We start from the raw sequence: 57,671 nt of genomic DNA, 5'->3' as shown, positions 1-57,671 counted from the left end.
ACCGATAATAAAATCAAACTTTCGCCTCCGCACGACCATCAACACTTACTAGGGTATGCCAGTGAAGGTGACGCTTCACATGTAAAACAAGCCATTGATGCTGCTTTGGAAGCTCGTACGGCTTGGGCAAATCTTTCGTGGGAACAACGTGCCAGTATTTTCTTGAAAGCTGCCGACCTATTGGCGGGGCCATATCGTGCAAAAATCAATGCTGCCACAATGTTGGGGCAGTCGAAAAATGCTTACCAAGCCGAAATTGATGCTTCTTGCGAGTTTATCGACTTTTTGCGTTTCAATGTGGCATTTATGCAACAAATTTATACCAACCAACCTGAGTCGGCACGTGGCTTGTGGAACCGTGTTGAATATCGTCCGCTCGAAGGTTTTGTATTTGCCCTTACGCCGTTCAATTTTACAGCAATTGCTGGCAATCTTCCTGCTTGTGTTGCAATGATGGGCAATGTAACTGTTTGGAAACCAGCGTATTCACAAATTTATTCGGCAAATGTAATTATGGAAGTTTTGCGTGAAGCAGGTTTACCCGATGGCGTGATTAACTTAATTTATGTCGATGGCCCAGTGGCTGGTGATGTGATTTTCAAGCACCCAGATTTTGCAGGCATTCACTTTACTGGAAGCACTAAGGTTTTCCAAACAATTTGGCAAACAATCGGACAAAATATCTCGAAATACAAATCTTATCCACGTATTGTGGGCGAAACTGGTGGAAAAGACTTCATAATAGCCCACGAATCGGCAGATGCGAAGGCTTTGGCTACAGGTATGGTACGTGGAGCATTTGAATATCAAGGTCAAAAATGTTCGGCTGCTTCGCGTGCCTATATTCCATCCAACATTTGGGATACGGTGAAGCAACAAGTAATTGACGATTTGAAAGAAATAACAATGGGTGGAACAGAAGATTTCTCAAATTTTGTAAATGCAGTAATTGATGAAAAATCTTTCGATAAAATTGCAGCATATATTGATAATGCTAAGAAAAGTGACAAAGTAACAATCATCGCGGGAGGAAATTACGATAAATCGAAAGGTTATTTTATTGAGCCAACAGTTTTACAAACAATCGACCCCAATTATACAACAATGTGCGAAGAAATCTTTGGGCCAGTACTGACAATCTACGTTTACGAACCAAAAGATTTTGAAAAAACGCTTGAATTAGTTGATGCAACTTCGCCTTACGCACTTACGGGAGCGATTTTTTCGCAAGACAGATATGCCATTGATTTTGCTATGAAAAAATTAGTAAATGCCGCAGGAAACTTTTATATTAATGACAAACCAACGGGAGCAGTAGTTGGTCAGCAGCCATTTGGTGGAGCAAGAGCATCGGGTACTAACGACAAAGCAGGTTCGATTCTAAATCTTTTTCGTTGGGTTCAACCTCGCACCATCAAAGAAACCTTCGTTTCACCAACCGATTATAAATATCCGTTTTTAGGAGAAGAATAAATCTAATTGAGAATGATAGAGTGAGTGAATAATAGAATATTTTATTAAACTATCTGTACGATTTAACTGTTGAATGGTTAATGAATTGCATTTTACTCACTCATTCTATCATTCACTCATTCAAAATTGAAAATGGAAGAACAAACAAAATTAGATCGAATAATAGAGGCGAGAATGAAGTTGAAAACTCGTTTTGAAGAGAAGATGAAAAATACGCCTTCGATGGCAGATGATAGTCCGATGGGAACTGGGATAATCAATCGTCATGGAATGCCACAATTACCCAAAGGACAAACCACAACCATTAAATGGCCAGTGCTCGATTTGGGTTATCATCCCGACATTACGCCAGAGCGTTGGCGATTGACAATTAATGGTGAAGTTGAAAATCCAGTAGTTTTGACTTGGGAAGATTTCATGGCTTTGCCACAAGTAGAGGACACTAGCGATTTTCATTGCGTAACCACTTGGTCGAAAATGGACATGGTTTGGAAAGGTGTTCGCTTGGTTGACCTTGCGGCTTTAGTACAGCCCAAAGAAACGGCTACGCATATTATGTGCTACGGTTACGACACTTATACAACCAATGTCTCACTCGAAGAAGCTCTCAAACCTGATGTTTTGATTGCCCACACCGTCTTTAATGAACCTTTGGCAAAAGAACATGGTGGCCCAGCTCGCATGATTACGCCCCAACTTTACGCATGGAAAGGCTCGAAATGGATAAAAAGAATAGAATTTTTGAATAAAAACAAATTAGGTTTTTGGGAAGAAAGAGGTTATTCAAATACTGCTTATCCTTGGCGAAATGATAGATATAGTTGAGAAGATTTTATGGTTTCAATGAAGAGTCGAATGTTTAGATATTCGACTCTTTTTTGGTAAAAATGAGCTAATCAAACTAATAATTTTATCATGTTGAGCGTTAAAATAAATACATTCTAATATATTCATGTCTTTTTATTTTCTATGCCAAAAACTCTTCTCATTTATTTCTTATTAATCTGTGCGACAGGTTTTGGACAAACTTTTAGTCCAACCGAAATTCATGCAGATTTGGCTTTTTTGAAGGAACGAATCGAGGAAATCCACCCAAATCCATATAAATTTATTGAGCAAAATCGCTTTCAGCAAATTTATGACTCGCTATATCGGGCTGAGAAATCACTATCTGTCAAGCAAACTTTTGCACATTTTCTCACTCTTTCACGTGCTATTCAGTGCGGTCATACTTCTATTTTAGTCGACGAACGATTGATTCGCCCAAATAATGTAAACCCTAAATTCTTGCCAATTGAAGTTGCCATTTTTGACGGCAAAGTTTATGTTTCAAGAAATTTGTCGGAAAACAATTTACTCACAAAAGGAACAGAAATTACGGAAATTGAAGAGATTCCGACAGCCAAACTGCTAAAAAACCTTTCGAAATATACTTTTCAAAATGGCGATGGCAAAAACCTTGATGTTGAGCTATATTACTTGCAACGCAATTTTAGAAGATTACTTTATTTGTTTTTTGATGAACAAGACGAATTACATCTTAAAATCAAAGTAAATAAAGAAGAGAAAAAAGTAAGTGTAAAAACTCAACCTTTGGCGTATCTGAGAGAAATGGAAGCCGAGCGTAATCCTATCAGAAGTGCAGAGTTTTATAAAAACATTTATTTGAATGAATTGGATGCCAAAACTGACATTCTCCGTATCAGGAGTTTTGATGGAAACGAGTTTGAAAATGGCAATTTCAGAAGCGAAATTCAGAATATATTTCAAAAAATAGACAAAAAACAAACAAAAAATCTCATTATCGATATTCGTAATAACGCTGGCGGTGGGCTCGACTATGCAGATGAAGTGCTGAAATATCTGCTTAACAAACCTTATCAGAAATATCAAATAAGCAGTACTTCAAATATTCGAGAAAAGAAAAAAGCTTATGCTTTGAGTCGCTTTTATGAGCCTTCTACTAATTATTTATTTAGTGGAAATATCTATGTTTTAGTAAATGAAGGCACATTTTCGACGGCGGTTTATTTGGCTGCTCATCTCAAAAGTCAGCAAGTTGGCATTTGTATCGGTACAACCTGTGGCGGTGCGGCTGATGGTTCTTCGGCGGGGGATTTTACTTCGTTTACACTACCCAATACAAAATTTACAGTAAATCTGCCGCTTCTAAAGATAGATTACAACGCTACAAAAGCACTACAACTTACGCCCGACCATGAAGTTCACCAAAGTTATACCGATTTTCTAAAAGGTGAAGACACGATCCTTGATTTCACGAAAGAATTGATAAAAGCTTCAAGCAATGATTTAAGAAGAAATTAGCCTTTTATTTTCAAAAATATATTATAAATTTGGGACAAACTACTATCAAAAATGCCCCAAACGCTACCAATTAAGATTGATTTTTATGCTCTCTGGATTTTTCTGGGTATTATTCAAGCCTTATTTTTGGCATACTTTTTTATCGTTAACAAACACGGCAATCGGCTTGCCAATCGTTTTCTTGGGGTTTTATTGCTTGCATTTGCTGCTGCCTTAACCGAGATTTTACTGTGCTACACCAATTATATGTTTTGGGTGATTTGGCTCATTGATTTTGCCGAACCCACCAACTTTATATTTGCTCCACTTATTTACTTATATCACAGAAGTTACCTACAAAAATCCTTCAAAAAGGTTGATTATCTGCATTTTTTGCCTTTTATTTTTTATGTTTTTTACAAAACTATCACTTTTTACATAGTTGGTTTCCCAGCCAAATACAATGCTTACTGGCTCTTATCATCGGTCGGAGTTGGCTCAATTACCTGAAAAAGGCTATTTACCCAACAGTGCTTATATCCTCAGCGATTATGCCAATGAATTGATGTTGATGCAAATGTGCATTTATGTAGTTTTAGGTTTTTGGATGCTAAAAAAAGAAGCTGATAATGAACAGATTTCTTTTTGGTCGAACAAAAATCCAGATTTAGCATGGTGCAGAAAAGGCACGATTTATTCAGTATTGGCAATCATCGTTTTTGTAACTGCTAAACTTCTCTTTGAAAATGATTTAGGAGACCATTTTATTGCAGCCTATCTTACGTTGATTATTTATGGTATCAGTTTTATTTTAATGAGTCAATCTACTTTTTTCGACCAAAAAACTACCAAAAAGTACGTAAAATCTTCGCTGACAAACGAAATTCAAGAAAATACACTCGAAAAATTACAGTCATTGATGCAAACCGAAAAACCGTTTTTGAGTTCTACTTTTTCTTTGCCAATTCTTGCCAAAAAGCTGGCAGTTTCTCAACACCATCTTTCTCAAATTTTGAACGAATCGCTCGGTCAATCGTTTTTTGATTTCACCGCCCAACATCGCATTGAAGAAGCAAAGTTACTACTCAAAAACCAAGAAAATGCTCATTTGAAAATTGAAGAAATTGCCGAAATGGTTGGTTATAATTCTAAATCTGCTTTCAATACAGCTTTCAAGAAAATCACAGGAATGACTCCTTCGGAATTCAAATTGAACTGAAACGATGTTCGAGTTTATCAGAACGAACATCAAAATGATAGGAAAATACTTCAAACCGCCATTTGAAGGCTGATATTTGTCGAAAAAACCAAAACATAGTTTTATGAAAAATCGACAATATTTTATTGACTGGATTAGAGTAATTGCTTTCGGAATTCTTATTTTTTACCACAGCGGAATGTTCTTTGTAAGCTGGGGCTGGCATGTAAAAAACAACGTCATTGCCAATGGTTTCAAGGTTTGGATGGAAATAGTTAATCCGTGGCGACTTTCATTATTATTTTTTATTTCGGGCGTGGGCGTGAGTTTTGCTCTAAAATCTCGCACAGGTTTACAATTTATCGGCGAACGTACTAAAAGGTTGTTGATGCCATTAGTTTTCGGAATGTTTGTGATTGTGCCGCCCCAAATATATTTTGAACGACTTCAAGCACATGATTTTTCGGGAAGCTACGCAGCTTTTTACCCAAGTGTTTTTGAATTTGTAGCTTATCCGAAAGGCAGTTTTAGCTGGCATCATTTATGGTTTGTGGCGTATCTTTGGGTGTTTTCGTTGGTTGCCACTCCCCTATTTTTATGGATTAAAAAAAGTGCCCTTCAATTTCTTAATCTTCAAAAACCAACAAATTCTTTTATAAAAATATTACTATTTACATTGCCGCTCTCAATTACTTATTGGACGCTCTCACAACATTGGAAAATAACCCATAATTTAACAGCCGACTGGTACAATTTTACGCTTTCTCTTTTGTTTTTTATTTACGGCTATATCATTACTAATCAGCAATTTAGTTGGGAAATTATTGAGAAATATCGCAAAGTTTTTTTATCAATTGGTGTATTTCTTATCGTTTTTAGTAAGACTTACGATGCTATATTTGGGGCGATTCCAGAAGATGGTATTGGAATTTTACTATTCAACGGAATCTTGAAAATGTTATTTGTTTGGTGCAACATTTTAGCTATTTGTGGCTTTGCTAAACACTATCTCAATTTCAATAATAACTTTGTAAAATATTCCAATCAGGCAGTTTATCCGTTCTATATTTTGCATCAAACCCTTACGGTTACGATTGGCTATTATATTGCCGATTGGGACATGGCAGACATTCCAAAATTTATGATTTTGGTCGTAGGTACATTTGGTTTTGCATTTTTGATTTATCATTTTCTGATAAAGCCTTTTCGAGTAATGCGGTTGTTGTTTGGGGTGAAGTGAAATACTTTATAACATACATTTTAAAACAAAAATACACCTTTTACTTGTATTTTTGTTTTATGATTTATACCTTTGTACCGAAAATACAAACTAACATAAATGTTTTTAATAGCAAAACGGAGTAAAAAATATAGTTTATCCTTAATTTCTGAAAAATTGAAATTAGAAATTGATGAAATCGCTCAAATCCTTTCAGATGTAGGATTGGATATTTCACCAAGTGCTAATACTTTGATTAATGAAGAACAACTTGATTTTCTTTGTGAGAATTATGCTTTAGATATTCATAGTTTTCAAAATTTCGTATACCTGAATTATCACGCACTGGTAGCTCATATCTTAAAAATTTCGGTAAATAAAGAGTCGAATACAATATCTTATAATTTTCCTAAAATAGTAAATTTTAAGATACGAAAAGCTAAAACTCTAACTGAACATGAACGTTTTTTTCGAAATCAAGACAATTTTTTGGGTCGCCCTTTGAAAGATAGTGTTGTTCAGAATTGTACAACTAATATATTAGAAATACTTGTAAATTTTTTAGAAAAAAAAGAGAGTAGGCAAAAAGAAAATAACCCGAGGTTTTCAGAAGAAGATACTTATGATTATTTCAAACAATCTGATTTACAAACTATTGAAAGAGATAGTGTTATTAAATACAAACAATTAAAAAACCTTTTAAAAAGAATAATAAAAGGAGTTAAAAAGAAGTCTCGTTTTTCTGGAATCAGTATTTTTTTAAAAAGAATCATACCCTTAAATTTATTTCATACATACACCTTTGATGAAGATGATATAAACAGAGTTGCTTTAAACAATTTTAGCTTCTCTAATACATCAATTTGTCAATTCAGAGAAGCTGTTTTTCATAGTATCAACAGTAAAATTCTCATAAAAAATGAAATCAGATTCAGCGGAATTAATTAGAAAAATAGAAAAAAGTAATCTTTCAAAAAAAGATAAAAAACAATTTGTAGATAGTTTAAACAGAGGTGATAATGATGGTTTTCTAAAAAAACTTTTTTATTCACTATCAATTAGCGATAAAATTCTTGATTTTTTTGATGTCGATTTAACAGACATTCTTGATGATATATTAAAACTATGAATATTGGTTCAGCAATTAAAACTTTACGGAAACAAAAGGGCATTTCTCAGAAAGAATTAGCCGAAAAATGTGAAATTTCGGTCAATGCTCTTTGTCAAATTGAGCTAAATAATACTTTTCCACAGAAATCTACTATTCAGAAAGTATGTGAGATTTTGGAGATTCCATCATCTTATCTGCTGTTTTTCTCAATATCAGATGAAGATATTCCCAAGGAAAAAAGATTTGTTTTTAATACACTCAGTTCGACGATCAAAGATTTATTGATGCAAGATATATCGTCTAAATCAGTATCTAATTTTTAGGTATGGAACAACCTTTTTATGAATTTCAGATTTTAGATGATGCCTTTCGTTATGAGTTTTTCAGTACAGGTAAAGGACAAACTATAAAAAAGATTATCATTTACAAAAAGACAGATAGTACACAATTTTACAACTTGATTTTGGCTGACATTATGCCTGATGGTTCTTTAAGCGTTACAAATGTTTCTAATAATGATGACATGGAAGCTATTTTAGCAACTGTAGCACAAACTATGCTTATATTTTTCGAAAAATATAAAAGAGCTATAATACTTTTTTCAGGAAGCACAGCAGCAAGAACAAGGCTATATCAAATTGCGATAAGTAGGGAATTTGATAAGGTTTCCGATATTTTGAATATATTTGGCATACTTGGTGGAGAAGAGGCTGAGCCTTTTCAGAAAAACAAGAATTATATTGGTTTTGCTATTTCACAAAAAAGTAAAATTTAATCAAATGAAAACAACTCTCAAAAGACATCACTTAATTGAAAGAAATACTTTGAAGATAAACAAAAAGGGTGAGTTCAAGAATTTAGAACAACTTTTTGAGGCAAAAGATAAACGTTTCAATGAAGTTTTTCAAAACCTTGATTTTGAAAAACTTCGTGAAAAAATGATTTAAATTTTACCTTTCAGGCACAATCAAAGCAGGAATGGCTTTTTGTTTATACATTTCGTTAAACTTGGCTACTTCCACATTAATTAATTTGTCTAAAACTGTTTTTTGTGTTGCCCATTCTTTTGTTAGGTCGTTTAGGCGAGTGACTGAACCAGCGGTTGGGCGTGGGTCGTGTACATCTACACGGTTTTTGAGGTCTAATAATTCAGCATTTAGGCGATTATAAAAGTTAATTACGTCTTGAAAAGTCTCTTGTTTAGGCGTGATCAAATTTTCTTCCCACAGCGTAATTTTCTTCAAAACGACTTTTCCAGTATCAATTAAAGCAGTCATATCTTTATTATCTTTCAATAATGCTGTGATATTTTCGATTTGGCTCTTGACTTTTCTCATTCTATTAACCGAATTGTGTATGTCTTTGGTTTGCTCTTCAATTTTACTAAGCATCATTTGTTGAGCATCAAAATCAGCTTTCATAGCTTTCAAACGCGGGTCAGCAATAATGGTAGCTTCGGTCATTGAAGTATCTTTTTCGGCAATTAATCTTACTTTAAAAGTGTTTGGAGCAACCAACGAGCCTCTATAATCGCCATTCACAAAAACCTTGCTTATTCCAGCTATTCCCTCATTTCGCATATCCCAAGCGAAACGATTAATACCTTTTTTACTTGGAATAACTGGTTTTTCGACTGGTCCACCTTCATAACGTTGAAAATTTGCATCTTTTTTATTGTCATAAGTTCTGATGACATTGCCTTGGTTATCAATTACTTGCAAAACTACTTTCAAGCTATCCATGTCTTTTGTCAAGAAATAATCTAAGATTACCCCGTTCATCGGATTTTGTCCTAAACCTGGAATCGCTTCAGGTGGAGTTTGCGAATCAAATCGTACTGTATTTTTAGGTTTGTAAATTTTAGCTTTATTTTCGGTTTGAAGATTTTCTGATTGCTGTAAAACTGCCAAATCATCTAAAATCCAAAAGGCACGCCCTGCCGTAGAAGCTACTAAATCATTGTCATGTACAACCAAATCGGTAATAGGTACAACAGGGAAATTCAATTGTAATTTCTGCCAGTTTTCACCTTGATTGTACGAAATATAAAAGCCCAATTCCGTGCCGCAATAAAGTAAACCCTTGCGTTTGGGGTCTTCTCTCACCACTTTTGCAAAACTCTCATTTTCAATGCCTTGAGTAATTTTTTTCCAAGTTTTGCCAAAATCTTTTGTAACATAAATCAAAGGCGTAAAGTCGTTGAATCGGTATTTGGTGGCTACTACATAAGCTGTTGCGGGGTCGTGCGGCGAAACTTCGATGCTGTGTATCAGGCATTCGTCTAAATCTTTTGGTGTAACATTCTGCCAAGTTTTACCATCGTCCTGCGTCAAATGCATTAAACCACAATCACTTCCTGTGTATAAAACACCCTCTTTATGCGGCGAAACAGCAATATAAGCCAATGTATTATAAACTTCGCCCCCTGCACCTTCGTTGGTGTACGGCCCACCGCCATCTTCTTGTTTGGCTTTGTCATTTCGAGTCAAATCACCACTAATTACTTGCCAGTTTTGACCATTGTCACTACTTTTCAAAACCACATTTCCACCGTGATAAATTGTACCATTTTTAAAAGGAGAAGCCATAATTGGGGCATTCCAGTTAAAGCGATATTTTTGGTCTTTGGGTTTCACAGCCAATCCAATGTGCGGATACGCCATCACATCTTTCGCAATGCTAGTTTTTGTATCAAAAACCTCAATATTTCCTTGATAACAACCCCCGTAAATTACTTGCGGGTCGTTAGGATTATCGAAAGCAATATAAGCCGACTCGCAACCTGGCCCTGTAAACCAATCTTGCCAACCAATTCCTGTACTATTAGTTCGTGAAGCAGTGCCAAGCGAAGAATTATCTTGCTGACCGCCATAAACGTAATAAGGAAAACGGTTGTCGGTAATTACTCGATAAAACTGTGCAGTAGGCTGATTTTGTTGAGAACTCCAACTGGCACCGCCATTATACGAAATATTTGCTCCACCATCATTGGCATTAATCATGATTTGGTTGTTGGCAGGATTTATCCAAAGGTCGTGGTTGTCGCCGTGTGGTACTTTTACAGGAGCAAAACTTCGTCCGCCATCGCTTGATTTTAGGAAAGGAGCATTCATCACATAAACCAAATCAGCATTAACTGGGTCGGCAAAAATTTCGATATAATACCATGCTCTTGCCACCGTTAGGCGTTGTTTGGAAGACTGTGTCCACGTTTTTCCAGCATCATCACTTCTATAAACGCCAGCTTTATCACCTTCCGACTCAATATTGGCATAAACCCGATTGGAGTTTGCTCTTGAAACAGAAATGGCTGCTTTGCCCATATTTTTTGGCAAACCATCAATCATTTTTATCCAATTATCGCCCCCATCAACCGATTTATATAAAGCACAACCTACTCCACCGCTTTCAACTTTCCACGGATAGCGACGATGTTCCCACATGGCTGCATACAAAATTCTTGGATTGTTCATATCCATGCTCAAATCAGCACAGCCAGTGTTGGCATCAACACTAAATATTTTTTGCCAAGTTTTACCACCATCGCTTGTGCGATAAATGCCTCGTTCTTCGCTCGAACCGTGCAAAGCACCTTGAGCAGCTACATATACTAAATCAGGATTTTGTGGGTGAATTCTGACCGCTGCGATATGACGAGTTTTCTCTAAACCAATATTTTTCCAAGTTTTTCCTGCATCGCTTGATTTATAAATCCCATCACCGTGCGAAGTCATTACGCCACGCACAGGATGCTCGCCCATACCAACATAAAGTACATTTGGGTCAGACTCTGCCACTGAAACAATTCCAACTGATCCAGTTTTAAGCTGCCCGTCAGAGATATTTTTCCATGAAATACCGGCATCTTCTGTTTTCCAGATTCCTCCACCCGTTGAGCCAAAATAATAAGTCATTGGGTTTTGTTTTACACCCGTTGCAGTAACGCTTCGTCCACCCCGAAAAGGTCCAATGTTTCGCCATTTTAGCCCTTTATATAAGTCAGCGTTAAATGTATTTTGAGTTAGTTGAACAGTGTTTTTTTGTGCGACGACACCATCCAGAATAATGATTGAAAATAATAGAAATAGAATAGCTCTCATAGTTTGATGATTAGGTTTAGAATAATGAGCTAAAAATAGCTATATTTTTAATTGAATGGTTGAATCAAGGGGTTTTTATCTTAAAATCTGTATTGAAACTCCAATCAATTAGAAAATGAATGATATAAAAACTATCAAATAATTTATAACTATCCATAGAATCTATTGTACAAATACTGTAAAACACACTTTTTTATGTAAAACAGAGTTATTTTTGTAGGCAATTAAAAGTTAAGGTATTAATAATGAGGAAAGTAACACTTATATTATTTGTTTTAGGAATCAATTTTTCGGGGTTTTCGCAAAATATAGCACTCAATAATTCGGAAGAAGAAGATTATTGGGAGGCACAACTTACGCCATTAATTGAGGTCAATGATATGTTAAGGCATATTTATAACAACCCTTTTACAGAGCAATTTATTCATACAATTCCAGCAGGATATCCTCTCAATAAAGAAGTAAATATCAATTCGTTTTATGGTTTTCGTAATCACCCTGTGCATAAAGTAACTATTTTTCATAGAGGTATTGATTTGAAAGGAGCAACTGGCGAAAAAGCCCTCGCCACGGGCGACGGAAATGTGCTGGAAGTGGGTTTTAAAACTGATTTAGGCAACTACATCAAAATAAAGCATTGCTATGGTTTTGAATCTATTTATGGTCATCTGAGCAAAATATCAGTTAAAAAAGGGCAATTTGTAAAACGCTCACAGGTTATCGGTGAAGTTGGTTCAACAGGAACAGTAACAGGGCCGCATTTACATTATACGCTAAAGAAAAACAACCACTATATCGACCCTTTTGATTTTCTATTTATGGATTATGAGAGAGGGAAAATTAGTATGCTGGCGAAATAACAATGGTAGAATGAGCGAATGATTGAATGTAAAAAGTTTCAATCTATAAGAATTTATGGCTTTATGACAATTTAAAACATTGATAATCAATCTATAACATTATTCTATCATCAGACTTCCTGCGAAAGTACTTTAAGTCGAAAAACACTTTCGCAGGAAGTCTATTGAATAATCGCCGCATTTATCACTTCGTGAATCCGTTTCCGAATCTTCAAAGTATTGATTTTATTATTAGCCGAGCTTTGATAAACTCTGTTTGAGAGAAAAATAAATATTAAATCACGGTCGGGATCAACCCACACAGCAGTACCCGTAAAGCCAGTATGTCCAAATGTATTATTTGAAGCATTGATAGCTACTACAGGCTTGTCATCTCCTACTTCGGGTTTGTCCCAGCCAAGTCCACGATGGCTTCTTTGGGTGTAATTTCTAGAAAAATGAGGCACTGTTCCTGAAAACAAAATCTGCCGACCGCCGTAATATCCTTTTTGCAAATTCATCTGAAAAAGTTTTACTAAATCACTGGCATTGCTAAAAAGTCCTGCGTGACCAGCTACGCCTCCCAATAAAGCAGCATTCGGGTCATGAACAGTCCCTTGAATCTGTGAGCCTCGAAAAAGAGCATCATTTTCGGTCGGAGCAATAATTATTTTTGAAAACTTTGTTGTAGGATTATAAAGCGTCGAAGACATTCCCAAAGGCTCATAAACATTCTGTTCAACAAATTCATCTAATGGCTGATTGGTTATTTGTTCAACGATTTTCTGCAAAATCAATAAGCCTAAATCGCTATACATAAATCGAAATCCACCTAATTTATCATAAACATTTATCAACTTCGATTGAAGCACCCATTTCCAAACTGAATCTTTAATGGCAGGCGTAATATATAAATTATCAGCCACTTGTAAACTTACACTATCTTTAACAAAACGATAAAAATTATTTTTAAAGCTCCCGCCCACTTTGGTTTTTTCCCAAAAAGGAATGAATGCAACCAAACCTGCTTGATGCATCAAAATATCAGAAACCAGCATGTTTTCTTTATTTGTGCCACGCATTTCGGACAAATATGTCGAAGCTTTTTCATTCAAATCAACCGCCCCACGCTCGTTGAGCATCATTAAGGCTTGAAGCGTTGCCGAAACTTTGGTCATGGAGGCAATGTCATAAAGTGTTTGATCATTGACTGGTTCATAAAATTCATAACGGAGCGTACCGAAGTTTTTGTTATAAACCACTTTTCCATTACGAGCAACCAAAACTTGACAACCTGGAAAAGCTCGATTGCTGATGCCTTGCTGCACAATCTGACCAATTTCTTCTAACTTTTGGGCATTCATACCTACACTTCCGGGCGTTCCAAACGAAACTCTTCCTAAACGTTCGGTCTGAATTCCAACATCAACTTTTTGCTCATAACTTACTGAAACAGGTAGTTTTCCTTTAGCAGGCAATGCTCCAAAAAGTATTTGTGGCACAACTCGTTGCGAAGCTGGGTCGTCTTCATAACCACAAACCAAATTTGGCACGCCATCATATAATTTCATGCCATAAGGATTTCCAAAACCAACAACTACAACTTTTGTTTTTTGGCGTAATTGATTAATAAAAACAACAGTTGCGGGCGAAACGCCATAATTTCTATCTCCTCTACTATTCATGTCATGCACGCTCACCACTACCACTTTATATTTGGCGGCTTCTTCCAAAACCCACGCAATGTCTTTATCAGAAGCGGGCTTAAACGGTATCGTAAAATGCCTAAATGGGGCATATTGACTTAATGTTTTCTGAAAATCATTGTTATTATCGGCACTGATAGCCACCGATGCAAAAGTCGTAGTGTCGAGATTAATGAAAGGTAATATATTATCTTGATTTTTGATAATTGTAACGGCTTGTTCAAATAATTCTGTCTTTAAATCTGTTGCTTTTTTACTATTCAAATCATTGCCTAAACCTGCCATTTCGATAGGCTTATAGTTGTTTAACCCCGCCCAAAATTTGGCTTTCAATATCTTTTTTACACGAGCATCTAAATCTGGCAATTGAATCTGACCTGTTTCTACGGCAGTTTTTATTCGGTTAAATGCCGCAGGAAGATTACCCGTTTGAAGTAAAATATCATTTCCTGCCAAAAATGCCAAAAAATCTGGTTCACCAGGTTGAAGTCCTGCCGTAATTCCTCTCATATTTAGGGCATCAGTTACCGCCAAACCTTGAAAGCCCATTTTTTCTTTGATGATTTCAGTAACTATTTTTCGAGAAATTGAAGTTGGCGTATTGGCTCTTGGCTCGAGTGCTGGCACAAACAAATGAGCAGTCATAATACTTGCCACACTATCGGTAATCAATCGGCGAAAAGGATACAATTCAACTTCATTGAGTCTATCTATTGATTGACCCACCAACGGAAGTGTTCGATGCGAATCTTGGTCGGTGTCGCCGTGCCCTGGAAAATGCTTGGCACTTCCCATGACATTGTATTTTTTCATGCCTTTGATATACATTGCTCCCTTTTCGGCAACATTATATTGTGATTCTCCAAATGAGCGATAATTGATAATCGGATTTTTAGGATTTGTATTGACATCAACCGATGGTGCAAAATTGATATGAATGCCCAAACGCTTGCATTGCCGACCGACTTCTTCACCAAATTTTTCGACGTAACTATTGTCTTGAATTGCCCCAAGTGTAATTTGTTTAGGAAACTCAATGGCACTGTCTAGCCTCATGCCTAAGCCCCATTCGGCATCAATGCCAATCATCATCGGAATGCGTGAAAGTTGTTGGTAACGGTTGGTCAATCGGGCTTGTCGGTAAGGCCCTCCTTGAAAGAAAATCAGCCCTCCGATATGATAATCAGCAATATTATTTTCTATTTGTTGGTAATACGTTTGTGTACGGTTTGAGAAAGTAGCAATCATAAATAATTGTCCAACTTTCTCTTCAAGTGTCATGGTTGCTAACAAACTATCGGCCCAACGTTCTTGCCGAGCCAGATAATCGGGCGGTGTACTTGTTAGTTTTTTTGGAACAATAAATGAAGTAAGAAAAGCAAAAAAGCCACAAAGAAGTATTAGCAAAAGTATTCGTTTATTTTTGTAAAGCACGATTTTAAATTTTAGTTTTTGGGATAATAACGAACAAAAAAACCACAGATTATTACAAAAGTAAATATCTATGGCTAAAAATGAAAGTTTTTATTTCCTTTAATCAATCTCAATCACTACATTTTTTGTAAGTGGGTGAGCCACACAGGTAAGCATAAAGCCCTGTTTTATTTCTTTTTCGGTCAAACCATCCTCTTCATCCATTTTCACTTTACCTTCGGTGCATTTACCCATACAAGCCGTACACATTCCTGCTTGGCATGAATATGGCAAATCAATATCCAAGTCTAAAGCTGCTTCCAAAATCGTTTGGTGAGGTTTAACTTCAAAATCATATTCTGCCCCATCATATTTTACCTTAACCATTTGGGTTTGCAACGAATCCTCTTCATCTTCTGAATCTGCTTCGCTATCGACTATGGCTGTATGAAAGTTTTCTTTATGAATTTGGTCTTTCGATACATTATATATATTCAAACCAGCAATCACATCTTCCATCATGCCAATTGGTCCGCACAAATAAAATTCATCCTTTGCGAAATCTGTATCAGCATCTTTCATTAATCTAATAGCAATTCCTTGGCTAATTCGACCTTTTTGCCCTACCCATAAATCGGACGGACGACTTAATAAATGGTGAATTGTGAATCGTTTACTATATTGATTTTCTAATTCTTCGATTTTATTTTTGAAAATGATGCTATCTTCACTGCGATTACCATAAATGAGCGTTACACGAGAATTTGCTTCCATTTTTAAGATAGATTTTGCAATAGACATCATCGGTGTTACACCACTTCCTGCGGCAAAAAGCACAGCATGACGAGATTTTTCAGCGTCTGGTTCAACATGGAAATTACCCATCGGCTCAAGAACCTCTAAAAAATCACCAACGTTCACATTATCATTCAAATAATTAGAAACCAAACCGCCTGTTACTCGCTTCACAGTAATACCAATAGAAGTATCGCTATGTGGCGAAGTAGACATCGAATAGCTACGACGAACTTTCTTACCACCTTCTTCTGCTGGTACGATAACTGTGATAAACTGTCCAGCTTTATATTTTATTTGTTCACTTAATGGATGCCAAAAATAAATCGTTACGCTGTCAGAAGTTTCATGTGTAACTTCTTTTACTTGGAGAAAATACGTTTTTAAAGACATTTTGAATTATTATTATTAAAAGTCTGCGGTTTTCAGTCTTCAATTGGCAGTTGTCAAATCTTATTTTAATAAAGATTATTTGCCGAAAACTGGAATCTGAAAACTGCTCACTTGATACTACTTTTCAATCACTAACTTCTTAACTACTTCGTGCGTAGAAGTGTTTATTTTTATTAAATACTGTCCACTAATAAAATGCTGAATATCCATCATTTCTTGCTGTAAACCACCCTGAGATTTTAGTTTTCGTTGCTCAACTATTCTTCCTTTTATATCAATTACGGCGATACTTACGTTCTTATTTGCTTCTGCTTCAAACGAAATAATCACTTGCTGACTAACAGGATTTGGATAAATCATAATATTGGTTTCGGTTGGTATTTCATTTGTTAAAATAGGGTTGACCAACACTACTGTTTGAGCAATTGCCGAGCAATTTGCATCGGTAACTTTAACTGAATATGTTCCTGCTGCACTAATTGGAACATTTAAAACCGTTGGATTTTGAATAGTTGAAGAAAAACTATTAGGGCCACTCCATTCATATTTTGTTCCGCCCGAACTACTCAATTTCAATACTTCTCCTTCAAAATAGGGCCCAGAATTACTGGCTGTGACGGGTATTTTGTTGGCCTGAATAGCAATCGAATTTGAGGCTGTACTTTCTTTACAACCTCCAATAATACAAACAGCAGTAAAAGTAGTATTTTCGCTCACAACAGTTGTGATTGCTGTTCCTGTTGAAGAATTCGACCATTTCAAAACGCCATCTTGACAACTTTTTGACGAAAATGACACTTTATCTGTTCCACCAGCACAAACCAAAAGTCTATCAGACGTAATGGTTGGAGCTTCTGTATCACCAATTTTAATATCAATAACATTACTACTTTCAGCCATTGGCGAAGTAGAAACTACCTTAATTTTATAATTTCCTTTTTCTAAATCTTGAGTAGTTTTCACATTCACTGTTTTTCTGACATCTTTTCCTATTTCAGTGGCTTTATCAAAGCTACCATTTTTATCGGACAACAAAATTCTGAAATTATTGTCAAGATTAAAAGTGCTACCAGTTGTAGTCAACGAAACCATAAAAGGTTGTCCTGCACAATAGTTATTGTTAGCATTAGCGGTCACTGTTATTACTGGCAATGTTTCAAAACCTAATTTACCTGCTTCTGTAACATAATTAGTAAACAAATCCACCGAACCACCACGCCCATCTTCCAATTCTTTATTTGCTCCATACAAAACAATCACACCACCTTTAGGATATGGAATAAGGCGATAATCGCTAAAAAAAGTAAAATCTTTGAACGCAAGTCCATCATCACCAAATTTCAAAGTCCCGTTGGCGTCAATGCGTTGAATCGTCAAATCATAGCCAATGTCTTTAGGTTTTAGCCATAAAGTATAAACGCCCTCATTTCCATCAGAAATTAATTTATTTGGCAAAAAGTACGATTTATCTGATTTTGGTGTAAAAACATCGTTTTTCCAAAGCATATCTCCATTTGCTTTCAATTTTGCTACTTGAAAAGGTCTTGACTTATCGCCAGTTTCAAGCCAAGTTGCAATTCCACCGCCATCGCTTGTTGGCACAACTTGTACATCAAAAGTAGTATTTGAACCTAAATTTGTTCCATTGTTACCCCACATAGATTTTCCGTCTTTACTAACTTTATGGGCAACAACAATCTTTTTATTGTCTCCCGAAAGTGTTCTTCCAACTACCGCATTGCCTTCATTATCAATCTTAAACAAATCTATTCGAGAAATACCCGAAAAAGGGTTTTGGTAAAACGGAGCCGCCAAAATCAAAGGTTTATTGATAGCATCAAAAGTTTGAAACAAATAATCAGTAGCTGCATCTTTAATCAACGCAATAAACTTGCTGTTTTTTTCATCATACAAAACCTTCGTTTCTAAACCTTTTCCTTCTAATAATTTCGTTTCAGCTTCCACAGTCGTTCCTGCATAATTCAGCTTTTTGGTATAAACTATATTTGCCGTAGAAGAACTATTATAATTATTGAAAGTGAATAATAATTTATCATTTTTAAGGTCATTTAACTCTATTACGCCGTCATTTGGGTCATAGCTCGTTAGCTCTTGGTCTGTAACTTTTATACCATCGGCAGTCCACTGAGCTTTTCCATCACTCGACACATATTGGGCATATAAGTTTCTTCTTTCTACTTTATTTACATCAATCAAGCGATGCCATGCAATATATGCTCCACCTTTACCATCGGGTTTGATAAGCTTTGGCGTATAGATAAACATATTTTTATCTAAAATTTTTCCAATTCGTAGTCCGTCTTTTGTCCATTGTGGTATGCCTTTAGTATTTAACTTTTGGGCATAAAGTTCAATGTTATCATTGCGATAATCGGCCCAAACATAAAAGCTGTTTCCGTCATCATCAATCGAATAAAGCACAGCATACTGAAAGTTTGAAGCAGCACTCACTAAAACAGGCGTAGTATCATTGGTTTTCCATTGAGCAACCAAAATTTGGGACAATGAAATGAAAAACGATAACAAATAATATTTTTTCATCATTTGAGAGTAGATTTAAGTCTAACAATTTTTTTTAGACATCATAAACTTAGGTTAGTAGCTACAAAATTACGTCCTTATCTTCATATCAACTAACTTACATTAAATTAATTCGCAAGATTTTGCTTTTATCAAAAGAAATTTATAATTTTGCAGCCCCAAAATATACCCCTCGTAGCGTAGCCCGTTTGTTCGAGGGAGGTTGCAAGTTAGGGAGGCGAGCTGTTTCCGGAGTAAGCCAAGTGTTGTTTCAACACCTCATAACTTCTCGAAAAAAGTCATTAAAACTCAGTTATAGTTTTTGGGGACGAAGATTGAAACTTAATGACAATCGCTTTTTTCAAACGTTGCGGCGTGCCAACGCTTCGACGTACAAACATTTAAAAATTTAAAACTGTGAAGCATCTAAGTTACAAAACGATTTCTGCTAATAGCGAAACCGTTAATAAGGAATGGGTAGTTATTGATGCTACCGACAAAATTTTAGGTCGTTTGTGTAGCCAAATCGCAAATGTGATTCGTGGCAAAACCAAAACAAACTTTACCCCTCATGTGGATTGTGGTGATAACGTAATTGTTATCAACGCTGAAAAAATCCGTTTGACAGGAAAGAAAATGACTGACAAAGTTTATACCCGTCATACAGGACACCCTGGTGGACAACGTTTTGCTACTCCACGTGAGTTGATGGCAAAAGATGGTCGTCGTGTGGTAGAAATGGCCGTAAAAGGTATGTTGCCTAAAGGAATTTTGGGACGTCGTTTATATACAAATTTGTATGTTTACGTAGGTCCAAATCATCCTCATGCAGCTCAGTCTCCAAAAACGATTGAACTTTAATTCTCAGATATTGAGATATGAGATATGAGACATGAGATTTCTAAAATCTCTTTAACTCAAATGCTCGTAGCTTACTAACTGAAAACAATTCTTTATTAATTCAGAATATTTTCAAATTCTATATACAAATGCAAGTTATCAACGCAGTAGGTAGAAGAAAAACAGCCGTAGCCCGTATCTATATGAAACAAGGCAATGGTGAAGTTTCTATAAATGGAAAAGGATTGAAGGACTATTTTCCTTCAGAAATTCTCCAAATTATCTTGAACCAACCCTTTACTACAACAAGTACGGCTGGTCAATACGATTTAAAAATCAATGTAAACGGTGGTGGAATTGCTGGACAAGCGGAAGCTATTCGTATGGCAGTTTCTCGTGCTTTGTGTGAAGCAAATGCAGAAAATCGTCCAGCGTTGAAAAAAGAAGGATTCCTAACTCGTGATGCACGTATGGTTGAACGTAAAAAACCAGGTCGTAAGAAAGCACGTAAGAAATTCCAATTCTCGAAACGTTAATATTATTTACGAATTACGAACGGTAATCGTTGCGATTACAATTTACGAGTTTCTTATTCGTAAATCTTACCTCGTAATTCGTAAATCCATTATAGTCCAGACAGCACTTATCGTGTCCGGTGTGCTGTGCTGCGTAGTTTAATTTTTATTTACATCTTTACTAATTTTTAGTCAAATGGCACAATTAGAATACAAAGAGTTATTGGATGCTGGTGTACACTTCGGTCACCTTACCCGCAAATGGGATCCTAAAATGGCACCGTATATCTTCATGGAGAAAAACGGTATCCATATCATTGACCTTAATAAAACACTTGCTTGTTTAGAAGACGCTCAAGAAGTTGTAAAAGGAATCGTTCGTTCAGGACGTAAAATCATGTTTGTAGCTACTAAGAAGCAAGCTCAAGAAATCGTTGCTGAAGAAGCACGTCGCTTGAAAATGCCTTACGTTACAGAGCGTTGGTTAGGTGGTATGCTTACAAACTTTGCAACAATCAAAAAATCTTTGAAAAAATTGCAAACTGTTGAACGTATGTTGAAAGACGAATCGACTGCAAAAAACATTGCAAAACGTGAGCGTTTGACATTAGACCGTGAGCGTATCAAGTTAGAAAGATTGTTGGGCGGTGTAGCAGATTTGTCGAGACTTCCAGCAGCCTTGTTTGTTGTGGACGTAAAGCGTGAACACCTTGCAGTATCGGAAGCACACCGTTTAGGTATTCCAGTAATTGCGATGTGCGATACAAACTCAAATCCTGAAAAAGTTGAGTATCCAATTCCAGCAAATGATGATGCTTACAAATCAGTATCGTTGATTACTTTGGCATTAGGAAAAGCAATCGAAGAAGGCTTGATGGAGCGTAAAGTTGATAAAGACAACGCAGCATTGCAAGAAGAAGAGGATGCAAAACGTGCTGTTGATGAAGCACGTGAGGCTCGTGAAGCAAAAGCAGCAGCAAAAGCTACTCCAGCAGCGGCAGCAGTAGTTGCAGCAATTGAAGAGGCCGCAGCAGAAGAGGCAGTTGTTGAAGAAGTTATAGCTCCAGTTGCAGAAACGGCAGTTACTCCAGAAGTAGAGGCTTAATTTTAAGCTCTGAAAATAAGAAAACCCCCAATGTTGAAAAACGTTGGGGATTTTTTGTGGAATAACTTTTCACTCATAAACCTTCTCGCACTTATTGCACCAAATGCCCCACTTCCAGTTGTAGCCGTGAATTTTGTTAGTTTGTTTGCCTGCCATGTCGTAAACTGGGTTTCCCTGATTGACCCATTCAAAAATACTTCCATAAAAATTATGGACATTCGTAAAGCCTGCTTGCATGAGTTTTTCGCCAATTTTGCCACTTCGTACGCCAATCGAACAGTAAACTACAATATTAGCATCTTTTGGAATAGTGGCTACATTTTTCAAATCAAATTTCTCGAAACCTACCCATTGGGCATTTTTCAAATGACTTACTTCATATTCTCTCCTTTCACGGGTATCAAGTAACACTACATTTTTCATTTTCTTTAGGTCTTCACAACCAACAGTCGGAACTGCTTTTGTGACCATTATGTGAAGTAAACTATCAAAAGATTTACTTTGTATTTGGGCGTGCATAACTTTCGAAGAAAACATAAGTAAAATCAAAAAAAGTATTTTATTCATTCTTTATATTATTTTTCAGTAACAACATTAAATTTTCACAAAAAAGTCCTAAAAACTCACAAGAAAGTAAAATATTCATTCTTTTTTTCTACTTTCGCAACAATAATACTTCAAACATCTAACCCAAAACTAATGAAATTTGTAAAATTTATTTTGAGTCTAATAGCTGCTGTTGGCTTGACTTATTTCTTAAGCCGACCTATGGGAGCGACCCCCGCACTTGGGCAATTGTTTAGCCCTTTTGAAGGTTTTTGGCAAAATGGCGAAGCAAAACTTGCCTTACCTCCTACTCATTTAAAATTAAACGGTGTAAAAGATGAGGTCGATGTCGTTTTCGACGATAACCGTGTACCTCATATTTTTGCCAAAAATGACAATGACTTGTATTTTGCTCAAGGCTATCTCGTTGCCCGTGACCGCTTGTGGCAAATGGAGTTTTATATATTAGCTGCTTCAGGCCGACTTAGCGAAATTGTTGGCGAGCGTGCCTTGGAACTTGACCGCTATAACCGCCGAATAGGTATGGCCAATGCTGCTAAAAAAGTGTATGAAAATGGCCGAAAAAATGCAATTTTTAATGATGTGCTCAATTCTTATGCGGCTGGGGTCAATGCTTATATCAAACAATTGAAGTATAAAGATCTTCCTGTTGAGTATAAAATCATAGGATATAAGCCGGAAGAATGGTCGCCATACAAAACAATTTTGATGATGATGAATATGCGAAACGTTCTCAATGGCGGTAGTGATGACTACCGAATGAGTAATATTTTAGCAAAATATGGCATTGATGTGGTGAATGATTTGTATCCTGATTATCCTACCAACGAATCGCCGATTATTCCTGAGGGTACAAAATGGGATTTTACACCTTTGCCTGTGCCGCCAGTTCCTACTGAAATTGCTGCAAAAGCTTCGAGCGATGCACTGGCTTTTGATCGGGCGGCATTCCGCATTCCTTCACCTTCGCCCGAAATTGGCAGTAATAACTGGGCTGTGGGAGGTGAGAAATCGGCAACAGGTTTGCCAATTTTAGAAAATGACCCTCATTTGCAATTAACATTGCCTTCAATTTGGTACCAAATGCAATTATGCACACCAACCATGAATGTGTATGGTGCATGTTTGCCTGGAGCACCAGGAGTGGTTATTGGATTTAATAAAGACGTAGCTTGGGGCGTAACTAACGTTGGCTCCGATGTCATGGATTTTTATCAAATAAAATTTAAAGATAAAACCAAAAAAGAATATTGGTACAATGGTGCATGGAAACCAACAACGATGCGTGTGGAAGAATTTGTCATAAAAGGCAAAAAAGAGTCTTTGAAAGACACTGTGTACAGCACGCATCACGGTCCAATTGTTTATAATGTAGCTTCTGAGAAAAATTATGGCAAAAATGCCCTAGTCGGTCATGCCATGCGTTGGGTTGCTAATGAAGCAGAAGGTACTGATTTAATGGCTTTTTATTACCTCAATCGAGCAAAAAACTATGATGATTACCGCAAAGCTCTCACTTATTACATTGCTCCTGCTCAAAATTTTATTTTTGCCAGTAATCAAAATGACATTGCGATTACGCCAAACGGAAAGTTGCCTCTGAAATGGAAAGAACAAGGTAAATTTATCATGGATGGCTCAAATCCTGCCCACGATTGGCAAGGTTGGATTCCAGCAGACCAAAACCCAATCGTAAAAAATCCTGTTAGGGGGTTTGTGAGTTCGGCGAACCAGTTTTCTACCGACCCCACATATCCTTATTATTTGGGTTGGAAATTTGCTCCGAGCGAGCGAGCTATTCGTATCAACGAGCGGTTGACCAAAATGGAAAAAGCCACTGTTGATAGTTTACGGTTGATGCAAAATGACAATTTTAATGTAGAAGCTCGTAGAGTTTTGCCTCTATTAATGACAATTTTAAATACCGATTCGTCAAACAAAGCCAATTCTGCTTACCAAGTTTTGGCAAAATGGAATTTAAAAAACGACCCTACCGAAATCGGTGCAACAATTTATGAACGTTGGGTACGTGAACTTCGGTTTGCTATTTGGAATGATGAATTTTCGCCTCAAGGCGACAAATCGCCCATGCTTTACCCAGCCCGTGACCGTACTTGGGTAATGATAGAAAAACAACCAACGGCCAAATGGTTTGATAATATAACAACCAAAGATAAACAAGAAACGATGCAAGACATTATAAAAAATAGTTTCAAGGCAACTATTGATTCTTTGAGAGCGAAACTTGGGCCAATGAACGCAACAACTTGGGCTTGGACAAATGTAAAAAGCACTGATATTAATCACTTGGGCAGACTTTCAGGTTTTGGACGACAAGATATTCCTAATGGTGGCGGTGCTGGCATTGTTAATGCTACAACTGAACAAAACGGGCCATCTTGGAGAATGATTGTACAGCTCGATAAAGGCTGGCCAAAGGCTTATGGGCTATATCCCGGTGGTCAGTCGGGCAATCCATCAAGTCCATTTTATGACAATATGATAGATAAATGGGCAAAAGGTGAATTAAACGAACTGTTTTTTATGAAATCGAAAGACGAAAAAAGCAGTAAAGTTTTGGCAACAATGAAGATTTCAAAAAAATAACAATTTAGTTCTACCTAAAAAACTCAGAATAAAAATAAGATGAATTATATAATCATACTAATAGTCAGTGCTATTGCACAATGCTTTTTCCCTTGGTGGATAATTGCTCCTATTTCGTTTGCTGTGGGTGCTTGGCGATCTGAATCTGGAAAAGGAGCTTATGTGGCAGCAGCTTGTGCTATCGCCACGATTTGGATAGTTTATGCCACTTACCTCAATATGACTACTGGCGGAATTATGCTCGAAAAAATCGGAAGTTTATTTGCCGAAAGTCTTAAATTTCTAAAAAATATGCCATTAACTATTACTTTTTTTGTTATCATGGCTATCATTGGTTCACAAGTAGCAGGGCTTTCGGCTACAGCTGGCTATCATTTTAGACAATTACTCAAATAAAACCTATATAAATCCCTCCTTTTCGGAGGGATTCTTTTATATTTGCACTCTAATTTTTTCAAAAAATTCTAAAAAAACGCTAAAGAATAGCTTTCAAGTGCGAATGTTTAAAGTAATTCTCACCATAGCTTATTCAATAATTCATTTTCGCATGAAAAATCTTTCAATTGTAGTTCTTTTACTTTCAGTAATTATTTGGGGTTGTGATAAATCAGCCACGACTTCGACATCGGGCAAGCAAGTTGCTGGTCGTATTGTTTATGTTAATACCGATACGTTATTAAATCAATATGATTATTATAAAGATGTAGTAAAATCTTCTGAAAACAAACGTTTTCGTTTAGAAACTGATATTTCTAACAAAGCTAAAAACTTTCAAAATAAAGTTACTTTCTTCCAACAAAAAGTTCAGCAAGGCGGTATGACGCAAGAGCAAGGTCAAACTGCTCAAGCTCAGCTGCAACAAGAAGAACAAGCAATCATGGCATTCCGTGATAAGTCTGCACAAGATTTAGCTAAAGAAGATGCCAAGAAAACAGAAGATATTTTGAATAATATTCAAGCGTACTTGAAAGAATTCAATGCGGGTGATAAATTTGACATGGTAATTGGCTACTCGAAAGGTGGCGGTGTGCTATATGCCAAAGAAGATTTGGATATTACAAAGTCTGTGTTAGAAGGATTGAATAAAAAATACGCTGATGATAAAAAATCAGGTAAAGTAAAAGTAGCTGCTGATTCGACAAAAAAATAAATTTTAGTGTTGTTGGCAAAAAAGCTATTTTACCAACAACATTATATATTCTTCATAACTATAAAAATGTCTTTAGACCAAACACCCTATTTTGATTACGACGACGACGAGAAGGAATCAGAAGGTAAAGAAATGGGATTTCTTGACCATCTCGAAGAACTACGTTGGCACTTGATTCGTGCGGCAGGAGCAATTGTTTTCTTTATGATTTTTGCTTTTATTTATATCGAAGAAATTTATGAAAATGTCATTTTAGGTCCATCAAAAACCGATTTTTGGACTTATCGGATGTTGTGCAAATTGGGAGAAATTGTTCACTCCCCTGGACTTTGCGTAGAAAAATTGCAGTTCAGCCTAATGAGCCGAGAGGTTTCGGGGCAATTTGTAATGGCCTTTACTTCGGCAGCTATCATTGGTTTGGTGTTTGCGTTTCCTTATGTTTTTTGGGAAATATGGCGGTTCGTGAAACCCGGCTTGAAGCCAACTGAAAGCAAATCGGCTCGAGGAGCAGTATTTTATGTAACTTTATTGTTCTTCTCGGGAGTCTTTTTTGGTTATTACATTGTTTCGCCTATGGCAATAAACTTTTTAGTTAATTTCCAGATTAGTAAAAGTATCGAAAATCAGTTTGATATTGGTTCTTATATATCGCTTTTAGCAACGCTCACCCTTGCTTGTGGCATAGCGTTTCAGTTACCAGTTGCAATTTTTGTTTTAACAAAAATTGGTGTAATTGGGCCACAGTTCATGCGTACTTATCGCAAACATGCCATTGTGGTTATTTTGGTTGTAGCGGCAGTCATCACGCCATCACCTGATGTAACAAGTCAGATATTGGTTGCGATTCCGTTATATATTTTGTACGAAGTAAGTATTTTTATTTCGGCAAGAGAGGAAAAAAGGAAACTCGCCGAAGAGAAATTAGCCTTATAGAAAGTCAATGGACAGCAAGTTCAAAGATCATATAAAAAGCGTAGGACTTCATAAATCCTACGCTTTTTATATAAATACAAAATGGGGAAATTAATTATCCTTCGAAATTAACATTCAGGTGTGACCCATCACAGAAAGGTTTGTTTTTGGAAGCACCACAACGACACAAGGCAGTAACCTTGTGTTTTTTTGTAAGGTTTCCTGACGAATCTTTGATAGAAATATTGCCATAAACCAATAATGGCCCATTTTGAGTTGTTTCTACTATTGTTTCGTTGTCAATTATGGCGTTTTCTTGATCTATATTAGCTCTCATATAAGTTAAAGCTCCCGATGGGCAGCTATCAATTTGCTTCATAATTACCTCGCTATCAGCATTTTCTGGTGTAATCCATGGTCGTTTACGAGGGTCAAAAACATTGGGTAACCCTCGAAAACATATTGTAGAATGAATACACAAATGCGGCTGCCAAACAACTGTAACCTCACCATTTGAATACTTTTTAGTAATTTTTCTTTGTTCTTCCATGATTTTAGATTTTATAGCAATTTGTGAAAAACTTTAATAATATCAAACAATGAAATTTTTAATAGTCTATTATTTTAGGAAAATCTGGTATTCGTAATTTTAATCTAATACTGCAAAAGGTATAATTAAATAATGATTAACTTGTAGGATAATTAGAATTCTTGTCCGATTTTATTGATTTAGTATGTGTTTTAGGCAAATTATATTTATTTATTTTTGTTGTCCATTATCAGTATTTTGCCAAAGAAATATTGAAGGCAGAGTAATAGGAAATGATGATAGAAAACCCTTAATCTTTGCAAATGTGTTTATTAGCAATACCACTAAAGGCCAACAAACAGATGACAAAGGAAGATTTAAACTTACGAATGTACCTGCTGGCGTACAAGATTTGGTCGTTAGTTTTATTGGTTACGAAACACTTTCTATTAAAATCAAGGCAGATACGCTCAAAAAACCATTACTAATACTATTAACGCCCGATGCAATTGCTTTACAAGGCATAACGATTAAAAGATTGAGGAATGGTTTTGAGAAATATTATCCATTATTTAAAGAGCATTTTATTGGAAAAACTGAGTTTTCGGAATCATGCATCTTGAAAAACCCAAAAGTTCTTTGGTTTTCGATGAGTGATAATGGTACAGAGCTAACCATCAATGCAGATGAACCTCTGGAAATAGAAAATAAGGCGTTGGGATATACAATCAAATACGATTTAGAAGAATTTAAGTATAATTTCCAAAAGCACTATGTTTCGTTTTATGGTTATCCATTCTTTCAAGAAATGACAACTAAAAATGAAAAGAGACAGAAAACTTGGTATGAAAATAGAGAAAAAGCCTATTTTGGTTCTTCACAGCATTTTTTCAAGTCGCTTATAAACCATAATTTATCTAATGCTGGATTTACAGCTTATACCTTACTTAAAGAGGAAAAACGTTTTTTTATGGTTCCTGTAATTCCCGAACTAAAAGATAGTTTGGGAAATATTCTTCAGTATGCATCCAAAGCAAAAAAAGAAATAGATTCGACAGATATAATATTAGGAGCAGATTTTTGGCTTCACAAAGTGCCGAATTCTAAAAGTGCTTCCTACGTACAGTATTTACGGAGATTACCCTTAGACGAAAATTGCATTTTTGAAGTACGAGAGCAACAACCTTATCTAAATTTTGAGCAATACTTGTATATATATTTCGACAGAGAGTTTGAAGAGCCTCAATTTGCCGATTTAGGAAAAAAAGATGCTTCACAAGAATCTATTCTGACTCTTTTAGAGCCTCATACGCTAATTGAACCAAATGGGCATTTAGTAAATCCATTGGCTGTTTTGTTTGAAGGAAGATGGGGCTATGAAAAAATGGGAGAATTTTTGCCTCTTGATTACGAACCTGAATCTTTTTAATACCCACAACCACCAATATAAGCCTTAAAAACACTGCCATTTTGAGCTTCAAAACCCGTTTGTAATGTTACCGAACTTCCACCGTTAAAAGTTACGGTTGTTCCAGCAAAAACTCTTGTTGGAATGCCATTTTGAGTACTAATCGTTGTAGCAGCATCATTAGGAAAAGCATCATAAATATCTTTTATACCATCACTGTCAATGATTTTTACATGATTTAACAAGGTTGTCAATGCTTGCGGTGCATTAGTTGGCGAAGTTTGCCCAGCTTGATTTAAGGTACTTTCGCAATGACAGGAGGTACAAGTTCTCACTTCGCCCGACTTTGTACTTATCCATAATCGTTCACGAACAATTCCTTTATTATTATAAGAATAGAGGTAATTAGCCCATTTCAAATTTCCTTTGTCAATCAAAAATAGCCTTTTTTTATAAATCGAAACTCCCAGTGCAACAAGTCTAATGGTTATTTTAAGTAAAGCATCATATTTTCATCTTCAAAAACAAAATATTTAGTACGAAAAGTCAAAAATCGGCATTGAAAATTAGAAAATGAAAATCTGATTTTTATAACATTAAACATCCTTGTATCAAGGTTAAGCAGTAATGCCCTTCATTTATGTCACCAATTGTACCCCAAACACGAATAATATTTACTATTCATGTTTACTTTTTAAATTAATTTATAAATAAATTGATAAATAATTGAATATTTTCTACATTCGTGCCACTAAAAAATAAGTTTATTGATACTGTGAAATTAGCTATAATTAAGGAAACCAAACCATTTGAACGCCGAGTTGCACTTTCCCCCGAAGTATGTAAACAACTTATCCACGCAGGATTTGAATGTAACGTAGAAAAGGATGCTGGAATCTCCTCTTTTTTTGAAGATGCTGCCTACACTGCTGTGGGAGCAATTATCCAAAATGATAAATCTGCTTTGCTCGCCTCTGCCGATGTAGTTTTGAAAGTAAACCCTCTCACTATTGATGAAATTAGCTTCATGAAAAAAAAGGCAATTGCCATTTCATTCATGTATGCCTCTACCAATCGTGACATGGTTGATGCTTGTGCAACGCAAGGTATTTCGGCATTTTCGGTTGATGCCATTCCTCGTATTTCACGTGCCCAAAAAATGGATGCTTTGAGTTCGCAAGCAAATTTGGCTGGTTATAAATCAGTCATTATTGGTGCGTATCATCTGGGCAAAATTTTTCCTCTATTAATGACAGCCGCCGGTACAATAAAACCTGCAAAAGTTGTTGTTATGGGTGCTGGCGTAGCAGGTTTACAAGCCATTGCAACCGCAAAACGCCTCGGTGCGGTAGTTGAGGTAAGCGACATTCGCCCTGAAACCAAAGAACAAGTAGAATCGTTGGGTGGAAAGTTTATCGAAGTTAAAGGCGATAATTCTATAAAAATTGAGGGCGGTTATGTGAAAGGTGTTTCGGAGGAGTTTTTGAAAAAGCAACAAGAAGTTATTGCCAAACATATTTGTGAAGCAGATTTGGTAATCACAACGGCCTTGATTCCAGGAAAAAAAGCTCCAATGCTGATTCCTGAAGATGTCGTAAAAAACATGAAATTGGGTTCAGTAATAGTTGATATGGCTGTTGAACAAGGAGGAAATTGTGCTTGCAGCGAATTTGGAAAAACCGTAGAAAAGCACGGTGTAACCATTGTTGGAGAAGCAAATATTCCTTCAATGCTTCCACTCAACGCCAGCGAACTTTATGCCAAAAATATTTCCACTTTCTTACTCCATTTGGCAACAAAAGAAGGTTTTAAATGGGAAATGGAAGAAGAAATTACCAAAGGTTCGCTGATTGTGCATGAAGGAAAAATTTGCTAATTGCTAAAATTTTCGATTAAAAACAGGTAAATCTTTATGTTTCAAAATCGTAATCATAATTTCATCGACCAAAAAAAATAGTAAATCAAAAATCGTAAATCGTAAATTCAGATTATGTTAAACGAAATTGTTGGCTTCCTCGGCGAAAATATTCAGATGATATACATCATCATATTGTCTATTTTCGTAGGCGTTGAAGTTATAGGAAAAGTACCTGCCGTACTGCATACACCCCTTATGAGTGGAGCAAATGCCATTCACGGCGTTGTGATTGTAGGAGCAATTATTGTCATGCTCAATACTCCAGCCGAAAACATTTTGGCGTTGGCTCTTGGTTTCGTGGCAGTTGTGTTTGGCACGCTTAATGTAGTCGGTGGCTTTGCGGTTACTGATAGAATGTTAGAAATGTTTAAAAAGAAAAAATAGACCTCATGGAAGTAAAATATATTCTTGATATTATTTATTTAATTGCGTCGGTAACTTTTGTGCTTGGTTTAAAGATGTTGAGTCATCCTGATACGGCTCGTAAAGGCAATCTCTACGCAGCTTTTGGTATGGCTTTGGCAATTGTAGGCACTATCATGTTGTACAATCATGCAGATGGTTATACCACTCGTGAGCCAATCAAAATCATTTTGATTTTAGCAGCAATTGTAGTTGGAACTGTGGCTGGTTGGCTTACTGCAAGTCGAGTACAAATGACCAAAATGCCCGAATTAGTTTCGCTTTTCAACGGAATGGGTGGGGCTTGTGCCGCCATCATTGGTTTAATGGAATATGAACATAACTTGGGCAAAATTGGTGCTTTATCAACAATTATTGCAGGTCTTATCATTGGTTCGGTTTCATTCAGCGGAAGCGTAATTGCTTTCCTGAAACTCAATGAAACAATGAAAAAACCAATCAGAATTCCTTCGTACAATATTCTGAATACGGTCGTAATGATTGCCCTCATTTTATTCGGAGCATATATTGTTTACGCACAACCTGAACATCTTTTTTTAGTAGTTTTACTATTTATTTTTGCCTTGATTTACGGTGTTTTGTTTGTTATTCCGATTGGTGGAGCCGATATGCCCGTGGTTATTTCTTTACTCAATTCATTTACTGGTTTAGCAGCCGCTTTTGGTGGTTTTTTATACCAAAACCAAGTCATGCTTACGGGTGGAATTTTGGTTGGTTCGGCAGGAACAATATTGACTTTAGCGATGTGCAAAGCTATGAATCGCCCATTGAGTAACGTAATTTTCGGAGCATTTGGTGGTGGGGCTTCCACAGGTGCAGTAGCAGATATAAATGGCAGTATCAAAGATATTTCTATTTCAGATACAGCTATATTGATGAATTATGCCAAAAAAGTAGTCATTGTACCAGGTTATGGATTGGCCGTTGCTCAAGCCCAACACGTGATTCATGAATTAGAACTTCTATTGGAAGAACGTGGCGTTGAAGTAGTTTATGCCATTCATCCCGTAGCGGGTCGAATGCCGGGCCACATGAATGTACTTTTGGCAGAAAGTAATGTTTCCTACGATAAATTGATTGAAATGGAAGAGATAAACCCTCAATTTGCCAATACTGACGTAGTTTTAGTTGTCGGAGCAAATGACGTGGTAAATCCAGCCGCCAAGACTGACCCATCTTCACCCATTTTCGGCATGCCAATTTTGGATGTAGAAAATGCCAAAAATATCATCGTCAATAAGAGAAGCATGAATGCTGGTTATGCAGGAATTGACAACCTTCTTTTTTACCAACCAAAAACAAGTATGCTTTTTGGCGATGCCAAAGGAGTTTTATCAAAATTGGTAAGTGAGTTGAAGCAGATGTAGAACTTGTATTAAATTAACAAAAAATCATATAATCATTGCCATTATTAATGTTTTACAAAACATTATTTGGTGTTGCTTTTTAAAATTAAGTAGTTTTACCTACGATTTCAATTTAAAACTATTCATCCATTGGAACCAACTAATGTACACGACCCCGAATATTATCATAAGGTCGTAGATTGTCAGTATGCTTGCCCTGCTCATACGCCCGTACCTGAGTATATCAGACTCATTGCAGCCGAAAAATATACGGAAGCATATATGGTCAACTGGGAATCAAATGTTTTTCCTGGCGTTTTAGGTCGTACTTGCGATAGACCCTGCGAACCAGCTTGCCGCCGTGGTCGTGTGGACGAAGAGCCTGTGGCCATTTGTCGCCTCAAACGAGTAGCCGCCGACAACAAAGGTGATATTAAACATTTACTTCCGAAAGCTCCCGAAAAAGGTAATGGAAAACGTATTGCATTGATTGGTGCTGGGCCTGCGTCGCTTACTGTTGCTCGTGATTTAGCTCCTTTGGGCTACGAAATCCATATTTTTGATGAGCAAATCAAAGGTGGCGGTATGATGCGTAGTCAAATTCCATCTTTCCGTTTACCCGAAACAGTTTTAGACGAAGAAGTGAATAATATTCTCGATATGGGCATTCACAAACATTTCAAAACTTATGTTTCGAGTTTGAAAAAAGTTTTGGATGAAAATTATGATGCTGTTTTTGTAGGAACTGGAGCTCCTCGTGGACGTGATTTATCGAATCTCCCAGGCCGTGTCGAAGGTGCTGCCAATATTCACGTTGGTATCGAATGGCTCGCAAGTGTTGCTTTTGAGCATACAGCCAAAATCGGTAAAAAAGTTATCGTTTTGGGTGGTGGAAATACTGCAATGGACTGCTGCCGTACTTCTCGTCGTTTGGGTGGCGAAGAAGTAAGAGTAGTTGTACGTAGTCCGTTTTCTGAAATGCGTGCTTCACCTTGGGAAAAAGAAGATGCCATGCACGAAGATATTCCGATTTTGGACAATCATGTGCCTATCTCATTTGTTGCAGAAAATGGTCAATTAAAAGGAATGACTTTCGAGAAAGTTCATGCTATTTATGACGAAAAAGGTAAGCGTTCACTCGTTTCTATGAACGAACCGCACGTTTTCATCGAAGCTGATGATGTTTTGGTAGCGATTGGGCAAGAAAATTATTTTCCGTGGATTGAGCGTGATTTAGGAATCGAGTTTGATAAATGGGAAATGCCCTCTGTAAATAGTCTTACTTTCCAATCAACCAACGAGAAAGTTTTCTTTGGTGGTGATGCTGCTCTTGGCCCTAAAAATGTAATTACTGCCGTAGCACAAGGTCACTCGGCTGCTGTTTCAATAGATTTGTATTGTAATAGAAAATCGCTTGATGTGCGTCCTAATCCATTTACAAATTTGGTTTCTCAAAAAATGGGCATCCACGAATGGAGCTACGATAGCATTGTGGCAGACGATAATCGTTTTGTCGTACCACAAAATGATAAATCTCTGACCCTCAAAGACCGTAAAAAAGAAGTTGAGCTTGGTTTTGATAAATTAGTGGGTTTCAAAGAAGCTGAACGTTGTCTCAACTGCGATGTGCAAACTGTTTTCACCGAAAATCTTTGTATTGAGTGCGATGCGTGTATGGATGTTTGTCCAACATCGTGTATTACATTTACAACAAATGGCACTGAAGAAGACCTTCGTACTCGTTTGTTGGCTCCATCTTTACGCTTAGACCAAGACCTTTTGGTGTCAAATACCTTAGCGGCGACTGGTCGAGTGATGGTGAAAGATGAAGATGTTTGTTTGCACTGTGGTTTATGTGCCGAACGTTGCCCAACCTCTGCTTGGGATATGCAGAAGTTTTTTTATAACACAACGAAGGCTCATCACGGGTGTAGTCATTAAGGTTTGCAATATGCTTTAATCATTAAGCTATAAAGCTTTCTAAAATACATTTTTCAACGCCTAAAGCATATAGCTTATGGCATAGAACAAAAAAAATAAACGATAAAAAACTCCCTTTTTGGGGATAGAGTGATATGACAAAAGTCAATGATTTTGTAGTACGCTTTGCCAACGTTAACGGAACTGGTTCTGCCAGTGCAAATAGTATGTTTGCCAAAGCTATATTTAGGATGGGAATTCCGGTTACGCCTAAAAATATTTTTCCATCTAATATTCAAGGATTACCAACATGGTATGAGGTAAGGATAAGTGAAAAAGGCTATTTAGGCCGACGAGAAGGAATTGATTTGATGGTTTCGGTCAATCCACAAAGTATGTTGAAAGACATACAAGATGTGCGTTCAGGAGGTTATTTTCTATATGATAGCACCAAACCATTACACAAAGAATACATTCGTGAAGACATAACTTATCTCGGAATTCCGTTGATGGGTATTTGCATGGAACAATATTCTGACCCTCGTCAACGCCAATTATTCAAAAATATCATATACGTAGGAGCATTATCAGCTCTTTTAGATATTGAATTTGCAGTTTTGGAACAACTCTTAGCCGAACAGTTTAAAGGAAAAGAAAAATTAGTAGCCCCCAACGTGCAAGCTTTGCAATTAGGTGTTAAATATATACAAGAAAATTTCGCATATCCACTTGATATTCGCATAGAAAGACGTGATTTGGTCGGCAAAAGAATCTTATTCGACGGAAACGGAGCTTGTGGTTTAGGAGCAGTTTTTGCAGGAGCAACAGTTGCCGCTTGGTATCCGATTACGCCTTCGACTTCTGTTGTTGAGAAATTTGAAAAATACGCCAAGAAATTCCGTACTAACAAAGAAACGGGCGAGAAAAACTTTGCCATCGTTCAAGCCGAAGATGAATTAGCAGCCATCGGAATGGTTATTGGAGCAAACTGGAACGGTGCGAGGTCATTTACTGCCACAAGTGGGCCGGGAGTTTCGTTGATGAATGAGTTTTTAGGATTAGGTTATTTTGCCGAAATTCCCGCAGTTTTGATCGATGTTCAACGCACCGGCCCTTCAACAGGTATGCCAACACGTACGCAACAATCGGATATTACCATTTCGGCTTATGCTTCTCATGGCGATACCAAGCATGTTTTGTTGTTTCCAAGCAACCCAAAAGATTGTTTTGAATTGACAGCCGATGCTTTTGATTTAGCCGAACGTTTACAAACCCCAATCATCGTGCTAACAGATTTGGATTTAGGAATGAACGACCACATGAGCGAGCCTTTTGAGTGGGATGAAAGTAGAATGTATGACCGAGGAAAAGTTTATACTGCCGAAGATTTAGAAAATATGGGGCGTTTTGGACGTTACTTAGACTCTGACGGCGATGGAATTCCGTATAGAACTTACCCAGGCACCCACCCAACCAAAGGTTCGTACTTTACTCGTGGTACTTCTCGTGATGAATACGCTGTTTATACCGAAGACAGTGCAGTTTATGTAAAAAACATGCAACGTTTGGAGAAAAAATGGGATACAGCCAAAGACCTTGTGCCGAAACCACATTTTTACCAACAAAAAAACATGAGCCCAATGGGTGTGATTTTCTTCGGAACTTCAACTTATTCGTCAGAAGAAGCCATTGATTTATTGCGTGAACAAGACGTGGTGCTTGATGCAATGCAACTCAAAGCTTTTCCGTTTAATAAAGATGTAGAACAATTCATCGAAGACCACGAAGTTGTTTTTGTAATTGAGCAAAACCGTGATGCCCAAATGCGTTCGTTGCTTATCAATGAATTAGAAATCAATCCTAAAAAATTGATTCGTGTCTTGAATTATGACGGAATGCCAATTACAGCTGATAAAATTGTGAAAGAAATTAGTAAAAATCTTGTAACAAACTGAACAAATGACATACGTTCGTCCGACCTTTAGGCATCCAGATTTGCCAAAAAATAAAATAGATTTTACAAAAAAAGACTACGAAGGAGCTTTATCAACGCTCTGTGCAGGTTGTGGACACGATTCTATCAGTGGTGCAATCATCCAAGCATGTTTCGAGTTGGCCATTGAGCCACACCGTATTGCCAAGATGTCGGGCATTGGCTGTTCGTCGAAAACACCTGCTTACTTTTTAGGAAATTCTCACGGATTTAACTCAGTACACGGACGTATGCCTTCGGTGGCTACGGGTGCGTATTTGGCCAATCGTGATTTGGTTTACTTTGGAGTTTCGGGCGATGGAGATACTGCCTCAATCGGTATGGGGCAATTTGTTCATGCCATTCGCCGCAACCTTAACATGGTTTATTTGGTGATGAACAATGGTTGCTACGGCCTGACCAAAGGGCAAGATTCGGCAACGGCTGATAATGGCTCAAAAAGTAAAGCAGGTTCGGTCAATCCTTTCAACGCCATTGATTTAGTTGCTTTGAGCATGGAATTAGGTGCAACTTTTGTGGCTCGCAGTTTTTCGGGCGACAAAGCACAACTCATTCCTTTGATAAAAGCCGCTATTAAACACCCAGGTTTTGCTTTTATTGATGTGATTTCGCCTTGCGTAACTTTCAACAATAATGTAGGTTCTACAAAATCTTACGACTATGTACGTGAACATATTGAAGCAACTTCTACCGTAGATTTTGTACCAATTATGGAAGAAATCACGGCAAATTATGAGGATTCAAAAGAAATAACTTTACACGACGGTTCGGCTTTACAGCTTCAAAAATTGCATCAAGGTTGGAATCCAGAAGATAAACTTTCGGCAATGATTGCTCTACAAAATGCCAAAGAAAAAGGTGAAATCTTGACAGGTTTAGTGTATATCGAACCAAATACCAATGCTTTGCATGATGTGCTTCAAACAAGCAAACAACCATTAAATACCCTCAAAGAAGATGTTCTTTGCCCGGGTATTGATGCCTTGGAGGCCTTGAATCAGAGTTTAAGATAAAATATCTATTACAAAATAAAAAAGCCCAAGATTTTTTTAATTTCTTGGGCTTTTTCATGAATTGCTATCAGTTACTCGTCAAGAACAATCACTATTTTATTGCCTTTTATTGCCATTCTACTTATTTTCTTTCTCGGTAAAGTTTCGGGTAAAATCACCGATTTCCATTGCTTTTGGACTGAATCATAGCTCAAAATTTCAGTGTTTTTACTTTCTAAAATAATTCCATTGCTTGTCCAAGTATTATAATGCTCCAAATCTGGGTTACTTTCAGCAATATCAGTAATTGTGTTTTTTGAAGGATTAAACGCTCGGATTATCCATTTTTTATCAACTTGTTGAACAAAACTAAACGTCTTTTGCTTAGGAATAAGGTGTAACGAACGCCCAATATTGGGAGCAACAACAAGATCTTTTTTTGTGGTAAGATTCTGATAATGAAGCGTTTGTGGCTCACCCAATACAAACGTAATGAGTTCGTTAGAATTTAACCAAGCCTGATAACCAATCTTGCCAGTTTGCTGAGATTCAAAAATGATTTGTGTTTCGAGCGGATTTTTGATATTGTATTTTACCAAGTCTTGGTCTCCATTACTTTTGCGTTGAACAATGCAAGACAAGTATTTTTTATCGGGCGTAACCGTTGGCGAATATTCCGAATCAATGGTATTTGTTATTTGTAAACGTTCGCTTGTTTTGTAATTATACGACCAAATGTCTGTCTGCCCATCTTTCATGGCAGTATAATAAATCAAAGACTTGGTTGGATGAAAAAACGGCTGATTGTCATACCCTACCCTATCGGTGATATTTTTAGGATTTGATAAAGTCAAATTTCCACCCAAATTTGATAAATCAAATAGATAAATTTCTGTGCCGTTTTGGGCGAAGATGTTTACTGAAATTAAGAGGAGGAAGAAGATTTTTTTCATTTACAATGTTTTGTTTCTTAGCGAAACCAGCCAAAATTTGGTTAATAAACAATATATTTACTCGCTCGCTGGTGCAAGTCTTTTTTAGACTCGTACCACATAGTGATTTGTCGTCTCTGACTACATTTTATGTGACGCTTCGCTTAACACTTGTACCAACATTCTTCTACCCCTTCAAAAACCTAATCAACAAAATTTCAACCAATAAGAAAGCTAAGGCGAGCATTACGCAGTATTTCCAAAGTGGTGTACCGACGTTACTTTCTTGGAAAGTTTTCACGAAATCACCATCAAGTAAGTTATCAAAAATCGTGACATTTTTTTGTCCAGCAAAGAATGTTCTTAGTTCTTCGGGCGTGTAAAAATCCATTTTTGATTCTTCATTGTCGTGGTTAAAAGCCAATAGTTTTTCGGTTTTCCCATCTAATTGCAATTCATAATATCCCGACTCAAGTACCTGATTATCAGTCAATTGACTTGATTTTGGCAGCTCTAAGGCAAGCGTATTTCCAACGATTCGTTGTATAGGAATAATTTCTATTTTATTATTGGGCGTACTTACATTTTTCAATTTGTAAGTTGCATCTTTTTTGCCGTTTGGCAGTTCGAGTGTGATGCTTCCTTCACTAAAATTATAAGCTGCTCGCTCTTGTTTGGTACTCATCGACGCAATTTTAAACATGGTTGGTACAAAAAAAGCATGTTCAGCAAAATTTCCGTAGGCTTTATCTAATGGCGAAGCACACAAATATATGCGTCCTTGCGAGGCTTTCGTAGAAGTAATAAAGTTTTGCAAGTTTTTGAATGTCAAGATTTTTTCACCCACGCCCGACCACGTCCACGCTGGTTGCATTAGCGGCGTATTTACAACACCTTGTAAAGTTGTTCGTTCAAAAACGTCAATAAAAAACGGATTTTGTCGATTAGGTTCAGCAATCGCCAATTGGCTTTGAGGCAAAATAGCCTGAGTCAAATTATTGATTCCTTGAATACCAAAGCCCCCTAAAAACTGTTCGTATGCCATAACGTCAGGTCGTGCAGGAGGAAAAATCAATAAGTTTCCGCCATTTCTCACAAATTCTTCGAGGCTGGCCCTAAAAGTTCCTGAAACTTGTTCTACACCTTCCAAAACAATGAGATTGGCGTTTTTGAATTGCCCCACATCTACATTTGTAGCACTATATGCTCGGTAGCTAAAAAGGCTATCATTGTCAAAAACTTTTCCGATATAGTCGGCCGCACTACGTTCTTGGTACAAATGCAAAACCTGAATTGTAGGCGAAGCATTCAACACAAAATAATAATCATTGTCGAAGGTAATTGGTTGGTCGTCGAACGAAACTTTTCCACGATGAAAACCTTTGTCTTTTACCATGAAGTTGAAAGTTGCTGTTGCCGACCCATTTGGGGCAATATTAACCGAAGCCGTTGAGGCTTGGGCATTGTCAATAAATAATTTGATTGGCAATTTTTCGACCTCTTCACTACCCGAATTATAAACTTTTACGTACAGAATATTATTCTGCATTTCACGGATAAACGGCGAAGCCAACCAAACCGAATCAGTAAAAACATTTTGATTTTTAGTGCCTTGCACTGGCACTAAAAACAACTTATTGAGCGTATCGGTCTTGATTTTTTTCAAATCTCCTGCGGTACTTTTCTGAAAATCAGAAAACCAAAAGAGTTGATTATTAGCACTTGCATTATGCTTTTGAGCCAAACTATTTTGTCGTTTATAAACACTTTCAAGCGTACGTGGATTCGACGAAAAACCTACCGAGGTAAGTCGGTCTTTTATTTTTGTGCCGTTGGTTACGGCTTGGTCTTCTCCAGAAAAATCATTGGTAACTAACTGAATATTAGGTGTTTGACGAAAAACAGTAAGCAGTTCATCCATTTTCGTAATTGCCAAATCTAAGTAGCGTTTGTTTTCAGTGGTGTTTTGCATACTTAGCGAATTGTCGAGGTAAAGACTGTTTACGCCGAGGCCTGAGTTACGATTATTAGTGCTGTTTTTTGCTGGTAAAAACGGTTGAGCAAAAGCAAAAACTAAGAACGCCAAGAATAAAATTCGAGCAGCCAAAATGAGCCATTGTTTTATTCGTCGAAAAGCACTTGTTTGCGTTTCGACGGCTTTCAAGAAAGCAACGTTGGTAAAGAAAACCCGTTTGGTACGACGGAAATTGAATAAATGGATAATTAAAGGCACAGAAACTGCCAACAAACCCCAAAGAAAAGACGGAAAAAGAAATTGCATATCACCCCAAAGATTACGAATCCCACCCCTAAAGGGGCTTTGTTTTTTTATTTATTATTCTAACGTAAAAGTCAGAAAATCCTTTCAATAAATCATCATATTTTACCTTTAAATGCCAATTATTATGCCAAATCAAATCTCACAGCCATAATAATTGGCTTAGAAACCACGAAGTTAATATAGAAATATTTTGAAGAGGATTTGGATAGTGAAACAATGACAGGCAGCAGTTTTTGCCCTCTCCTTATCGGAGCAATAGCCGTTGAGAAGGGCTGGGGCGACCGTCGCTCGGAGGAATCTCAATAAATCAAAACCATCATACTTCTTGCCCCGTGAGCTCCAATCACCAATGCTTGTTCGATGTCGGCAGTTTTTGAAGGGCCCGCAATAAAAACGCCGTAGCTACCAACGCCTTCAAGTTTATTGTAGGCTTGGTGCATATTGGCTACAATATTTTTTTTGTCGAGAACCAACACCAAATGTTGTGTAATAAATGGTAAAGCTCGATTCATCATATTTAGTTCAGGCACCCAAATTGTACCATTTTCAGCTACGCCAATTTCACCTTGAATTACTGCTAAATCAACCTGTTCTAACACTTCTTTGGTCGTATAAAGATTTACTTCAACACTTGCTTTGATAATGTTAGAGGCAATATTTTTTAAATCACTGTAATAGGTATCAATAACTGCTTGACAATCGGCTTTCGAGGTAATTTCAATCGCTTTTCCTCCAATGCTTTCCAGCACAGTTTTGAATCGTTCAATGCTTCCATCACCTTCAAAAATAGGCACATTTGGCAATGTTGCTAACGAAGGTTTATTGATTGCAATACTTGACAATATTTTTTCTCTGCTACTCATAACTATTTGATTATCAACTTTAAAGTCCCTTCCTATCTGGGAGGAATTTAGGGTGGGGCTATTTGTTATTCACGTACCATTCTTTAAAACTCTGTTTCGGAGCATCGGGTAATTCTCTCGCTTTCGCCCACGGATTCATGCTTTGATTGTGAGTAAATCCATGCGGTAAAATTCGCAATGCTCCACGAGCCAGTTTTCCACTTAAATCATAAACTTTTGGCATCGAAAGCACTTTTGCTAAACCTTTCATTCCCCATTTTTTGGCGGCTGATAGTTCATTATTATTCCCAACTATTTGTCGCCATTTATATAATTGTACATGAATATCAATTTTTACAGGACAAACATCGGTACACGAACCGCAAAGCGTACTCGCAAAAGGTAAACTGCTATATTTATGTAAATCAATATTTGGCGATAAAATCGCACCGATTGGGCCTGGCACTGTAAAGTCGTAGCTGTGTCCTCCACTTCGGCGATAAACTGGACAAGTATTCATGCAAGCTCCGCAACGAATACATTTCAACGAATTACGAAAATCGGCTCGTCCTAATTGTTGCGTTCGACCATTATCAACAATGACAATGTGCATTTCCTTACCTTCGGTGGGCTTTGTAAAATGAGAAGTATATGATGTAATTGGCTGACCAGTAGCACTCCTGGCAAGTAATCTGATATATACCGACAAATGATGCAATTTCGGAATAATCTTTTCGATACCCATGCAAGCAATATGAACTTTTGCCAAATTTACACCCAAATCGGCATTGCCTTCGTTGGTACAAACTACAAAACTGCCTGTTTCGGCAATGGCAAAATTTACACCTGTAAGAGCGACATCGGCCTCTACAAATTTTTCTCTCAAATGCTGACGAGCCGCCTCGGTCAAGATTTGCGGGTCTTTTTCGCCTTTTACTGTACCCAAATGTTCGTGGAAAGTTTCGCCCACATCTTCTTTTTTGAGGTGAATGGCTGGCATTACAATATGACTTGGCGGCTCATTACGAAACTGAATAATGCGTTCACCTAAATCAGTATCCACTACATCAATATTATTTTTTTGCAAAAAAGCATTCAAATGACACTCTTCCGTAAGCATTGATTTGCTTTTTACCATTCGGATATTTCGTCCTTCTACTCGCTCAGAGCAAGATTTTTTGATAATATCCATCACAATTTGGTTATGCTCAGTAGCATCTGCCGCCCAATGAACTTTCACGCCATTTTTCAAGGCATTTTGTTCAAATTCTATCAGATAATTATCAAGATTACTGAGCGTATGATCCTTGATTTCGGAAGCAAGTGTACGTAAATCTTGAAATTCGGGAATCGGATAAACCGCCTTATCTCGCTTCTGACGTACAAACCAAAGGGTTTGGTCGTGCCAAGTCGTACGCTCAAAATCTTTATTAAACGCTTCCGCTAATTCGGGGTGATTTTGGTGATTCATGGTTGATTTCCGTTCAAAATTTCGGCAATGTGCATAACTTTTATGGGTGCATTTTGGCGTTTGATAATGCCCTCAAGGTGCATCAAGCAAGAAACATCTCCACCTGTCAACACTTTTGTGCCGTTGCGAAGATGGTCAGCGATTCGGTCTTGTCCCATGCGTGCTGAAACTGCTTCTTCGGTCACACAAAACATTCCACCAAAACCACAACACTCATCGTTACGCTCCAATTCGGTGAGTTCGATGCCTTTCATTTTTCGGAGTAATTTTGAAATTTGTCCATCTCGCACGCCCGTAATTTCGGACGCATTGGCTTGGCGAAGTCCACGCTGTCCATGACAACTCAAATGTAAACCTACTTTATGTGGAAACTCCATAGGAATTTCTTCAATTTTCAGTACATTTTCTATAAAATCAACGAGTTCATAAACCGATTTTCTAACTTTCTGAACGGCAGGCGTTTGTTCAATAATATCGTAATGCTTTTTGATATGATAAGTACAACTCCCCGAAGGCGTCACGATGTAATCAAAACCTGAGAAAGTATCTACAAAATGTTCGTAAACGCCTTTAGAATCTTGCTCACAGCCACCATTCGCCATTGGTTGTCCACAGCAAGTTTGCTGCATTGGAAACACTACTTCCACGCCCAACTTTTCCAGTAACTGCAAAGTTGAAACACCCACATTTGGATAAAATTGGTCAACGTAGCATGGTATAAATAAGCCGATTTTCATATTTAGTTTTATAAACCTTTAATTTTCTACTGCTAACATTTAAGAACATTCAATTCTTTTTTACTTATCCATATCGGTTCCTGATGTGGCTTCACAACTAAAACATCAATGGGACCGCCAACAGTTTTTTCTTTTTGCTGAAACCTCATTGTGTCGATAGTAGTTCTGACACCATAGACCGCAAAATCAAGGGCATCTTGCAAATTCATAAAATTCCAAGGAATTGAATTATTTGCAAATTCTAACCAATCATCACCGCTTGGCATTTTGACTGTTAGAAGTAGTCGTGAAAGTACCTCCGTTTCTCCTCCCCAATTTGTGCCATGAAAGGTTTTCTCGCCATCAAAATTTGACCTATTATAAACCTTGCTAGCAATATTTATTGAGTACGCATGCGGTACTGAAACCCCATCTTCCATTTTATAGCCAACCAAATAAAAATAGGTTGCAGGATAATCAAATTTTTCTCCAAAAAACGCAATTAGCAATTCTGGAATTTGGTCAATGGTTGTATCGGAAAATATATTTTCTTTTACAAATTGATTAATAAAACCACAAATATTAACTTCATTAACATAAACTCCACCAAATACTCCAAGTCCAAACTTCTCGGCAATTAAGAATACTTTTGAGTAAGAATCAGACGTTGTAATCGAATTAAATTGCTCTCCTGTTTGTGTTTTATCTGTCCAATTTAAGGTAAGTCGGCTATCACCAGCAAGTACAATTCCGTCAGCAACATAGACTGCTATTATTAATGACATAGGTTTATGGTTTTTAGTGGTTATTTATTCTGTTCTAAAATTGCTCTAAAACTCTTATTATAACTTTCAGCGAAACACCAACGGTGTTTAACATGAATAGCCCCGATTGAAAATCGGGGAAAATATGTCAAATAAATCTCTAACCCTGAAAGGGTTAAACTTAAATATGCCACAATAATTGTTCAACCCTTTCAGGGTTGGCTTTGCTATTTCTTTCTCTGACCCCGATTTTTCAATCGGGGCTATTCGAGTTTAACGCTTTCAGCGTTTTGTTAATATTAAATATGTCAGAATAGATGTTCTTTGAATTCTTCAAAAGCTTTACAAATAGTTGTAAATTTATTATCCTCTTCATCATAAAATTCAGTATCAAAGAAAAATACCTGCCCATAGTTACTACTACTTAAATCAATACAGTAGAAGTTTCCGAAACTATCAGTTCCAATAGCGATACAGTATGCTGGAAATATATGTGGGTCTTCCCATAAATTTACGTTGATTTCCTCCAAAGTATAAGGTAAATCTGTATTCTCTATTTGATAAAAATGGTTAATAAAATAACTTTTATGTACTGAAAATGTACAACTGACCATCTTCTTTTTATTTGTCGATAAAAAGTCCTTATACGATTTTGGTAATTTTAAAGAGAACTTGTCTTCAAATCTTATGATTTCATTGTCTATTTGCATATATTATTTTAAGACAAACTACAACCCAGTAGCCATACCAAAGCCTCTTTTATCAACTAAACCACTTCTTACTTTTCCTCCACGGAAAGTAGCGATTGGGTCAATTGCTCCACCCGCTTGGCGGCTTGCTTCGGCTACTAATGCTCTTGCATCGGTCAAGAAAGTATCACGCAATAATTCTTCGGCACGTAGCACATCGTTGTTCTCTTGAGCATCTGCCAATTCTACTCTATCAACCAAAAGGGCTTTTGCGTAAGTTGTCAAAATCGCATTTACCGATTGCAATAAATCTTCGATTGGGTCTTTTGTGTTATGGCTCGCATCAATCATCCAAGCCAATGGCGGATTTTTTACGCTTGCGTCTTGCATCCCATCAACCAATTCATTGAATATCAAGAAGAATTGGTAAGGTTTAATGCTTCCTGTTGTCAAATCGTCATCGCCGTACATCGAGCCATTGAAGTGGAAACCACCCAAACGACCAAAGTGCATCAAACGTCCAACAATTTGTTCGATGTTTGTGTTTGGCAAATGATGTCCTAAATCAACTAAAACTTGGGCGTTTTTTCCAATATTTTGACAGAGCGAATAAGAAGTTCCCCAATCAGGAATCACCATTGAGTAGAAATGTGGCTCATATGGTTTGTATTCAATCAACATTGTCCAATCATCAGGCATTGATTTATAAATACTTGACAATGAATCATTTGTACGTTGATACGCACTTCTCATGTGAGATTGACCTGGAAAATTTGAACCATCGGCTAACCAAACTGTTAGCACTTTTGAATCCAACATTTTACCGTATTCAATACATTGAATATTATGTTCGATTGCCAAATCACGCACTTCGCTTTTGGTATGCGAAAGCGAACCAAATTTATACGAAAAAGGCTGGTCTTTTTGGTCTTGAAAAGTATTAGAATTAACCGAGTCAATGGTCAAATCATTGGCTTTGAGGAGTTGTTTAACGGCATTTGCATCTGATGGAATATCCCACGGAATATGCAGAGAAATCGAATTGGACGAGCGATTTAATTGATGAATTAAACCCACATCTTCAATTTTTTCTTCTAAGTTTCTTGGTTCGCCACCATTCGCAAAACGTCCAAAACGAGTACCACCCGTACCCAAAGCCCAACTCGGAATAGCTACTTGAAAAGCCTTAATTTTATCAATAATAGTCTGAATATCAACACCTTTTCGGTCGAGAAGTTCGGTCAAATATGCCAATTTGAATTGGTGTTCGGCTTTCAATTGTTCATTATGGTGTTGAATAATATCGTTACTGAGCATTGGTTTGAAGGGGTTTTATAATACTTAAATCAATCTGCAATTTTAGGCCTAAAAAATCATGTAACATTCCTGTACTGTACTGATAAAATCTATTTCATGGCTTTGCGATATTCCTTCGTCCAATTGATTGCTCCGAACAATGCAATTACACAGAAAACGGCATAAAGCAACGAATAAAGTTTCACATCTTTCACAAAATACATATAAGTGCTAATTATATCAACCGCCAGCCATATCCACCAAGCCTCAACTTTCTTGCGAATAAGCAGAAATGTAGCAAAAATACTCATAATCGTTGTAAACGAATCCATATACGGAAAAGCACTTGGCTTGCTGAAAATTTCAGGAATTAACTCGCTGAGATTCTTGGCAAATGTACCAAGCAAAGCTGTACAAATAAGCCCAATTAAGGAAAATAGTCCAAATTGTTTTAATGATAACTGACTTATTTTCAACTCATTATACAAATTAGCTTCTTGCTTCTTTGGAAATTTCCATTGCCAAAATCCAATAATATTCGTAATAAAAAAGAAGATTTGCAAAAACATATCAGGATAAAGCTGAATCTGATAAAACATGATAAATGCCAACACAACATTTGCCAAGCCCAGTATCCAACTCCATACATTTTCTCGAACAGAAAGAATGACAGCAACTAAACCTGTGAGCGTTGCATAAAATTCGAGGTAGCTCATTTTTACTCCCAGAAATTCAAAAAAAACATTATTGATATCGAAAAAACTCATATCCTCTCTTTATAGTTTTATTAACCAATTATTTTCTTGCGATGTACCATACCCCAACTACGAAGTTCAGCAATTAATTTTTCGAGTGATTTTCCATGTTCAGTAATTGCATACTCAACCGTAGGAGGAAATGTATCGTGTACCGTTCTGGTTATCAACTGGTTTACTTCCAAATCTTTCAACTCCTTCGATAGCATTTTATCGGTGATACCATTTATTTCTTTCGAAATTTGATTGAATCGTTTCGTGCCAAACGATAATGAAAGAATAATTGGTAATTTCCACTTGCCGTTCAATATTTCTAAAGCATCCCTTACTGGTACAATCATTTTTGTACATTCTTCAGGGCTATGTAGTTCATCAAAATTTGATACTGTCATAATTTTTTTACGTTACTATCCTCAATGATAGTAGTATTTAATAGCATATTACTATCATTTATATAGCAAATATATATAAGTTTGCATTATTAAACCAAAACAAATAATAAAAATGAAAAAAGACAAAATTATTTATTGGGTAAGTACAAGTATTATTGGTGCAATGATGCTTTTAAGTGCGTACAGTTATTTTACCAATCCTCAAATGGCCGACGCATTCAAACATCTGGGCTTTCCAGATTATTTTCGCACCGAATTAGGTTCTGCGAAAATTTTAGGGGCTTTGGTGTTACTTATTCCGCAGATTCCAACAAAAATAAAAGAGTGGGCTTATGCCGGCTTTGGTATTACTTTTATATCTGCCACGATTGCCCATATCAATAGTGGAGACCCCACTTCGGCGGTAGTAACTCCAATGGTACTTTTAGGAATCTTGGCTGTTTCAAATTTTTATCTTACCAAAGTTTCGCAGCCTGCCTAACGACTACTACCATTTTTGATGAATTTAGCGTTTAAAATTTTTAGTCAAACGATGTACCTTGGATAAATTACAAAAAATAGGTCGGTAGTAATGCTGACCTGTTTTTTTATGTCAAATTTTGAGAAACTTTGATAATCTTTGAATAATTATTCGGAATAAGAAAAATGACATCTCATACCATGACAGAATTATTTAACTATTTCAACAAATTTCAACAACTATCCGACGATGCAAAAAAGGCTCTGAGTGAAGTTTGTTCAACTGTTTTTGTAAAAAAAAATGAGATTTTGCAACCTCTTGGGCATACTTGTAAGACAATTTACTTCTTGAAATCGGGTATTGCTCGAATTTATTACTACAAAGACGGAATAGATATTACCGAATACTTTGCTTTTGAAGGAAATATTGTTGCACGAGCCGAAAGCCTTTTTACGGGAAAACCATCTCAAAAATCTATTCAGATTTTAGAAGATGCCGAAATTATTGCCATCAATGCAACGCAACTTTTCAAACTTTATGATTTGTTTCCAAACATAGAACGTCTTTTTCGTTTGATTTTTGAGGCTGCTTACGTAGATACCATCCACCGAATCGAAAGTATTCAATTTCATTCGGCCGAAGAGCGTTACTTATCTTTGATGAATCAAACCGAAATTGTGCAACGAATTCCGCTCAAACACGTTGCCAGTTACCTCGGCATTACGCAAGTAAGTCTTAGTAGAATTAGAGCTACCATTAAATGATTATTTATCAAATGTTAAAGGAATAGTTTTTTGCTTGGCTCACCTTTGTTGTATATTCTTGATAACAATGAAAAATATACAATTAGGGTTGAAAGAAAATTGGCAACAGTTTACAATTTTAATCATTGTCAACGCTTTTGTAGGCGGCATGATTGGCATGGAACGAAGCATTATTCCGCAATTTGCCGAACTCCAATTTGGCATGGCTTCCAAAACCGCCATTTTATCATTTATTACCGCTTTTGGTATCACAAAAGCAATCACAAATTACTTCACAGGAAAACTCGCTAACAAATATGGTCGAAAAAATTTATTGCTTTTGGGTTGGTTAATAGCCATTCCGATTCCATTTATATTGATCAACGCCACGAGTTGGAATTGGGTGATTGTGGCAAATATTCTACTCGGAATAAGTCAAGGATTGACTTGGAGTAGTACTGTTGTAATGAAAATAGATTTGGTCGGCGAAAAAGACCGTGGTTTTGCCATGGGACTAAACGAATTTGCGGGTTATTTTTCGGTTGGAGTCGTGGCATTTTTGTCGGGTTACGTAGCTAATAAATATGGCATAACACCCTATCCATTTTATATTGGCATTTTTATCTCGATAATCGGATTTTTGATAACCCTCTTGTTAGTAAAAGATACAAGAGCTTTTGTACAGAAAGAAAGTATAAGCGATAATTCGGCACAACTGGAAAATGTTTTTTTGGAAACTACATTTAAAAACAAAACGCTGAGTTCGGTTACGCAAGCTGGCTTAGTCAATAATCTAAACGATGGTATGATTTGGGGATTATTTCCAATTGTGCTAATTTCATTGAAATACAATACCCAAAATATTGGTATCATTACAGCCATTTATCCTACGGTTTGGGGCATCGGACAGCTTTTTACAGGGAAAATGTCGGATATTTATTCTAAAAAAACAATGTTATTTTGGGGAATGCTACTACAAGGCATTGCTATTATATGTATTCCTTTTAGCAATAATTTTTTTGTACTTATCGGCATTTCTACCATCTTAGGATTGGGTACGGCATTGGTTTATCCAACTTTTTTGTCGACCATTGCCCAAGCTACAAGTCCGAAACAACGGGCAGAAAGCATCGGAACGTTTAGACTTTGGAGAGATTTAGGCTATGCCTTCGGGGCAATTATTTCGGGTATTACGGCCGATATTTTTGGCGTACAATATGCCATTATTTTAATTGGTGGACTTACAATCATTTCGTCATTGATAATAAAATTTCGTATGCCTACAACAGTCAGCACAGTTAAAGAATGTATCGACATAGAAGAAGTAAAATTGGCTCTTCAACGCAATAAAAAAATACAAATTATTGATGTAAGGTCGAAAGAAGAATTTGAATATGCCCACATTCCAAATGCAATAAATATTTCCTTGACAGATTTGAGAGAAAGTATTCAAAATCTTAACAAGGATTTTCAGATTATTATTGCCTGCGGAAAAGGTGGTGGACGCTCGGCAGATGGAGCTAAATTCTTAAAAGAAAATGGTTTCAATGCCAGTTGGCTTTGTGGAGGTACGAATAAATGGATGGAAATAGAGGTTGTTTAAAAAACTATTGCCTAATTGCTAGTGGCAAATCAATAAAGAAAGTTGTACCACGTTCGGTTTCGGTTTCAAACCAAATATTTCCTCCTGCGTGTTCTACTCCACGGCGAGCCATTGCCAGCCCAAGTCCTGAACCGCCTACTTTTGTAGTAAAATTTGGAATAAACACCCGCTGACGGATGTTTTCAGGAATACCCGAACCGTTATCTTGAATTTCAATAATGGCAAGATTATCGTCCTCATTTCGGTATAATCGAAGATTAATAATGGCACGTTTATCTGGCGGAACTGACTGTATTCCATTGATAATCAAGTTAGTAATAACCCTGCTCATAAACTGACGGTCGCCAACTACCCAAGCTTCTTTTTCTTTAATATATGCATTGAGCGAAATACGTTCGTCTTCAGCATACAAATCAGCCGATTTTTGAATCAATGGCACAAGGTCAAAAACTTCATTACGTGGAACTGGCATTTTAGCAAATTCTGAAAACGAATTGGCAATTTCGCTGATATTATCAATCTGTTCAGTAAGGGAGTTTAATGCCCTACCGATGCGTTCCTTTGCTTTTGGATTATCGACAACCAAAGTACGTTGCAATTGTTGGATCGACAATTTCATTGGAGTTAGCGGATTTTTGATTTCGTGAGCAACTTGCTTTGCCATTTCTCGCCAAGCCGTTTGTTTTTCACTCATCGACAATGCCACTTTGCTTTCTTCCAATTTCTTCAACATTTTGTTATATTCTCGCATTAAAATACCGATTTCATCATCCGAATTCCACACAAGTCGATCATGCAGTTTATCTAAATTAGTGTTTTTTAATTGCTGGGCAACCAATCGAAGCGGATTTGTAAGCACGTTAGAAGCAAAGTATGAAATAATCAATAAAATTAAGAAAAGCCAAGCAAAAATACTCAAAATAGAAGCAACTACATCAGTAACCTGACGGTCAAGTGTTGGTTTTGCATCAAAAAATGGAATTCCAATAACCCCAATTGGTTTACTATCGTGTCCTTTGATACTCATATACGCTGTTTTGTAGTTCAAACTTCCGAGCGTTTCGGGCAGCAAAACTTCATTTTCTTTCTCCTCCAAAATACGGCGATATGCCATTGGATTGATAAAAGTAGAGAGCAAACCATATTCATAAACCAAAGGTCGAGTAGTTAGATTTAACTTACCATCAAGTCCATAAAAATTAATATCTAACTTGGTATCACGTGCTAAATCATTGATTTCTTGCTCTAAAAATGCTCGACTCATGCGTTTCTGAATAAAACTTTCGAGTTGAAGCTGAACCGTTGAAGTAATATTTTTCGTGTTATCAAGATATGCTTTTTCTTGATTACTGACAAAAGTTGAGTCAATGACACTCAAAGTTATGATAATTACCAATAATAAAGGCGATAAAAATGCTGCATTGAGATAGAGTTGAATCTTGGTTGAAAAATTAACATTGATGTTCCGAAAACCATAATTGATGGCATAAAGTATCATTATTATAATGATGAAAAGTACTGATAAAAGGAACAAAAAGGAGAAATTAGAGAAAATATTTCGCCATACTTGGTACTTTGTCGAAATTACAATTTTACGTCCATTCTGCCCTATTTTTCCCACATGGATAAAATCATGAAGTTGAATACCTTTTTTGTAGAGAGCTGAGTCTGATAGCAGCGACATTGGCAATTTTCGTACATAATTATAGCTTCCCGAACTAAAAATCAGGTGATTACTTTTATCAAAAATAGCATAACTATAATTTTTTGTATCTGGAGTTTGCGTAAATTTTTTATCTAATAATAACTCCGGGTAAACACTTTGAGCAAACTCATCTCGTATTTTTAAATCTAATACGACATTCCCCAACAAAACTCCATTTTCTTCAATCGAAATAAAAACAAGGTATTGTTTAATAAAATTATTGCCTACTTCATTTATAAAATAGACGTCAGGATTGGTCGTTTTAAAAGCGGTTTGATGATAATTATTTTCGTAAAATGACAAGTTTTGTGAGCCTTCTGAGATGTCGAGTGAGTTTCCATTTTTATCAAAAGCCAGCACTTCAGTATCGTAGCGGTCGAAATATAAATCAAGGTGTTTGCTCTTAACAATCTGCTGCGTTTGTTCACGAGCAAGAGTTTGTCTTATAATTGCTTGTTTGATTGCCGTATCTTGTTGGATTGTCTGAATAACCCTTGGAAACAAACCTTCCCCCAATAAATCATTTTCTGCTAAGTATTTTTTACCAAAATTTTGTTTGTCAAAAAAGTCTTTTTTCAATTCTTCAGCATGAATCACGTACATTCCAATTAAGGCGAAAACAAATGCCCCAGTGAAAAAATACATGGTTGTTTTGTATTTGAAACTATAAAAAAAACGAGGAAATTTATTAAGATAAATAATCAAAAAATAGAGTTCAACAACAATGTATATCCATCTAAACTGGTCAAAAATTGCAACAAAAACAAGCCCTATGATTGAACCAACTACCCATTTCCAAATCCCGTCTTTTTTGAATTTATTGAATCTAAGAAAAAGGCTTATAAATAAATGAGTAGATAAGAAAAATATGATAGAAACTAAAAGATAAAGCACCAAAGTGGCCACTTTCAACGAAGAAAAAGAAATGCTCAAGGCAAGGTCTAAACTAAACTGCGATTTTTCATAAATATTACACAGATTGCGAAAACAAAAAGATGTTGTGATAACCGTAACTACAACCAAAAGAATCGAAACGATAGTTTGAATTACCTTCGATGCCTTGAATAATTTGTAGTAAAGAGTTGAACGGTAAAAATGAAGAACCAAGTATCCGACCAAGATAAAAACTACCAAAGAATTAAGTACTACATCGCCTAAAGACGGAGCTAACTCATTTATAGTCAAAAACTTAGGATTAAAAACACTTGATTCATAAAAAATAAACGGAATACTATTTGCGAGCATTACAAGCCTAACAAAAAACAAATAAAACATCAACAAAATGAATGCTCGACCAAATTGGTGTTTTTTGCGAAGGCTATTAATCCAAACTAAAATATAAACACCAAACAACAAAATACTAATAGCAAGCAAAAAAAGTGTGTTGGTTGGAATATTTGGCGAATTTATTTTTTCGACCTTGGGAGGTATAATTGAAAACAAAAAGGTTCCTTTATCGTCAGTAATATTTAGAAATTTTTGTTTGTTTTTACTATTTCTAATATCCTTTGGTTCGGTAATAAAAATCTGATTATTATAGCCGTTTTTAAGGTAATCATTTTCATTTCGAAACCTACGGTAGAGATTAATTAATGAAAAAATCTCGACTTTATTTCCTTGATAATTGAAGTTAATTGTATTGGTAATGTATTTCCCATTTTCAGCATTTAGCAACCTACTTTGTTCAGCTTTTGGAAGTTCCTGATAATCAGGCACATAGCGGTGGTCTGACCAGTATAATAATTGTCCGTTTCTGAAGATATAATAAGGATAGGCAGTGGGTGTTTCAAAATTCAAAAAAGCACTTCCCGATGATTTTTGGTACTGTGTACCAATATCAAGCAACTCAGCTTTTGACCGCAAAATTTCATCTTTGACTCGGTTACGAATCGAAGAAATATAATGCTGTTCCGAAGCACCTGGTGCATCTTTTTCAAAAATAAAAAAGTTTAACGCCGAGATTCCCAAAAATACTGCGGAAAGAATTAAAAAAATATGTTTTTTCAGAAACTTCAATACCTTTTTGATTACTTTAAATGCTAAACCAGATTACACGAAAATCATGCCAAAGACAACAATAAATGAGCTATACTTTCACAATCGTAAAACCCATGCCTTCTTCAGTTTGGGCGTAATCAATCTGTACGCCAATTAAGTACATCAAATGTCGCTTATCAATCAGCACTTTTACACCTTCAACTTCGTATAATTCATCATTTTCTGTCGCTTTATCAAGTCCCAAAAGGTAGGTTGCTGCACAAGCTCCACCTTTCAAACCTACCCGCAAAGCATAACCTTCTGGAATTTGAGGTGAATTTAAAGATTTCAAAATTTCTACTCGTGCTATTTCCGAAAAACTGACCATATTCTATGTTTTCTACAAAGATAGACACGATTAGACCGATTTCAAGATTTATAAGATTTGGCTTCTTACTAAAAAAAACTCCCTTCGGTTTTGAAGCAAAATTTGCTTGGTTTACTTTTGCGAAATATAAAAACAAAAAAATGCAATCAATCACCGAATTATTAAAAATACTGATTCCAGCCGCTGCCGTTTTATACGGCATGTATTTAACTATTCAGACTTTTCTACAAAAACAGTTTGAGCAAAAACAATTGGAACTCAAACAAAAAAACAATGAACTCATAACACCGTTACGTTTACAAGCTTATGAGCGAATGACATTGTTTTTAGAGCGAATCACACCAAATAATTTATTGCTTAGAGTAAGCCCATCTGGCATAGAAGCATCTGACTATCAACGAGTTATCTTGCATGAAATCAGAGAAGAATTTGGTCATAACCTTTCTCAACAAATCTATATTTCGCATGAAGTTTGGGAAAAAATACGCCAATCAATGAACGAGGTTGTAGTGTTGATAAACACTTCTGCATCTGAGCTTTCGCTTGATACTTCTGCCCTAAATTTATCAAAAAAAATACTTGAAAAAGTTATTACCGAAAGTAAACAGCCAACTACTGAAGCATTAAAATTTTTGAAAGAAGAAGTGCAGGCGATGTTTATATAAATATTAGATTCTCCAGAAAAACATATTCAAGCTTCAATGAATAGACTTGGTGCAATGGAAGCGGTTTGAACCCCTTTACTCATACTTTTATACCCTTAGTTTTATCAAATCTGTACTTCCATACAACGTTTAGATTAAATTTTTCATTATCATATAAATGTTTACTTACATTTCGTTTAACAGTTGACAAAACAATATATAAAATGAAAACTATTCGAATAAATAAAAGTCTTATCGTAGGAGTATTGGTAGCTGTGATGCTATCGGCTTGTGCCACTTCAAAAGATTTTCTTTCTGAAAACTTCGCCCGAGTAAGAAATACCCACCAAAGAATCGCTATTCTACCATTTGATGTGCAATTTGAAAACCCAAGTAACCGAAGCACTGATAATACGAATCTCAAATTTAGTAAGCAAGAGCGAGAGGCAAGTTTAGATGCCCAAAAAGAAATGTTTACTTATGTGGCTCGTCAAGTACAAAAAGGGCATTACGAAATTGCATTTCAAGATTTTACACGAACCAATAAAGTTTTGTCTGACAATGGCATCAAATTAGAAGATATTGCCCGACAAAACAAAGCTGATATTGCCAAACTTTTGGGTGTAGATGCAGTAATTTCGGGAGATTTAGCAATCAGAATTACACAGATAGATAGGCGTTCACCTCAAATGTTACCGGTCTATCGAAATAATGATGGTGTAGAAACCAACGTGAAGCTATTTGATGCTGCCAGTGGCGAAATGCTTTGGTCAACTACCCTTTCGCAACGACCAAACAACCAAATGGATACACCTCACCATCTTTCAAGCCAATTGATTGAGCAAGTAGCCAAACATTTGCCTTATCGTACAAAGTAAGTTTAATGGCTTTTCTTTCATTTTTTGTGCATTTTTGAGTAATATTTTATAATTTCGCATCAAGAAATTATAAATATCATTTTCAGTAAAATATAATGGGAAGAGCGTTTGAATTTAGAAAAGCCCGCAAAATGAAGCGATGGGGGCAAATGGCAAGAACTTTTACACGAATTGGTAAAGATATTGCCATGGCGGTAAAATCGGGAGGAATTGACCCCGACAGCAACTCACGTTTGCGAGCATTGATACAAAATGCGAAAGCAGCTAATATGCCCAAGGCAACGGTTGACAATGCGATTAAACGTGCCTCGTCGAAAGACCAAGAAGACTATAAAGAAATGGTTTACGAAGGCTATGCACAACACGGCATAGCGGTTTTGGTTGAGTGTACTACCGATAATACCAACCGTTCGATAGCAAATATTCGTAGTTCGTTTACCCGATGTGGTGGAACTGTGGGTACATCGGGAATGTTAGATTTTGTTTTCGACCGAAAATCAGTTTTCAAGATTGCAAATAATGGCAAAACAGATATTGAAGAATTAGAGTTTGAACTCATTGATTTTGGAGCAGAAGAGGTTTTCTTAGATGAGGAAACAAATCAAATTAATATTTATGGCGAATTTACTGCATTCGGAACGCTGCAAAAATATTTGGAAGAAAAAGGAATCGAAATTCTCAATTCTGACTTTGAACGAGTGCCAACCGACACTAAAACATTAACCGAAGAAGAAGCTGCCGACGTAGAAAAACTAATTGAAAGACTCGAAGATGACGACGATGTACAGATGGTTTATCACAATATGGTGATAAGTTAATGATTGAATGCCTCAATAATAGAGTGAGTTTTAGAGGTTGATTATCAATTATTTATCAAAAAAATATTCTTGTGTAGCCTCTTTATTGGGGCTATTTTTTTTATGAAAATACGGTTTCTAATATTAATAATATTTCTACCAAAAATCACTTTGGCTCAGGTAATTCCATCTGATTCATTAAAAAAAGTTATTGCAGGGAGTTTGATATATTTGGCCGAAAAACAATGTACCGAAACCATCGTAGGCAAACAATATGCAGGCGAATGGGAGGCATATATGCAAATGAAGTCCGCTTTTCTGTATTTGGGTGGTCGCAATAAATACCGAGATTCTAATTGCTTCACGATGGCTGGTATTCATAATATTTTGGCAGAAATGTATTTGGCTGATACTTCGCAAAAGCAAATTTTGCCTATGCTGCGTAAGGTTTTTCCTGAGGTTTTGAGTTATTCAACAGGAGTACAATTTAATTTTTGGAAGAAACTTCCACCTAATCGAGATTTGAAATGGGGAAAAGAAACCAAGCAATTTGTTCATAGACCAACAAATTTTAAATTAAAAGGACGGTTTATCAACAATGCCGCCAATGTAGCCAACGATGCCGACGACACAGCTTTGGGAAACTTGGCGATTTGGTATAATCAAAAGATTTTTGGCAAAAATGATTCGCTGAAAATGGCGAATCTTGCAACATTTGATAGTTTTCTTGACAAAAACCGTAAAAATAGACATTGGTATAATTATCTTTTTCATGGTTTCAGAAATTCGGGAGCATACATGACTTGGTTTGGTCAAGAAGCGGAGTTTGAAAACTGGCATTTTTATAAAAATGCTTTACATAATTTGATTTTTTTTCTGCCAATTAGCATCGCATATCCTCATCCTTTCAAAGCCTATATTCCTTGGGGAACTAATGATATTGATGTAGTAGTCAATGCCAATGTGCTGACTTATTTGAATAAAAGAACCCTTCGTCATGCGAGTAATGGAAGTGTTTCGG

General features: G+C 36.5%; 52 protein-coding genes and 1 pseudogene (1 of these 53 running past the window's edge). 34 read left to right on the top strand and 19 right to left on the bottom strand.

Features of this window, described 5'->3' with window-relative positions:
* The 11 genes from pruA to ACH2CJ_RS08550 form a co-directional block, all read left to right on the top strand.
* Nucleotides 1–1,473, top strand: the 3' portion of a protein-coding gene (gene pruA / locus ACH2CJ_RS08600) for an L-glutamate gamma-semialdehyde dehydrogenase (RefSeq protein ID WP_394992096.1). The gene continues 159 nt to the left of window position 1, outside the view; the window shows 1,473 of its 1,632 coding nt (coding positions 160–1,632); its start codon lies beyond the left edge, outside the window; its stop codon occupies nucleotides 1,471–1,473.
* A gap of 132 nt (nucleotides 1,474–1,605) precedes the next feature.
* Nucleotides 1,606–2,298 (top strand): sulfite oxidase-like oxidoreductase, encoded by a 693-nt coding sequence (locus ACH2CJ_RS08595; RefSeq protein WP_394992094.1) that lies wholly within the window; start codon nucleotides 1,606–1,608, stop codon nucleotides 2,296–2,298.
* Nucleotides 2,299–2,442: 144 nt separating this feature from the next.
* Nucleotides 2,443–3,798, top strand: a complete 1,356-nt coding sequence (locus tag ACH2CJ_RS08590) for a S41 family peptidase (protein ID WP_394992093.1) — start codon at nucleotides 2,443–2,445, stop codon at nucleotides 3,796–3,798.
* Between the two features lie 51 nt (nucleotides 3,799–3,849).
* On the top strand, nucleotides 3,850–4,287 hold the full coding sequence (locus tag ACH2CJ_RS08585; protein WP_394992091.1) for a hypothetical protein: 438 nt from the start codon (nucleotides 3,850–3,852) through the stop codon (nucleotides 4,285–4,287).
* Complete coding sequence (locus ACH2CJ_RS08580) at nucleotides 4,241–4,996, top strand: helix-turn-helix domain-containing protein (protein ID WP_394992089.1); 756 nt, start codon at nucleotides 4,241–4,243, stop codon at nucleotides 4,994–4,996. The genes ACH2CJ_RS08585 and ACH2CJ_RS08580 overlap by 47 nt, the downstream gene beginning before the upstream one ends.
* Nucleotides 4,997–5,099: 103 nt before the next feature.
* Nucleotides 5,100–6,215 carry an acyltransferase family protein gene (locus ACH2CJ_RS08575; RefSeq protein WP_394992088.1) on the top strand — a complete coding sequence of 372 codons (1,116 nt, stop codon included), beginning with the start codon at nucleotides 5,100–5,102 and terminating at the stop codon, nucleotides 6,213–6,215.
* 99 nt (nucleotides 6,216–6,314) lie between these two features.
* Nucleotides 6,315–7,142: a hypothetical protein gene (locus ACH2CJ_RS08570; protein WP_394992086.1), complete on the top strand. Its 828-nt coding sequence runs from the start codon at nucleotides 6,315–6,317 to the stop codon at nucleotides 7,140–7,142.
* Entirely contained in the window at nucleotides 7,114–7,323 is a 210-nt protein-coding gene (locus ACH2CJ_RS08565) for a hypothetical protein (RefSeq protein ID WP_394992085.1), read from the top strand. The genes ACH2CJ_RS08570 and ACH2CJ_RS08565 overlap by 29 nt, the downstream gene beginning before the upstream one ends.
* Complete coding sequence (locus tag ACH2CJ_RS08560; RefSeq protein WP_394992083.1) at nucleotides 7,320–7,628, top strand: helix-turn-helix domain-containing protein; 309 nt, start codon at nucleotides 7,320–7,322, stop codon at nucleotides 7,626–7,628. The genes ACH2CJ_RS08565 and ACH2CJ_RS08560 overlap by 4 nt, the downstream gene beginning before the upstream one ends.
* 2 nt (nucleotides 7,629–7,630) lie before the next feature.
* Nucleotides 7,631–8,080 carry a DUF6934 family protein gene (locus ACH2CJ_RS08555; RefSeq protein ID WP_394992081.1) on the top strand — a complete coding sequence of 150 codons (450 nt, stop codon included), beginning with the start codon at nucleotides 7,631–7,633 and terminating at the stop codon, nucleotides 8,078–8,080.
* A gap of 4 nt (nucleotides 8,081–8,084) precedes the next feature.
* The gene (locus ACH2CJ_RS08550; protein ID WP_394992080.1) at nucleotides 8,085–8,252 is read left to right on the top strand and encodes a hypothetical protein; all 168 of its coding nucleotides are present in this window, start codon (nucleotides 8,085–8,087) and stop codon (nucleotides 8,250–8,252) included.
* A gap of 3 nt (nucleotides 8,253–8,255) precedes the next feature.
* Here ACH2CJ_RS08550 and ACH2CJ_RS08545 read toward each other — a convergent pair whose 3' ends face one another.
* Nucleotides 8,256–11,405, bottom strand: coding sequence for a WD40/YVTN/BNR-like repeat-containing protein (locus tag ACH2CJ_RS08545; RefSeq protein ID WP_394992079.1), 3,150 nt, complete (start codon nucleotides 11,403–11,405; stop codon nucleotides 8,256–8,258).
* 245 nt (nucleotides 11,406–11,650) lie between these two features.
* Between ACH2CJ_RS08545 and ACH2CJ_RS08540 the strand changes: the two genes are divergently transcribed.
* Nucleotides 11,651–12,265: a M23 family metallopeptidase gene (locus ACH2CJ_RS08540; RefSeq protein ID WP_394992078.1), complete on the top strand. Its 615-nt coding sequence runs from the start codon at nucleotides 11,651–11,653 to the stop codon at nucleotides 12,263–12,265.
* Between the two features lie 161 nt (nucleotides 12,266–12,426).
* Here the strand turns inward: ACH2CJ_RS08540 and ACH2CJ_RS08535 are convergent, their stop codons facing one another.
* The 3 genes from ACH2CJ_RS08535 to ACH2CJ_RS08525 all read right to left on the bottom strand — a co-directional run bounded on the left by ACH2CJ_RS08535 (nucleotide 12,427) and on the right by ACH2CJ_RS08525 (nucleotide 19,116).
* Nucleotides 12,427–15,357 carry a glycoside hydrolase family 3 N-terminal domain-containing protein gene (locus tag ACH2CJ_RS08535; RefSeq protein ID WP_394992076.1) on the bottom strand — a complete coding sequence of 977 codons (2,931 nt, stop codon included), beginning with the start codon at nucleotides 15,355–15,357 and terminating at the stop codon, nucleotides 12,427–12,429.
* Nucleotides 15,358–15,483: 126 nt separating this feature from the next.
* Nucleotides 15,484–16,551: a 2Fe-2S iron-sulfur cluster-binding protein gene (locus ACH2CJ_RS08530; protein ID WP_394992075.1), complete on the bottom strand. Its 1,068-nt coding sequence runs from the start codon at nucleotides 16,549–16,551 to the stop codon at nucleotides 15,484–15,486.
* 117 nt (nucleotides 16,552–16,668) lie between these two features.
* Nucleotides 16,669–19,116 carry a T9SS type A sorting domain-containing protein gene (locus tag ACH2CJ_RS08525; protein WP_394992074.1) on the bottom strand — a complete coding sequence of 816 codons (2,448 nt, stop codon included), beginning with the start codon at nucleotides 19,114–19,116 and terminating at the stop codon, nucleotides 16,669–16,671.
* A gap of 393 nt (nucleotides 19,117–19,509) precedes the next feature.
* Here ACH2CJ_RS08525 and rplM point away from each other — a divergent pair, with 393 nt between their 5' ends.
* The 3 genes from rplM (at nucleotide 19,510) to rpsB (ending at nucleotide 21,552) form a co-directional block, all read left to right on the top strand.
* Complete coding sequence (gene rplM, locus ACH2CJ_RS08520) at nucleotides 19,510–19,953, top strand: 50S ribosomal protein L13 (protein WP_394992072.1); 444 nt, start codon at nucleotides 19,510–19,512, stop codon at nucleotides 19,951–19,953.
* A gap of 128 nt (nucleotides 19,954–20,081) precedes the next feature.
* Complete coding sequence (rpsI, locus tag ACH2CJ_RS08515) at nucleotides 20,082–20,468, top strand: 30S ribosomal protein S9 (protein WP_394992070.1); 387 nt, start codon at nucleotides 20,082–20,084, stop codon at nucleotides 20,466–20,468.
* Between the two features lie 175 nt (nucleotides 20,469–20,643).
* Nucleotides 20,644–21,552 (top strand): 30S ribosomal protein S2, encoded by a 909-nt coding sequence (gene rpsB / locus ACH2CJ_RS08510; protein WP_394992069.1) that lies wholly within the window; start codon nucleotides 20,644–20,646, stop codon nucleotides 21,550–21,552.
* 69 nt (nucleotides 21,553–21,621) lie between these two features.
* Here the strand turns inward: rpsB and ACH2CJ_RS08505 are convergent, their stop codons facing one another.
* A complete protein-coding gene (locus tag ACH2CJ_RS08505; RefSeq protein ID WP_394992067.1) occupies nucleotides 21,622–22,119 on the bottom strand; it encodes a rhodanese-like domain-containing protein in 498 nt (165 codons plus the stop codon).
* A 132-nt stretch (nucleotides 22,120–22,251) separates the two neighbouring features.
* Here ACH2CJ_RS08505 and ACH2CJ_RS08500 point away from each other — a divergent pair, with 132 nt between their 5' ends.
* From ACH2CJ_RS08500 to tatC, 4 genes are all read left to right on the top strand, one after another.
* Nucleotides 22,252–24,726 carry a penicillin acylase family protein gene (locus ACH2CJ_RS08500; RefSeq protein ID WP_394992066.1) on the top strand — a complete coding sequence of 825 codons (2,475 nt, stop codon included), beginning with the start codon at nucleotides 22,252–22,254 and terminating at the stop codon, nucleotides 24,724–24,726.
* Between the two features lie 39 nt (nucleotides 24,727–24,765).
* A complete protein-coding gene (locus tag ACH2CJ_RS08495) occupies nucleotides 24,766–25,122 on the top strand; it encodes a hypothetical protein (RefSeq protein ID WP_394992064.1) in 357 nt (118 codons plus the stop codon).
* 151 nt (nucleotides 25,123–25,273) lie between these two features.
* Nucleotides 25,274–25,876, top strand: a complete 603-nt coding sequence (locus tag ACH2CJ_RS08490; RefSeq protein ID WP_394992063.1) for an OmpH family outer membrane protein — start codon at nucleotides 25,274–25,276, stop codon at nucleotides 25,874–25,876.
* Between the two features lie 66 nt (nucleotides 25,877–25,942).
* A complete protein-coding gene (tatC, locus tag ACH2CJ_RS08485) occupies nucleotides 25,943–26,809 on the top strand; it encodes a twin-arginine translocase subunit TatC (RefSeq protein ID WP_394992061.1) in 867 nt (288 codons plus the stop codon).
* 94 nt (nucleotides 26,810–26,903) lie between these two features.
* Here the strand turns inward: tatC and ACH2CJ_RS08480 are convergent, their stop codons facing one another.
* Nucleotides 26,904–27,338 carry a (4Fe-4S)-binding protein gene (locus tag ACH2CJ_RS08480; protein ID WP_394992060.1) on the bottom strand — a complete coding sequence of 145 codons (435 nt, stop codon included), beginning with the start codon at nucleotides 27,336–27,338 and terminating at the stop codon, nucleotides 26,904–26,906.
* 184 nt (nucleotides 27,339–27,522) lie between these two features.
* Here ACH2CJ_RS08480 and ACH2CJ_RS08475 point away from each other — a divergent pair, with 184 nt between their 5' ends.
* Nucleotides 27,523–28,746, top strand: a complete 1,224-nt coding sequence (locus ACH2CJ_RS08475) for a carboxypeptidase-like regulatory domain-containing protein (protein ID WP_394992059.1) — start codon at nucleotides 27,523–27,525, stop codon at nucleotides 28,744–28,746.
* Here the strand turns inward: ACH2CJ_RS08475 and ACH2CJ_RS08470 are convergent.
* Nucleotides 28,743–29,162 (bottom strand): 3-coathanger stack domain-containing protein, encoded by a 420-nt coding sequence (locus tag ACH2CJ_RS08470; protein ID WP_394992058.1) that lies wholly within the window; start codon nucleotides 29,160–29,162, stop codon nucleotides 28,743–28,745. The two genes, ACH2CJ_RS08475 and ACH2CJ_RS08470, sit on opposite strands and share 4 nt — an antisense overlap.
* 338 nt (nucleotides 29,163–29,500) lie before the next feature.
* On the opposite strand from ACH2CJ_RS08470, the gene ACH2CJ_RS08465 reads away from it, so the two are divergent.
* The 6 genes from ACH2CJ_RS08465 to ACH2CJ_RS08440 all read left to right on the top strand — a co-directional run bounded on the left by ACH2CJ_RS08465 (nucleotide 29,501) and on the right by ACH2CJ_RS08440 (nucleotide 37,338).
* Nucleotides 29,501–30,601 (top strand): Re/Si-specific NAD(P)(+) transhydrogenase subunit alpha, encoded by a 1,101-nt coding sequence (locus ACH2CJ_RS08465; RefSeq protein WP_394992057.1) that lies wholly within the window; start codon nucleotides 29,501–29,503, stop codon nucleotides 30,599–30,601.
* Nucleotides 30,602–30,715: 114 nt separating this feature from the next.
* Nucleotides 30,716–31,027, top strand: a complete 312-nt coding sequence (locus tag ACH2CJ_RS08460) for an NAD(P) transhydrogenase subunit alpha (RefSeq protein ID WP_394992055.1) — start codon at nucleotides 30,716–30,718, stop codon at nucleotides 31,025–31,027.
* A gap of 5 nt (nucleotides 31,028–31,032) precedes the next feature.
* Nucleotides 31,033–32,433: an NAD(P)(+) transhydrogenase (Re/Si-specific) subunit beta gene (locus ACH2CJ_RS08455; RefSeq protein WP_394992053.1), complete on the top strand. Its 1,401-nt coding sequence runs from the start codon at nucleotides 31,033–31,035 to the stop codon at nucleotides 32,431–32,433.
* 129 nt (nucleotides 32,434–32,562) lie between these two features.
* Nucleotides 32,563–34,353 carry an FAD-dependent oxidoreductase gene (locus tag ACH2CJ_RS08450; protein ID WP_394992052.1) on the top strand — a complete coding sequence of 597 codons (1,791 nt, stop codon included), beginning with the start codon at nucleotides 32,563–32,565 and terminating at the stop codon, nucleotides 34,351–34,353.
* A gap of 134 nt (nucleotides 34,354–34,487) precedes the next feature.
* Complete coding sequence (locus ACH2CJ_RS08445) at nucleotides 34,488–36,287, top strand: 2-oxoacid:acceptor oxidoreductase subunit alpha (protein ID WP_394992051.1); 1,800 nt, start codon at nucleotides 34,488–34,490, stop codon at nucleotides 36,285–36,287.
* 4 nt (nucleotides 36,288–36,291) lie between these two features.
* Nucleotides 36,292–37,338, top strand: coding sequence for a 2-oxoacid:ferredoxin oxidoreductase subunit beta (locus ACH2CJ_RS08440; RefSeq protein WP_394992049.1), 1,047 nt, complete (start codon nucleotides 36,292–36,294; stop codon nucleotides 37,336–37,338).
* 71 nt (nucleotides 37,339–37,409) lie between these two features.
* On the opposite strand, the gene ACH2CJ_RS08435 is transcribed toward ACH2CJ_RS08440, so the two are convergent.
* From ACH2CJ_RS08435 to ACH2CJ_RS08390, 10 genes are all read right to left on the bottom strand, one after another.
* The gene (locus tag ACH2CJ_RS08435; protein WP_394992048.1) at nucleotides 37,410–38,270 is read right to left on the bottom strand and encodes a TolB family protein; all 861 of its coding nucleotides are present in this window, start codon (nucleotides 38,268–38,270) and stop codon (nucleotides 37,410–37,412) included.
* A 166-nt stretch (nucleotides 38,271–38,436) separates the two neighbouring features.
* Nucleotides 38,437–40,530, bottom strand: a complete 2,094-nt coding sequence (locus ACH2CJ_RS08430; protein ID WP_394992047.1) for a BatA domain-containing protein — start codon at nucleotides 40,528–40,530, stop codon at nucleotides 38,437–38,439.
* 299 nt (nucleotides 40,531–40,829) lie between these two features.
* On the bottom strand, nucleotides 40,830–41,393 hold the full coding sequence (locus tag ACH2CJ_RS08425) for a lactate utilization protein C (RefSeq protein ID WP_394992045.1): 564 nt from the start codon (nucleotides 41,391–41,393) through the stop codon (nucleotides 40,830–40,832).
* A 58-nt stretch (nucleotides 41,394–41,451) separates the two neighbouring features.
* Nucleotides 41,452–42,843 (bottom strand): lactate utilization protein B, encoded by a 1,392-nt coding sequence (locus ACH2CJ_RS08420; RefSeq protein WP_394992043.1) that lies wholly within the window; start codon nucleotides 42,841–42,843, stop codon nucleotides 41,452–41,454.
* Nucleotides 42,840–43,580 (bottom strand): (Fe-S)-binding protein, encoded by a 741-nt coding sequence (locus ACH2CJ_RS08415; RefSeq protein WP_394992041.1) that lies wholly within the window; start codon nucleotides 43,578–43,580, stop codon nucleotides 42,840–42,842. Before ACH2CJ_RS08415 ends, ACH2CJ_RS08420 begins: the two co-directional genes overlap by 4 nt.
* 32 nt (nucleotides 43,581–43,612) lie before the next feature.
* Nucleotides 43,613–44,344 (bottom strand): hypothetical protein, encoded by a 732-nt coding sequence (locus ACH2CJ_RS08410; protein ID WP_394992040.1) that lies wholly within the window; start codon nucleotides 44,342–44,344, stop codon nucleotides 43,613–43,615.
* A 287-nt stretch (nucleotides 44,345–44,631) separates the two neighbouring features.
* On the bottom strand, nucleotides 44,632–45,033 hold the full coding sequence (locus ACH2CJ_RS08405) for an SMI1/KNR4 family protein (protein ID WP_394992038.1): 402 nt from the start codon (nucleotides 45,031–45,033) through the stop codon (nucleotides 44,632–44,634).
* Between the two features lie 18 nt (nucleotides 45,034–45,051).
* On the bottom strand, nucleotides 45,052–46,329 hold the full coding sequence (locus ACH2CJ_RS08400) for a TIM barrel protein (protein ID WP_394992037.1): 1,278 nt from the start codon (nucleotides 46,327–46,329) through the stop codon (nucleotides 45,052–45,054).
* A gap of 89 nt (nucleotides 46,330–46,418) precedes the next feature.
* On the bottom strand, nucleotides 46,419–47,024 hold the full coding sequence (gene pnuC, locus ACH2CJ_RS08395) for a nicotinamide riboside transporter PnuC (RefSeq protein WP_394992036.1): 606 nt from the start codon (nucleotides 47,022–47,024) through the stop codon (nucleotides 46,419–46,421).
* A 71-nt stretch (nucleotides 47,025–47,095) separates the two neighbouring features.
* Entirely contained in the window at nucleotides 47,096–47,455 is a 360-nt protein-coding gene (locus ACH2CJ_RS08390) for a winged helix-turn-helix transcriptional regulator (RefSeq protein ID WP_394992034.1), read from the bottom strand.
* Between the two features lie 112 nt (nucleotides 47,456–47,567).
* Between ACH2CJ_RS08390 and ACH2CJ_RS08385 the strand changes: the two genes are divergently transcribed.
* The 4 genes and pseudogenes from ACH2CJ_RS08385 to ACH2CJ_RS08370 all read left to right on the top strand — a co-directional run bounded on the left by ACH2CJ_RS08385 (nucleotide 47,568) and on the right by ACH2CJ_RS08370 (nucleotide 50,261).
* Nucleotides 47,568–47,936: a DoxX family protein gene (locus tag ACH2CJ_RS08385; RefSeq protein ID WP_394992032.1), complete on the top strand. Its 369-nt coding sequence runs from the start codon at nucleotides 47,568–47,570 to the stop codon at nucleotides 47,934–47,936.
* A gap of 179 nt (nucleotides 47,937–48,115) precedes the next feature.
* On the top strand, nucleotides 48,116–48,679 hold the full coding sequence (locus ACH2CJ_RS08380) for a Crp/Fnr family transcriptional regulator (protein ID WP_394992030.1): 564 nt from the start codon (nucleotides 48,116–48,118) through the stop codon (nucleotides 48,677–48,679).
* 67 nt (nucleotides 48,680–48,746) lie between these two features.
* Nucleotides 48,747–49,964, top strand: a pseudogene (locus tag ACH2CJ_RS08375) (MFS transporter); the annotation flags it as partial.
* 24 nt (nucleotides 49,965–49,988) lie between these two features.
* Nucleotides 49,989–50,261: a rhodanese-like domain-containing protein gene (locus ACH2CJ_RS08370; protein WP_394992121.1), complete on the top strand. Its 273-nt coding sequence runs from the start codon at nucleotides 49,989–49,991 to the stop codon at nucleotides 50,259–50,261.
* 4 nt (nucleotides 50,262–50,265) lie between these two features.
* Here the strand turns inward: ACH2CJ_RS08370 and ACH2CJ_RS08365 are convergent, their stop codons facing one another.
* Together ACH2CJ_RS08365 and ACH2CJ_RS08360 are read right to left on the bottom strand one after the other, a co-directional pair.
* Nucleotides 50,266–53,982: a sensor histidine kinase gene (locus ACH2CJ_RS08365; protein ID WP_394992029.1), complete on the bottom strand. Its 3,717-nt coding sequence runs from the start codon at nucleotides 53,980–53,982 to the stop codon at nucleotides 50,266–50,268.
* 70 nt (nucleotides 53,983–54,052) lie between these two features.
* Nucleotides 54,053–54,331, bottom strand: a complete 279-nt coding sequence (locus ACH2CJ_RS08360; RefSeq protein ID WP_394992028.1) for a HesB/IscA family protein — start codon at nucleotides 54,329–54,331, stop codon at nucleotides 54,053–54,055.
* A 5-nt stretch (nucleotides 54,332–54,336) separates the two neighbouring features.
* Between ACH2CJ_RS08360 and ACH2CJ_RS08355 the strand changes: the two genes are divergently transcribed.
* The 4 genes from ACH2CJ_RS08355 to ACH2CJ_RS08340 all read left to right on the top strand — a co-directional run.
* Nucleotides 54,337–54,996 carry a hypothetical protein gene (locus tag ACH2CJ_RS08355; protein ID WP_394992026.1) on the top strand — a complete coding sequence of 220 codons (660 nt, stop codon included), beginning with the start codon at nucleotides 54,337–54,339 and terminating at the stop codon, nucleotides 54,994–54,996.
* A 203-nt stretch (nucleotides 54,997–55,199) separates the two neighbouring features.
* The gene (locus tag ACH2CJ_RS08350; RefSeq protein ID WP_394992024.1) at nucleotides 55,200–55,853 is read left to right on the top strand and encodes a hypothetical protein; all 654 of its coding nucleotides are present in this window, start codon (nucleotides 55,200–55,202) and stop codon (nucleotides 55,851–55,853) included.
* Between the two features lie 95 nt (nucleotides 55,854–55,948).
* Nucleotides 55,949–56,671, top strand: coding sequence for a YebC/PmpR family DNA-binding transcriptional regulator (locus ACH2CJ_RS08345; protein ID WP_394992022.1), 723 nt, complete (start codon nucleotides 55,949–55,951; stop codon nucleotides 56,669–56,671).
* A gap of 102 nt (nucleotides 56,672–56,773) precedes the next feature.
* Nucleotides 56,774–57,671: hypothetical protein (locus ACH2CJ_RS08340; RefSeq protein WP_394992020.1), on the top strand; the 898-nt coding region annotated here is incomplete at its 3' end.

It is taken from the genome of Emticicia sp. (assembly GCF_043780375.1).
Taxonomy (GTDB): Bacteria; Bacteroidota; Bacteroidia; order Cytophagales; family Spirosomataceae; genus Emticicia.
The sequence above is the reverse complement of the archived record's forward strand: the minus strand, read 5'-3'. Positions and strand labels throughout refer to the sequence as shown.

Coding starts and splice junctions, on each gene's coding strand:
- ACH2CJ_RS08595 (WP_394992094.1), top strand. CDS start 1,606: ATGGAAGAACAAACAAAATTAGATCGAATAATAGAGGCGAGAATGAAG.
- ACH2CJ_RS08590 (WP_394992093.1), top strand. CDS start 2,443: ATGCCAAAAACTCTTCTCATTTATTTCTTATTAATCTGTGCGACAGGT.
- ACH2CJ_RS08585 (WP_394992091.1), top strand. CDS start 3,850: ATGCCCCAAACGCTACCAATTAAGATTGATTTTTATGCTCTCTGGATT.
- ACH2CJ_RS08580 (WP_394992089.1), top strand. CDS start 4,241: ATGCTTACTGGCTCTTATCATCGGTCGGAGTTGGCTCAATTACCTGAA.
- ACH2CJ_RS08575 (WP_394992088.1), top strand. CDS start 5,100: ATGAAAAATCGACAATATTTTATTGACTGGATTAGAGTAATTGCTTTC.
- ACH2CJ_RS08570 (WP_394992086.1), top strand. CDS start 6,315: ATGTTTTTAATAGCAAAACGGAGTAAAAAATATAGTTTATCCTTAATT.
- ACH2CJ_RS08565 (WP_394992085.1), top strand. CDS start 7,114: ATGAAATCAGATTCAGCGGAATTAATTAGAAAAATAGAAAAAAGTAAT.
- ACH2CJ_RS08560 (WP_394992083.1), top strand. CDS start 7,320: ATGAATATTGGTTCAGCAATTAAAACTTTACGGAAACAAAAGGGCATT.
- ACH2CJ_RS08555 (WP_394992081.1), top strand. CDS start 7,631: ATGGAACAACCTTTTTATGAATTTCAGATTTTAGATGATGCCTTTCGT.
- ACH2CJ_RS08550 (WP_394992080.1), top strand. CDS start 8,085: ATGAAAACAACTCTCAAAAGACATCACTTAATTGAAAGAAATACTTTG.
- ACH2CJ_RS08545 (WP_394992079.1), bottom strand. CDS start 11,405: ATGAGAGCTATTCTATTTCTATTATTTTCAATCATTATTCTGGATGGT.
- ACH2CJ_RS08540 (WP_394992078.1), top strand. CDS start 11,651: ATGAGGAAAGTAACACTTATATTATTTGTTTTAGGAATCAATTTTTCG.
- ACH2CJ_RS08530 (WP_394992075.1), bottom strand. CDS start 16,551: ATGTCTTTAAAAACGTATTTTCTCCAAGTAAAAGAAGTTACACATGAA.
- ACH2CJ_RS08525 (WP_394992074.1), bottom strand. CDS start 19,116: ATGATGAAAAAATATTATTTGTTATCGTTTTTCATTTCATTGTCCCAA.
- rpsI (WP_394992070.1), top strand. CDS start 20,082: ATGCAAGTTATCAACGCAGTAGGTAGAAGAAAAACAGCCGTAGCCCGT.
- rpsB (WP_394992069.1), top strand. CDS start 20,644: ATGGCACAATTAGAATACAAAGAGTTATTGGATGCTGGTGTACACTTC.
- ACH2CJ_RS08505 (WP_394992067.1), bottom strand. CDS start 22,119: ATGAATAAAATACTTTTTTTGATTTTACTTATGTTTTCTTCGAAAGTT.
- ACH2CJ_RS08500 (WP_394992066.1), top strand. CDS start 22,252: ATGAAATTTGTAAAATTTATTTTGAGTCTAATAGCTGCTGTTGGCTTG.
- ACH2CJ_RS08495 (WP_394992064.1), top strand. CDS start 24,766: ATGAATTATATAATCATACTAATAGTCAGTGCTATTGCACAATGCTTT.
- ACH2CJ_RS08490 (WP_394992063.1), top strand. CDS start 25,274: ATGAAAAATCTTTCAATTGTAGTTCTTTTACTTTCAGTAATTATTTGG.
- tatC (WP_394992061.1), top strand. CDS start 25,943: ATGTCTTTAGACCAAACACCCTATTTTGATTACGACGACGACGAGAAG.
- ACH2CJ_RS08480 (WP_394992060.1), bottom strand. CDS start 27,338: ATGGAAGAACAAAGAAAAATTACTAAAAAGTATTCAAATGGTGAGGTT.
- ACH2CJ_RS08475 (WP_394992059.1), top strand. CDS start 27,523: ATGTGTTTTAGGCAAATTATATTTATTTATTTTTGTTGTCCATTATCA.
- ACH2CJ_RS08460 (WP_394992055.1), top strand. CDS start 30,716: ATGTTAAACGAAATTGTTGGCTTCCTCGGCGAAAATATTCAGATGATA.
- ACH2CJ_RS08455 (WP_394992053.1), top strand. CDS start 31,033: ATGGAAGTAAAATATATTCTTGATATTATTTATTTAATTGCGTCGGTA.
- ACH2CJ_RS08445 (WP_394992051.1), top strand. CDS start 34,488: ATGACAAAAGTCAATGATTTTGTAGTACGCTTTGCCAACGTTAACGGA.
- ACH2CJ_RS08440 (WP_394992049.1), top strand. CDS start 36,292: ATGACATACGTTCGTCCGACCTTTAGGCATCCAGATTTGCCAAAAAAT.
- ACH2CJ_RS08435 (WP_394992048.1), bottom strand. CDS start 38,270: ATGAAAAAAATCTTCTTCCTCCTCTTAATTTCAGTAAACATCTTCGCC.
- ACH2CJ_RS08430 (WP_394992047.1), bottom strand. CDS start 40,530: ATGCAATTTCTTTTTCCGTCTTTTCTTTGGGGTTTGTTGGCAGTTTCT.
- ACH2CJ_RS08425 (WP_394992045.1), bottom strand. CDS start 41,393: ATGAGTAGCAGAGAAAAAATATTGTCAAGTATTGCAATCAATAAACCT.
- ACH2CJ_RS08420 (WP_394992043.1), bottom strand. CDS start 42,843: ATGAATCACCAAAATCACCCCGAATTAGCGGAAGCGTTTAATAAAGAT.
- ACH2CJ_RS08415 (WP_394992041.1), bottom strand. CDS start 43,580: ATGAAAATCGGCTTATTTATACCATGCTACGTTGACCAATTTTATCCA.
- ACH2CJ_RS08410 (WP_394992040.1), bottom strand. CDS start 44,344: ATGTCATTAATAATAGCAGTCTATGTTGCTGACGGAATTGTACTTGCT.
- ACH2CJ_RS08405 (WP_394992038.1), bottom strand. CDS start 45,033: ATGCAAATAGACAATGAAATCATAAGATTTGAAGACAAGTTCTCTTTA.
- ACH2CJ_RS08400 (WP_394992037.1), bottom strand. CDS start 46,329: ATGCTCAGTAACGATATTATTCAACACCATAATGAACAATTGAAAGCC.
- pnuC (WP_394992036.1), bottom strand. CDS start 47,024: ATGAGCTACCTCGAATTTTATGCAACGCTCACAGGTTTAGTTGCTGTC.
- ACH2CJ_RS08390 (WP_394992034.1), bottom strand. CDS start 47,455: ATGACAGTATCAAATTTTGATGAACTACATAGCCCTGAAGAATGTACA.
- ACH2CJ_RS08385 (WP_394992032.1), top strand. CDS start 47,568: ATGAAAAAAGACAAAATTATTTATTGGGTAAGTACAAGTATTATTGGT.
- ACH2CJ_RS08380 (WP_394992030.1), top strand. CDS start 48,116: ATGACAGAATTATTTAACTATTTCAACAAATTTCAACAACTATCCGAC.
- ACH2CJ_RS08360 (WP_394992028.1), bottom strand. CDS start 54,331: ATGGTCAGTTTTTCGGAAATAGCACGAGTAGAAATTTTGAAATCTTTA.
- ACH2CJ_RS08355 (WP_394992026.1), top strand. CDS start 54,337: ATGTTTTCTACAAAGATAGACACGATTAGACCGATTTCAAGATTTATA.
- ACH2CJ_RS08350 (WP_394992024.1), top strand. CDS start 55,200: ATGAAAACTATTCGAATAAATAAAAGTCTTATCGTAGGAGTATTGGTA.
- ACH2CJ_RS08345 (WP_394992022.1), top strand. CDS start 55,949: ATGGGAAGAGCGTTTGAATTTAGAAAAGCCCGCAAAATGAAGCGATGG.